The sequence below is a fragment of the Streptomyces sp. NPDC093089 genome (assembly GCF_044754405.1).
GTDB lineage: Bacteria > Actinomycetota > Actinomycetes > Streptomycetales > Streptomycetaceae > Streptomyces.
In genome coordinates, this window is record NZ_JBIVPA010000026.1 from 1 (window position 1) to 51,120 (window position 51,120).

General features: G+C 74.2%; 43 protein-coding genes and 3 pseudogenes. 20 read left to right on the plus strand and 26 right to left on the minus strand.

The annotated features are described in order from the left end of the window. Positions 1-88 precede the first annotated feature (88 nt). From ACIQFX_RS38195 to ACIQFX_RS38235, 9 genes are all read right to left on the minus strand, one after another. The gene (locus ACIQFX_RS38195) at positions 89-1,318 is read right to left on the minus strand and encodes a nitric oxide synthase oxygenase (protein WP_402472999.1); all 1,230 of its coding nucleotides are present in this window, start codon (positions 1,316-1,318) and stop codon (positions 89-91) included. 93 nt (positions 1,319-1,411) lie between these two features. Continuing rightward, on the minus strand, positions 1,412-2,656 hold the full coding sequence (locus tag ACIQFX_RS38200; RefSeq protein ID WP_402473001.1) for a cytochrome P450: 1,245 nt from the start codon (positions 2,654-2,656) through the stop codon (positions 1,412-1,414). Beyond that, positions 2,653-3,882, minus strand: coding sequence for a cytochrome P450 (locus tag ACIQFX_RS38205; RefSeq protein ID WP_402473003.1), 1,230 nt, complete (start codon positions 3,880-3,882; stop codon positions 2,653-2,655). Before ACIQFX_RS38205 ends, ACIQFX_RS38200 begins: the two co-directional genes overlap by 4 nt. Next, the gene (locus ACIQFX_RS38210) at positions 3,879-4,508 is read right to left on the minus strand and encodes a GTP-binding protein (RefSeq protein WP_402473005.1); all 630 of its coding nucleotides are present in this window, start codon (positions 4,506-4,508) and stop codon (positions 3,879-3,881) included. The genes ACIQFX_RS38205 and ACIQFX_RS38210 overlap by 4 nt, the downstream gene beginning before the upstream one ends. Then, complete coding sequence (locus ACIQFX_RS38215; RefSeq protein WP_402473008.1) at positions 4,489-4,842, minus strand: DUF742 domain-containing protein; 354 nt, start codon at positions 4,840-4,842, stop codon at positions 4,489-4,491. The genes ACIQFX_RS38210 and ACIQFX_RS38215 overlap by 20 nt, the downstream gene beginning before the upstream one ends. Next, positions 4,839-5,240: a roadblock/LC7 domain-containing protein gene (locus ACIQFX_RS38220; RefSeq protein ID WP_017236514.1), complete on the minus strand. Its 402-nt coding sequence runs from the start codon at positions 5,238-5,240 to the stop codon at positions 4,839-4,841. Before ACIQFX_RS38220 ends, ACIQFX_RS38215 begins: the two co-directional genes overlap by 4 nt. Continuing rightward, positions 5,240-6,961 (minus strand): sensor histidine kinase, encoded by a 1,722-nt coding sequence (locus ACIQFX_RS38225; protein WP_402473010.1) that lies wholly within the window; start codon positions 6,959-6,961, stop codon positions 5,240-5,242. The genes ACIQFX_RS38220 and ACIQFX_RS38225 overlap by 1 nt, the downstream gene beginning before the upstream one ends. A gap of 217 nt (positions 6,962-7,178) precedes the next feature. Continuing rightward, positions 7,179-9,146 (minus strand): sigma-70 family RNA polymerase sigma factor, encoded by a 1,968-nt coding sequence (locus ACIQFX_RS38230; protein WP_402473012.1) that lies wholly within the window; start codon positions 9,144-9,146, stop codon positions 7,179-7,181. 124 nt (positions 9,147-9,270) lie between these two features. Further along, positions 9,271-9,594, minus strand: a complete 324-nt coding sequence (locus ACIQFX_RS38235) for a YciI family protein (RefSeq protein WP_402473015.1) — start codon at positions 9,592-9,594, stop codon at positions 9,271-9,273. A gap of 235 nt (positions 9,595-9,829) precedes the next feature. Between ACIQFX_RS38235 and ACIQFX_RS38240 the strand changes: the two genes are divergently transcribed. After that, entirely contained in the window at positions 9,830-10,513 is a 684-nt protein-coding gene (locus ACIQFX_RS38240; RefSeq protein WP_402473017.1) for a DUF998 domain-containing protein, read from the plus strand. Positions 10,514-10,632: 119 nt separating this feature from the next. Continuing rightward, complete coding sequence (locus tag ACIQFX_RS38245) at positions 10,633-12,636, plus strand: SpoIIE family protein phosphatase (protein WP_402473019.1); 2,004 nt, start codon at positions 10,633-10,635, stop codon at positions 12,634-12,636. Positions 12,637-12,678: 42 nt separating this feature from the next. Here ACIQFX_RS38245 and ACIQFX_RS38250 read toward each other — a convergent pair whose 3' ends face one another. Next, on the minus strand, positions 12,679-13,314 hold the full coding sequence (locus ACIQFX_RS38250) for a hypothetical protein (protein WP_402473020.1): 636 nt from the start codon (positions 13,312-13,314) through the stop codon (positions 12,679-12,681). A gap of 348 nt (positions 13,315-13,662) precedes the next feature. Between ACIQFX_RS38250 and ACIQFX_RS38255 the strand changes: the two genes are divergently transcribed. Then, the gene (locus ACIQFX_RS38255) at positions 13,663-13,803 is read left to right on the plus strand and encodes a hypothetical protein (protein WP_402473022.1); all 141 of its coding nucleotides are present in this window, start codon (positions 13,663-13,665) and stop codon (positions 13,801-13,803) included. 69 nt (positions 13,804-13,872) lie between these two features. After that, a complete protein-coding gene (locus tag ACIQFX_RS38260) occupies positions 13,873-16,440 on the plus strand; it encodes a bifunctional serine/threonine protein kinase/MFS transporter (protein ID WP_402473023.1) in 2,568 nt (855 codons plus the stop codon). Between the two features lie 116 nt (positions 16,441-16,556). Here ACIQFX_RS38260 and ACIQFX_RS38265 read toward each other — a convergent pair whose 3' ends face one another. After that, the gene (locus tag ACIQFX_RS38265) at positions 16,557-17,015 is read right to left on the minus strand and encodes a group II truncated hemoglobin (protein WP_402473024.1); all 459 of its coding nucleotides are present in this window, start codon (positions 17,013-17,015) and stop codon (positions 16,557-16,559) included. Between the two features lie 207 nt (positions 17,016-17,222). Here ACIQFX_RS38265 and ACIQFX_RS38270 point away from each other — a divergent pair, with 207 nt between their 5' ends. Further along, positions 17,223-18,296 carry a chitinase gene (locus ACIQFX_RS38270; RefSeq protein WP_402473025.1) on the plus strand — a complete coding sequence of 358 codons (1,074 nt, stop codon included), beginning with the start codon at positions 17,223-17,225 and terminating at the stop codon, positions 18,294-18,296. A gap of 97 nt (positions 18,297-18,393) precedes the next feature. Here ACIQFX_RS38270 and ACIQFX_RS38275 read toward each other — a convergent pair whose 3' ends face one another. The 5 genes and pseudogenes from ACIQFX_RS38275 to ACIQFX_RS38295 form a co-directional block, all read right to left on the minus strand. Beyond that, positions 18,394-20,274: a SpoIIE family protein phosphatase gene (locus ACIQFX_RS38275; protein ID WP_402473075.1), complete on the minus strand. Its 1,881-nt coding sequence runs from the start codon at positions 20,272-20,274 to the stop codon at positions 18,394-18,396. A gap of 396 nt (positions 20,275-20,670) precedes the next feature. Then, positions 20,671-21,056, minus strand: a pseudogene (locus tag ACIQFX_RS38280) (DUF4436 family protein); the annotation flags it as partial. 21 nt (positions 21,057-21,077) lie between these two features. After that, the gene (locus ACIQFX_RS38285; protein ID WP_402473027.1) at positions 21,078-22,241 is read right to left on the minus strand and encodes an agmatine/peptidylarginine deiminase; all 1,164 of its coding nucleotides are present in this window, start codon (positions 22,239-22,241) and stop codon (positions 21,078-21,080) included. Between the two features lie 361 nt (positions 22,242-22,602). Continuing rightward, positions 22,603-23,199, minus strand: coding sequence for a TetR/AcrR family transcriptional regulator (locus tag ACIQFX_RS38290; RefSeq protein WP_402473029.1), 597 nt, complete (start codon positions 23,197-23,199; stop codon positions 22,603-22,605). Next, positions 23,168-24,520, minus strand: coding sequence for a 7TM domain-containing protein (locus ACIQFX_RS38295; RefSeq protein ID WP_402473032.1), 1,353 nt, complete (start codon positions 24,518-24,520; stop codon positions 23,168-23,170). The genes ACIQFX_RS38290 and ACIQFX_RS38295 overlap by 32 nt, the downstream gene beginning before the upstream one ends. Before the next feature lie 149 nt (positions 24,521-24,669). Between ACIQFX_RS38295 and ACIQFX_RS38300 the strand changes: the two genes are divergently transcribed. Continuing rightward, a complete protein-coding gene (locus ACIQFX_RS38300) occupies positions 24,670-25,248 on the plus strand; it encodes a TetR/AcrR family transcriptional regulator (protein ID WP_402473034.1) in 579 nt (192 codons plus the stop codon). Between the two features lie 66 nt (positions 25,249-25,314). Here ACIQFX_RS38300 and ACIQFX_RS38305 read toward each other — a convergent pair whose 3' ends face one another. Beyond that, positions 25,315-26,010, minus strand: a complete 696-nt coding sequence (locus ACIQFX_RS38305) for a sensor histidine kinase (RefSeq protein ID WP_402473078.1) — start codon at positions 26,008-26,010, stop codon at positions 25,315-25,317. Between the two features lie 95 nt (positions 26,011-26,105). Here ACIQFX_RS38305 and ureA point away from each other — a divergent pair. Beyond that, positions 26,106-26,797, plus strand: a pseudogene (gene ureA / locus ACIQFX_RS38310) (urease subunit gamma). Further along, a pseudogene (locus tag ACIQFX_RS38315) lies at positions 26,797-27,855 on the plus strand (urease subunit alpha); the annotation flags it as partial. The pseudogenes ureA and ACIQFX_RS38315, both read left to right, overlap by 1 nt. 99 nt (positions 27,856-27,954) lie before the next feature. On the opposite strand, the gene ACIQFX_RS38320 reads toward ACIQFX_RS38315, so the two are convergent. Then, entirely contained in the window at positions 27,955-28,314 is a 360-nt protein-coding gene (locus ACIQFX_RS38320) for a hypothetical protein (protein ID WP_402473037.1), read from the minus strand. A 212-nt stretch (positions 28,315-28,526) separates the two neighbouring features. On the opposite strand from ACIQFX_RS38320, the gene ACIQFX_RS38325 reads away from it, so the two are divergent. The 4 genes from ACIQFX_RS38325 to ACIQFX_RS38340 all read left to right on the plus strand — a co-directional run bounded on the left by ACIQFX_RS38325 (position 28,527) and on the right by ACIQFX_RS38340 (position 34,031). Further along, positions 28,527-29,939 (plus strand): hypothetical protein, encoded by a 1,413-nt coding sequence (locus tag ACIQFX_RS38325; protein ID WP_402473039.1) that lies wholly within the window; start codon positions 28,527-28,529, stop codon positions 29,937-29,939. 422 nt (positions 29,940-30,361) lie between these two features. Beyond that, positions 30,362-31,234 carry a CHAT domain-containing protein gene (locus tag ACIQFX_RS38330; protein WP_402473081.1) on the plus strand — a complete coding sequence of 291 codons (873 nt, stop codon included), beginning with the start codon at positions 30,362-30,364 and terminating at the stop codon, positions 31,232-31,234. A gap of 88 nt (positions 31,235-31,322) precedes the next feature. Beyond that, a complete protein-coding gene (locus ACIQFX_RS38335) occupies positions 31,323-32,858 on the plus strand; it encodes a tetratricopeptide repeat protein (protein WP_402473041.1) in 1,536 nt (511 codons plus the stop codon). Between the two features lie 252 nt (positions 32,859-33,110). Continuing rightward, on the plus strand, positions 33,111-34,031 hold the full coding sequence (locus ACIQFX_RS38340) for a YhjD/YihY/BrkB family envelope integrity protein (protein WP_402473044.1): 921 nt from the start codon (positions 33,111-33,113) through the stop codon (positions 34,029-34,031). Between the two features lie 270 nt (positions 34,032-34,301). Here the strand turns inward: ACIQFX_RS38340 and ACIQFX_RS38345 are convergent, their stop codons facing one another. The 4 genes from ACIQFX_RS38345 to ACIQFX_RS38360 form a co-directional block, all read right to left on the minus strand. Next, the gene (locus ACIQFX_RS38345; RefSeq protein ID WP_402473047.1) at positions 34,302-36,707 is read right to left on the minus strand and encodes a SpoIIE family protein phosphatase; all 2,406 of its coding nucleotides are present in this window, start codon (positions 36,705-36,707) and stop codon (positions 34,302-34,304) included. A 203-nt stretch (positions 36,708-36,910) separates the two neighbouring features. Further along, positions 36,911-37,966: a TerD family protein gene (locus ACIQFX_RS38350; protein ID WP_402473083.1), complete on the minus strand. Its 1,056-nt coding sequence runs from the start codon at positions 37,964-37,966 to the stop codon at positions 36,911-36,913. Next, positions 37,963-38,373: a hypothetical protein gene (locus tag ACIQFX_RS38355; protein ID WP_402473050.1), complete on the minus strand. Its 411-nt coding sequence runs from the start codon at positions 38,371-38,373 to the stop codon at positions 37,963-37,965. The genes ACIQFX_RS38350 and ACIQFX_RS38355 overlap by 4 nt, the downstream gene beginning before the upstream one ends. A 214-nt stretch (positions 38,374-38,587) precedes the next feature. Further along, the gene (locus tag ACIQFX_RS38360; protein ID WP_402473052.1) at positions 38,588-38,926 is read right to left on the minus strand and encodes a MarR family transcriptional regulator; all 339 of its coding nucleotides are present in this window, start codon (positions 38,924-38,926) and stop codon (positions 38,588-38,590) included. A 126-nt stretch (positions 38,927-39,052) separates the two neighbouring features. On the opposite strand from ACIQFX_RS38360, the gene ACIQFX_RS38365 reads away from it, so the two are divergent. Then, on the plus strand, positions 39,053-39,427 hold the full coding sequence (locus tag ACIQFX_RS38365) for an STAS domain-containing protein (protein WP_402473054.1): 375 nt from the start codon (positions 39,053-39,055) through the stop codon (positions 39,425-39,427). Positions 39,428-39,490: 63 nt separating this feature from the next. Here ACIQFX_RS38365 and ACIQFX_RS38370 read toward each other — a convergent pair whose 3' ends face one another. Beyond that, positions 39,491-41,065 (minus strand): CBM35 domain-containing protein, encoded by a 1,575-nt coding sequence (locus ACIQFX_RS38370; protein WP_402473057.1) that lies wholly within the window; start codon positions 41,063-41,065, stop codon positions 39,491-39,493. Here ACIQFX_RS38370 and ACIQFX_RS38375 point away from each other — a divergent pair. From ACIQFX_RS38375 to ACIQFX_RS38405, 7 genes are all read left to right on the plus strand, one after another. Next, a complete protein-coding gene (locus ACIQFX_RS38375; RefSeq protein ID WP_402473059.1) occupies positions 41,060-41,470 on the plus strand; it encodes a hypothetical protein in 411 nt (136 codons plus the stop codon). The two genes, ACIQFX_RS38370 and ACIQFX_RS38375, sit on opposite strands and share 6 nt — an antisense overlap. A gap of 223 nt (positions 41,471-41,693) precedes the next feature. Beyond that, entirely contained in the window at positions 41,694-43,415 is a 1,722-nt protein-coding gene (locus tag ACIQFX_RS38380) for a globin domain-containing protein (protein ID WP_402473062.1), read from the plus strand. Between the two features lie 89 nt (positions 43,416-43,504). Beyond that, on the plus strand, positions 43,505-44,245 hold the full coding sequence (locus tag ACIQFX_RS38385; RefSeq protein ID WP_402473086.1) for a pyridoxamine 5'-phosphate oxidase family protein: 741 nt from the start codon (positions 43,505-43,507) through the stop codon (positions 44,243-44,245). Positions 44,246-44,418: 173 nt separating this feature from the next. Next, positions 44,419-45,063: a DNA alkylation repair protein gene (locus tag ACIQFX_RS38390; RefSeq protein ID WP_402473089.1), complete on the plus strand. Its 645-nt coding sequence runs from the start codon at positions 44,419-44,421 to the stop codon at positions 45,061-45,063. A gap of 195 nt (positions 45,064-45,258) precedes the next feature. Next, a complete protein-coding gene (locus tag ACIQFX_RS38395; RefSeq protein ID WP_402473064.1) occupies positions 45,259-45,876 on the plus strand; it encodes a TOPRIM nucleotidyl transferase/hydrolase domain-containing protein in 618 nt (205 codons plus the stop codon). A 158-nt stretch (positions 45,877-46,034) separates the two neighbouring features. Continuing rightward, complete coding sequence (locus tag ACIQFX_RS38400) at positions 46,035-46,586, plus strand: hypothetical protein (protein ID WP_402473066.1); 552 nt, start codon at positions 46,035-46,037, stop codon at positions 46,584-46,586. 211 nt (positions 46,587-46,797) lie between these two features. Continuing rightward, the gene (locus ACIQFX_RS38405; protein ID WP_402473068.1) at positions 46,798-46,992 is read left to right on the plus strand and encodes a hypothetical protein; all 195 of its coding nucleotides are present in this window, start codon (positions 46,798-46,800) and stop codon (positions 46,990-46,992) included. Positions 46,993-47,152: 160 nt separating this feature from the next. On the opposite strand, the gene ACIQFX_RS38410 is transcribed toward ACIQFX_RS38405, so the two are convergent. From ACIQFX_RS38410 to ACIQFX_RS38420, 3 genes are all read right to left on the minus strand, one after another. After that, positions 47,153-48,955, minus strand: coding sequence for an alpha/beta fold hydrolase (locus ACIQFX_RS38410; RefSeq protein WP_402473070.1), 1,803 nt, complete (start codon positions 48,953-48,955; stop codon positions 47,153-47,155). Positions 48,956-49,028: 73 nt separating this feature from the next. Then, positions 49,029-50,348, minus strand: coding sequence for a sensor histidine kinase (locus tag ACIQFX_RS38415; RefSeq protein ID WP_402473073.1), 1,320 nt, complete (start codon positions 50,346-50,348; stop codon positions 49,029-49,031). Next, entirely contained in the window at positions 50,345-51,010 is a 666-nt protein-coding gene (locus ACIQFX_RS38420) for a response regulator transcription factor (protein ID WP_376482767.1), read from the minus strand. Before ACIQFX_RS38420 ends, ACIQFX_RS38415 begins: the two co-directional genes overlap by 4 nt. Positions 51,011-51,120 lie beyond the last annotated feature (110 nt).

Consider the following 51,120-nt stretch of genomic DNA (forward strand, 5'->3'; position numbering starts at 1 on the left):
GCCGGCATCTGGCACAACTGGACCACCGACGCCGCAGTCAAACGCTCACTGATCGCCTACGACCACTGAATACATCGGACTCATTCATCTAGGGGATGTGCGTACGCGGGACGAACGCCGGTCGCAGGGAAGGGTCCACCGGGTCGTAGTAGCGGTGGAACACCGGGGTCGCGGAGCCGGACACCGGTGGGACGATCCAGCTCCAGTCGGCGGGAGTGGCCCGGCCCAGGCGGCTCTCCCGGTCGATGTGCCGGAGGAAGCGCTCCGACTCGGTGTGGTGGTCGGCCATCGTCACCCCCGCCTCCTGGAAGGAGTGCAGCACCGCCACGTTGAGCTCGACGAGCGCCCGGTCCCGCCACAGCGTGCGCTCGCTCGACCGGTCCAGGCCCAGCCGGTCCGCGACCACCGGGAGCAGGTCGTAGCGCTCGGCGTCGGCGAGGTTGCGGGCGCCTATCTCCGTGCCCATGTACCAGCCGTTGAACGGTGCCGCCGGGTAGCGCACCCCGCCGATCTCCAGCGCCATGTCGCTGATCGCGGGCACCGCGTACCAGCGCAGGCCCAGGTCCGCGAACCACGCCTGGTCGGGGTGGGTGAGTGCGACCTCGTGCACGGCGTCGTCCGGGAGTTCGTACCACCGCGGCCGGTCGCCGGGACGCTCCTCGACCATCAGCGGCAGCACCTGGAACCGCTCCTCGCTCCGCTTCCAGCCCAGGCCGACCGCCCGCTCGGACAGCGGCGCCCCGCGCGGATCGCCGGTCCAGCGGCCGTCGGGCGCGCGGTGCCCGGCGTACCGGACCAGCTGGTCGTTGACGATCCGCGGCCCGGGACGGTCCGGCCGGTCCGGGGCGAAGACGGAGATCACCGGGCGGATCCGGCCGCCGTTGCCGGCCTGCCGCAGGTGGGCGAAGCAGTCGGCGGCGACGTCGTCGGCCGCCGTCACGTGCCGCAGGTCCCGCACCACCAGGCTCCGCCAGTACAGCCTGCCGATGCAGCGGGCCGCGTTCCGCCACGCGACCCGGGCTCCGAACGCCAGCTCCTCGGCGGTGTGTTCGTAGGTTCCGGTCAGGCCGATCTCGGACCGGACCGCACGCACCCTGAGCTCCACGTCGCCCGCGCCGGGCTGCTCGCGGTGGAACTGCCGGACGAACTCCTCCGCCTCCCGCAGGTCCGTCGGCACCGCCCCGGCCCGCCCCGACGGCCCCGCGCCCGCAGGCGCGGGGCCGTCGGGGCCGGGCGCGTACGGACAGGCGGCACTCGTGGGGGCAGGCTTCCGGCGGCGGCTCAGGCTGAAGATCAAGGTGTTCCCTCCCGGGCTCATGACTACCGCATGAACACACTCGGGCGCGGAGAGTAGGACGTTCTCCGCACGGGAGGGGAACCCCGCTGCTACGCTGCCGGACGCCTGCGGCCGTCAGGCCAGGACGACCGGGAGGTCGAACAGGTCGTTCTGCGTGACCACCGGCTTGTTCCGCAGCTCCTCGCGCGGCACGGCGAGCCGCAGCCCCGGGAAGCGCGCGTACAGGGCCGGCAGGGCCACCGAGGCCTCCAGCCGGGACAGGGCCGCGCCCGGGCAGACGTGCGGGCCGTGACCGAAGGAGATGTGACGGTTCGGCGCGCGGGTCACGTCGAACTCGCCCGCCGTCGGACCGTGCTGCTCCTCGTCCCGGCCGATCGCGCCGAACGACACGATCAGCGCGTCGCCCTTCGGCAGGATCCGGTCGCCCACCTCGATGTCCTCGGTGGCGAAGCGGATCAGCACGTGCGAGGTCGGCGTCGACCAGCGCAGCGTCTCCTCGATCACGTTCGCCCACGGCACCTCGCCGCCGAGCACCAGGGCGCGCTGCTCGGGGTGGGTCTCCAGGGCCACGACGGCGTTGACGATCAGGCTGATCGTCGTCTCGTGCCCGGCCGCCACCATCAGCTGGAGGGTGTTGGTGATCTCCTCCGTGGTGAGCCGGTCGCCGCCCTCCGACGCCTCGATCAGCGCGCTGGTCAGGTCGTCCCCGGGCTTCTCCGCCTTGCCCGCCACGATCCCCGCGAACAGGGCGCCGAGGTCCGCCATCATCTGCGGCACCTCCTCGGGCGGCGTCTGCGTCGAGAAGAACTTCTCGAACAGGGCCTTCATCCGCGGGTGGTCGGCCGCGTCGACGCCCATGAGTTCGCTCACCACGTTCATCGGCAGCGGGTACGCGAACTCCGCCTTCAGGTCCACGACCTCGCCCGCCGGGCGCTCCGCGAGCCGGTCCAGCATGCCCGTGGTCAGCGCCTCGATGCCCTCGCGCAGCCGCTCCACCCGACGCGCGGTCAGCGCCTGCGCGACCAGCGTGCGCAGCCGCCGGTGCTCGTCGCCGTCGACCGTCAGCATCGACTTGCCGGGGTTCGCCAGGCCGATCAGCGGCCAGTCCATCGGTATCTCGCCGTGCTGCCAGGCGCCCCAGACGTCGATGTCCTTGACCAGGCGGGCGTCGGTGAGCAGCCGCCGCGCCTCGGCGTGGTGGGTGACGGCCCAGCAGGCGACCCCGCCGGGCAGGACGACACGGGCCAGCGGGCCCGCCGCCCGCAGCCGGGCGCTCTCGCCGTCGAGGTCGGCGACGAACGGGTCCAGGGTGATGGCGTCGGTGCCGGACGCGGCGGCGTGGGCGTGCGGGCAGGTCATCCGAGTGCTCCAAGCGCGGGGGTCGGGGTGTACGTCACGGGAAGCGCGGTGAGGCCGCGCAGCCAGGGGGAGGGCCGCCGGGCGAGGTCGCCCTCGGCGACCGCGAGGTCCACGTCCGGCAGCCGGTCGAGCAGCACCTCGATGCCCGTCCTGGCGATGGTCTCGGCGACCTCCTGGGCGGGGAAGGGGCAGCGGTGCTCGCCGTGGCCGAAGGACAGGTAGGCGTTGTTGCCGCCGGTGAGCCGGCCCGAGTCGGCCCGCACGTGCGGGTCCCCGTTGGCGGCGGCCAGGCCGAGGATCAGCAGGTCGCCGCGGCCGATCCGGCGCCCGCCGAGGTGGGTGTCGCGGGAGGCCCACCGGCCGGCGACGTTCTGCGTGGGGGTGTCCTCCCACAGCACCTCGTTCATCGCCTCGCCGACGCTGTGCCGGCCCCCGGAGAGCGAGGCCGCGAACCGGTCGTCGGTGAGCATCAGCCGCAGCGAGTTGCCGATCCAGTCGGCCGTGGGCTGGTGGCCGGCGGCCATCATCACCATGAGGTCCTGCGCGACCTCCTCGACCGTGAACCCGGCGGTGTTGCCGAGCATCCGGGAGGCCACGTCGTCGCCCGGCGCCTCCGACTTCGCGGCGAGCAGGGCGAACATGGACCCGGCGAGGTGGCGCTGGCCCTCCAGTGCGCCCTCCTGACCGTTGATCATGTCGTTCATGGCGGTGACGAGCGCCGGGCCCTGCTCGTCGGGGAAGCCGTACACGCTGGCGAGGACGCGCACCGGCAGCAGCATCGCGTACTCGGCGATGATGTCGCAGGAGCCCTTGCCGCAGAGCGCGTCGATCAGCTCGTCGGCGAACCGCTCGGCCCGCTCCTTCAGGACGAACGGGTCGATGGCCTCCAGGGCGTCCGAGACGACGGCCGCCCGCTCGCGGTGCCGCTCGCCGACGGTGTAGAGGATGGACGGCTGCTTGCGGCCGATCATGGGCAGCAGGGGCCAGTCCGCCGGGATGGAGTCCCACTGGTTCCACAGCTCGGAGTCCCGGGAGAAGAGCACCGGGTCGCTGGTGACCTGGTGGAGCTCGCGGTAGCCGAGGACCAGCCAGGCGGGCACGTCGCCGTCGAGGACGACGGGGGCGACCGCTCCGTGCTCGCGCCGGATCTGCCGGTACAGCTCGTTGGGGTCGGTCTGGAACCGGGGCCCGCTCAGGGGGACGGGCGGGTGCTCGGGGAGGGTCACGGGGCGGGCTCCGGGATCGGCTGCGGGACCGGCCGCTCGGCCGGGGCGACGACGGTCCGCAGGTGCTCGACGAGCGCGATGAGGACCTGCTTGCTCGACTCCCGCGACCGGGCGTCGCAGAAGACCAGCGGGACCTCGTCGGCGAGGTCGAGGGCCCCGCGGATCTGGGCGGGGGTGTGGGCGGGTCCGCCGAAGTCGTTGCAGGCGACGACGAACGGCGTCCCGTGGTGTTCGAGCCGGTCGATGGCGTACCAGGAGTCGGCGAGCCGGCGGGTGTCCACGAGCACGACCGCGCCGAGCGTCCCGGAGAACAGCCGGTCCCAGAGGAACCAGAACCGCTCCTGGCCGGGCGCCCCGAACAGGTACAGGACGTTGTGGGCGTCGAGCGAGATCCGGCCGAAGTCGAAGGCCACCGTCGTGGCCGACTTCGCGGCGACGCCGGCGGTGTCGTCGACGCCCTCGCCGGCCTGGGTCATCGTCTCCTCGGTGTTCAGCGGACGGATCTCGCTGACCGAGCGGACCAGGGTGGTCTTGCCGACTCCGAAACCGCCGACGACGACGATCTTGAGCCCGTTGTCGGCGGTGCTGCGCAGGGTCTGGCGCTGTTCAGAGGTTACGGAGTCCAACGAGCACCTGCTCCAGGATGTCGTGATCGGGAAGGCGGTACGCCGTGCGGGGGTGACGGGCGCTGATCCGGCCGGTGTCGTGCAGGTCGGCCAGGAGGATCCGCGTGATCGACACCGGCAGGCCGAGCCCGGCCGCGACCTCCACCACCGCCGTCGGGAGACGGCACATGCGCAGGATCGCCGCGTGCTCGGACTGCATGCCGGGCACCGGGTCGCTCTCGGAGACCACCAGGGTCACCAGGTCGAAGGCGTCGGAACCGGCGTGGCTGCGGCCGCCGGTCAGGGTGTAGAGGCGGTCGGGGGAGTCGTCCCGGCCCGGCCTGCCGCGGCTCATCCCCGGGGCCTCGCGACCAGGTGTTCGCCCAACTGCTCCACCAGCTCGGACATGTTGTGGCCGACGAGGCCGGCGTCGGCGTCCTCGTCGGCGACGACCGCGAGGTGCGCCCCCTCGCCGGCCTCCACGATGAACAGGATGCCGCCGTAGAACTCGGCGATGGCGGAGCGCACCCCGCCCGTGCCGTCGCCGAACTCCACGGAGGCACCGTGCGACAGGCTCTGGATGCCGGCGGCTATCGCGGCGAGCTGGTCGGCCTGGTCGACGGAGAGCTCGGGGGTGCGGCAGAGCTTCAGCCCGTCGCGGGACAGCACCAGGGCGTGCCGGGTGCCCGGGGTGCGTTCCAGCAGGCCCTCCAGGAGCCAGCTGAGCTTCTCGTCGGTGGTGGAGCCGGTCATTACGGGGTGCCTTCCGGGTACGGGGGGTTCGAGGACGGCGACGGCGTCCGGGGGGCGGACGCCGGGCCGGCCGGATCGGACGGTACGGCGGGGGTGCCGGGGCGGTCTTCGGGTACGGACGCGGCGGGGGCGGCCGGGGCCTGCGGGGCGGGCGCGGCGGCGGGGGAGTGCTTGGTGTCCGCCGGCCCGGTCGTCCCGGCTCCGGCGTCGCCTCGCGGTTCGTCGGCCGACGGATCGGCGGCCGACGGGTCGGCGGAGGCGCCGCGGACCGCTCGGCGGAAGGTGCCGAACCGGTTCGCCGCGCCGGCGGCCGCGCCGGTGCGCGGGCCCTCGGAGGGTGCGCCCGCGGCGGTTTCGGGGCCTTGGGGGTGGGCGGCGGCCATGGCCCGGCCGCGTCGGCGCTGCGGCAGTCCGCTCTCGCCGAACTGCGGGTGCTCGCCGGTGCTTTCGGCCGTGCTGTCGTGCACGGTCTCGGGCTCGGGGACCGGAGCGGTCGCCGGCGGCGGGACGACCGCCGCGGGTGCGGGGGCGGCCAGGGCGCGGCCCGAGACGGGCGGCAGCGGGTCGGCGGCGGCGGCCGGTTCTGCGGGCGCGTGGCTGATGAGTTCCTGGGGCAGCATGAGGAGGGCGCCGGTGCCGCCGCGCGCGGAGGGGCGGAAGGACACGGTCAGGCCGTGCTTGCGGGCGAGGCGGCCGACGACCGCGAGGCCGAGGCGGGTGCCGGAGAGGCCGGCCAGGTCCTGCGGGGCGGACCCGACGGCAGCTTCCGCGCGGCGCTGCTGGACGTCGCTCATGACCAGGCCGCTGTCCTCGACGGCGATGATGACGCCGGCGGGGACCTCCTCCACGTAGACGTGCACCTCGGCGGTGGGCGGCGAGAAGTTCGCCGCGTTGTCCATGAGTTCGGCCAGCGCGTGCATGACGCCCTCGGCCGCGTGGCCGGCGACGGCCGCGTCGCTGCTGGAGTGCAGCCGCACCCGCTGGTAGCCGCTGATCCGGCCCATGGCGCCGCGCAGGATCGACTCCATGCCGATCGGGCGGGCCCAGCGGCGGCCGGACCTGGCCCCGCTGAGCACGGCGACGGAGTCGGCGAGCCGCCCTGCCTGCGCGGTGCGGTGGTCGAGGTGCAGGAGGTCGGTCAGGACGTCCTCGTCGGCGTGCCGGTTCTCCATCTCCCGCAGGTCGGCGAGCATGCTCGTGGCGAGCGCCTGCATGCGGCCGGCGGCGTTGGCCGCCGCGGCCATGGCGGCGGACCGGCCGGACTCGGCGCGGCGGAGCCGGGTTTCCAGGAGCGCGGTGCCCGCGGCGTTGTCCCGGGCGAGTGCGGCGACCTCGGCCGCGTGGGCCCGGAGGAGCTCCTCGGTCCGTGCCGCGTGGGCCGCTTCGGCGGCCGCGGTATCCGCCGTCCGCCGTTCCTCCAGGGCGGCCGCCTCGTACTCGGCGGCGGCCGTGACCCGGGTGACGTGGGCGTCCTTGGCGGCGATCTCGGCGGCGAGGGTCTCGGCCCGCCGGCTCAGCGCGCGCGAGGTCCGCCCGTACCAGGTCACGGCGTAGGCCGCGGCCGAGAGCAGCAGGATGCCGCAGGCGCCGAGCCAGCCCAGCGGGGTGCGGACATCGCCCGGTGCCGCGGCGACGGCCGCGGCGGCGAGCGCGCCACCCGCGGCGGCGGTCAGCAGCGAGGCGATCAGGGCAGGGCGGAAGGGGGTGGGTGACGCCGACATCGACCAGACTCTCGGGAGCGGGCACGCGGGGGAAGGGAGTCGCAACGACGGCACTATAGATCCGTTGTTGATCAGTTTGGAACTCTCCTGATCGTATCGGCGTCCACATCTGGGCATACTTTTCCGCCATTGCGTCCAGAAGGTCCAGACTTGCCGACCCCCCAGGAAGTACCTTTCGGTAACCACTTCCTGAGGCCCCGTCGACCGGGCGACACGACTACCCGGCCCGGCGCGGCTCCGGCCGGGCCTTCAGCCGGTGGAGGGTGAAACCGTGCGCCTCGGGGTCCAGCGGCCTGGTGGCCGCTTTGAAGAGGTACTCGGCCCGCGCGTACGACAACCGGCGGCGGCCCGTCTCCGGACAGAGGTCCTCCGGCGCCGGGACACGGCCCGGTCCGGGGCGCCGCTCGGACAGGAACACCGGCCCCCGCGTCCGCCCGGCGAGGAGCCCGGGCAGGAGCAGGGCGGTGCCGGACCGCCAGGTCACCCAGGCACTGCCCGCACGGCCCCTGCGGTCGTCCAGGTCCAGGTCCTCCACGTCCAGCGACAGCACCGCCGTCACGCCCGCGCCCGACTCGTGGAGCAGCCGCCACAGCGTCCTTTCGCGGAGCGGCACGTCCGGGTCGCCCCACAAGGCGTCGAGCTGCGCGGAGCTCAGCGGCACCGCGCGGGCGCGCGTCTCGGGCCGGCGCTCCAGCTCCGCGGCGAGGTCGCCCAGGGACGCCCAGGCGCCGAAGGAACGGACGGCCGAGCGGTGCCGGTTCCAGGTGCGGGCCGCCGCCCCGCCCCAGGCCGTCGCGAACACCCCCGCCACCTGCCCGGCCGTCAGGGAGTCCAGCGGCTGCCGCTCGCCGAGCGCCAGGCACAGGCGCCGGAGGGTCTGCCCGTACGAGTGGACCGTCGCCGCGTCGAGCTCGTCGCGGCCCAGGAAGGCGCGGGCGGCACCGCCGAGGGTCGGTCCGCCCGGTCCGGCGTCGGGGAACGCGTCCGCGCGCCGGAGCAGAAAGGCGCGCTCCGCCTCGTTCCGGGTCAGGGCCGCCGCCCGGTGCAGCTCCGTCCGCGCCTCCTGGTGCCGCCCCAGACGCGCCAGCAGATCACCGCGCACACTGGGCAGGAGGTGGTAGTCGCGCAGCGCGGGATCGGCGAGCAGGCCGTCGACGACGTCGAGCCCCGCCTGCGGCCCGTACGCCATCCCGAGCGCCACCGCCCGGTTGAGCCGGACGACCGGCGTCGGGAGCAGCCGGACCAGCGCCTCGTACAGGGAGGCGATCCTGGCCCAGTCGGTCTCCTCGGCGGTCCGCGCCTGGGCGTGGCAGACGGCGACGGCAGCCTGGAGCACGTACACGCCGGGCGTGCCGCCGGCCTCGCGCGCCCGCAGCATCGCCGTGAACCCGCGGCGGACGAGCAGCGGGTCCCAGCGCCCGCGGTTCTGCTCGTGCAGCGGGACGGGCTCGCCGGACGGCCCGGTGCGCGCGGCCGAGCGGGACGCCTGGATCTCCATGAGCGCGACCAGGCCGTGCACCTCCGCCTCCTGCGGCGCGAGCTCCGCGAGGAGGCGGCCGAGCCGCAGCGCCTCCAGGCAGAGCCCGGGGCGCATCAGGTCGTCGCCCGAGGTCGCCGCATAGCCCTCGTTGAAGACCAGGTAGACGACCTCGAGGACCGACCTGAGGCGTCCGGCGAGCTCCGCGCCCTCCGGCAGGTCGAACGCCACCCCGGCCTCGGCCAGCGTCCGCTTCGCCCCGGCGATGCGCCGGGTGACCTCCCCGCCGGTCACGAGGAACGCCCGGGCGATCTCCTCGACCGTCAGGCCGCCGAGCAGCCGGAGCGTGAGCGCCGCCCGCGCTTCCGTCGACAGGACGGGGTGGCAGGAGACGAGCATCAGGCGCAGGACGTCGTCCTGTTCGGGCTCCCCCCGCCGCTCCAGCTCGTGGGCGAGCTCCTCCTGTTTGCGCGTCAGCCGCCGGGAGCGCCGGATGTGGTCGACCGCCCGCCGCCTCGCGGTGGTCGTCAGCCACGCGCCGGGGTTGTCGGGGATCCCCGAGACGGGCCACTGCTCCAGGGCGGCGACGAGCGCGTCCTGCGCCAGCTCCTCGGCGAGGCCGACATCGCGCACCAGCCGGGTGAGCCCGGCGATGATCTTGGCCGACTCCAGTTTCCAGACCGCGTCGATCGTGCGATGGGCGTTCACCACAGGCACGATGACAGCACCCGCCCCGGCTCGCACGCAAGCCGGGACGGGTGCTCCTCCCTGGTCAGGGCCCGGAGGGCGCCCCGCCCGAACGGCGGTACGCCCTCTCGGCGGTGACGGTCGCTCAAGGGCCGAAGACCTCCTGGACGACGCTCACGCCGTCGCCGACGATCCGGCGGAAACGCCGCGCCAGCTCGATCGCCTCCTCCCTGGAACGGACCTCGATCAGCGCGAAGCCGACCACGGCCTCCTTCGCCTCGGCGAACGGCCCGTCCGTCACCGTGATCTCGTCGCCGGCGGAGGACACCAGGACGCCTCCCGGCTCCAGGCCCCCGGTGGCGAGCAGGACGCCGGACGCCGTCAGCTCCTCGATGAACCGGCCCATCTCGGCGTACAGGGCCTCGTCGGGGGCGGTGTCGGACGGCTTGGTCGTCATCAGGTAGCGCATGGGTTTCTCGTCTCCTCGTCGTACGGATGCGTGGGGCGCGGACGCGCGCGGTGCGGATGCCGCTTCGTGTCGATGTGCGCGGCGCCGGTCCGCTCGGAGCGGGGGTGCGCCGTGCGGTGGTTCCGCCCGTACGTCGATCAGCGACATGTGACAGGGAATGCGCTGCGTTCCCTGTCACATCGCCGGATCGACGTGTCAGCGAGAACCCGGACAGGACGACACCGAGAGGCCCGCCATGACCACGCTCCACAGCCCCACCGCCACCGCCGCCGTCCCCGCCGCCGCCGTCCCCGCACGGCCCGGCACGCGGGCCCTCCTCGCCTGCGTGGCCGTCGCCTCTCCGCTGTGGGCGGCGGTGTCCCTGATCCAGGCCGCCACCCGCGAGGGCTTCGACCTCACCCGCCACCCGCTGAGCGCCCTGAGCAACGGCTCGCTCGGCTGGCTCCAGATCGCGAACTTCCTGGTCGCCGGGGTCCTGCTCACCGTCGGTGCGACCGGCCTGCGCAGGGCCCTGCACGGCACCGCGGGCGGCACCTGGGCCCCGCGGCTGGTGCGGATCGCCGGCCTCGGCATGATCGCCGCCGGCCTGTTCGTCATGGACCCGGCCGACGGCTTCCCCGTGGGCACCCCCTACGGACCGCCCGCCACCCTCACCTGGCACAGCTACGCCCACTTCGCCGCCGGGTCGGTCACCTTCACCTCGCTGATCGCCGCCTGCTACGTCCTCGGCCGGCACTTCCACCGTGCCGGCGACCGCGGCTACACGATCGCCTCCCGCGCCGCCGGGACCGCCCTCCTGCTCGGCAACGGCTGGGCGATGAGCGGCGGCGAGGCCGGCACCCTCACCCTGGCCGTCGGCGCCGTCGGCGCGCTCCTCCTGGTCGCCGCGGTGGCCGCCCGCCACCGCCGCGGCCACTGAACGGCCCGTCCCGCGGACCACGGCCGCGGACCGCACCGGCGGTCCGCGGCCGTCGTCCGTTCGCGGGATGCACCGCGGTGAGGGAGGCTCGGGGGAGTGCATCCCGGCGGGAGGGGCGAGTGGACGAGGAAGAGTCTCTGGTCACGATCGGCGGAAACGGGTGGGGAGAGGCGTTCCTGAGGGCTGTCTTCACCCAGCCCCAGGTGGGACTCCACGTGCTGGACCGGGACCTGCGCGTGATCAAGGTGAACAAGGTCGCCGCCGGGCTGCGCGGCAACCCGGCCGAACGCGTCGTCGGACGTCCGGCGGCCGAGGCCTACGCCCTCTACGGGATCGCGTACGACGAGACCGTGCTCCGCGACGTCCTCGCCACCGGCCGTTCGGCGACCGACTTCCTGGTGACCGGCCGGCCGACCGGCGACGCCCACCGGCGTTCCGTCTTCTCCGTCTCCGTCCACCGCCTGGACGACGCCGACGGACACGCGCTCGGCCTGGTCGTCACGAGCACCGACGTCACCGACCGCGAACGCGCCCGCGCCCGGCTCGGCCTGCTGCACGACGCGCACGAGCGGATAGGCACCGGCCTCGACGTGGAGCGCACCGCCCGCGAACTGGTCCAGGTGACCCTGCCCGGGTTCGCGGACTCCGTGGTCGTCGCCCTGACCGACGCCGTCCTCAGGGGGGAGGACCCCGCCCTGGAGTCCGCCGACACGGCCCCGCTGCTCCGCTGCGCCGCCGCCGGCCGGACGGAGGCGGGCCCGCCCGTACCCGACGTCGGCCCGGTCCTGCTGCCGGGCATCTTCGGCGACACGCTGCCGGAGGCCGCGACCCTGCTGCCCGCCGAGGCCGCGGACGGCCGCCGCCCCCAGGCCGTTCTCGTGGCACCACTGAAGGCGCACGGGCAGGTGCTCGGCGCCGTCGCCTTCCACCGCGCCGACACCGCCGAACCGTACGGCCCCGACGACGTCGTGCTCGCCGACGCCATCGCGGCCCGCACGGCGACCTGCCTGGAGAACGCGCTCCGCTTCACCCGCGAGCACGTCGTGATGTACGCGCTGCAGGGCTGGCCGCTGCGCCAGCACGAGGCCACCCAGCGGGCCGTCGACGTCGCCCAGCGGCACCGCCCCGGCGGCACCGGCGCCGGATCCTGGTACGACGTGATCCCGCTGCCCGGAGCGCGGGTGGCCCTGGTCGCCGGCCAGGTCGAGAACCCGGGGCTGAGCGCGGTCGCCACCATGAGCCGGCTGCGCACCGCCGTCCACAGCCTCAGCACCCTCGACCTCGACCCGCACGAACTCCTGGCCCGGCTGCACACCACCACACGCCGGCTCTCCGGCGAGCAGGGCGACGCCCCCGGGGCCGACGAGCCGACCGCGAGCTGCACGATCGCCGTGTACGACCCCGCCGTCGGCCGCCTCGACGTCGCCCGCGCGGGCACCTCCCTCTTCGCCGTCGTGCGCCCCGACGGGTCGGTCGACGACCGGCCCGTCGAGGACGGGCCCCTGCTCGGCGCCGAGGGCCCGCCGTTCGCCTGCGCGACCCACGAGCTCCCCGAGGGCAGCACGCTCTGCCTGGCCTCCGCACCCCCGCCCGGCGACGAGGGCGCCCGACCGGACGGGATCATGGCCGCGCTCTCCCGGCCCGACCGCGACCCGGAAGCGATGGCCGACGACGTGGAACGGCTCCTCGCCCCCGACCGCGTCCTCCTGCTCGCCCGCACCCGCCGGCTGTCTCCGGACGAACTGGCCGAGTGGGACATCCCCTTCGACTTCGAGGCGGTCGGCACCGCCCGGAACCTCGTCGAGGACCGCGTCGCCGTGTGGGACCTCCCGCTCGACCCCTTCGCGGTGACGCTCGTCGCCAGCGAACTCGTCACCAACGCCATCCGCTACGGCGAGGCCCCGATCACCCTCCGCCTGCTCAGGGACGGCGCCGGCGTCATCTGCGAGGTGAGCGACGCCGGCCAGGCCGCCCCGCACCTGCGCCACGCGAAGGCCGTCGACGAGGGCGGCCGCGGGCTCCTCATCTGCGCCTCCATCGCCGACGACTGGGGAGTGCGCTACATCGACGACCGCAAGACCGTCTGGGCGGAGATCGGCACGAAGGGGCCCGCCAGGAGCTGACGAGCACCGCCCACGACGACCGCCGCCGACCGCCTACGCGGCCTACGAGGAGGAGGCGGCCGCGTTGCGCCAGACCGTCACGTCGATCGTCATGTACGTACTGGGCGAGTCCTCGGGGGACAGGCCCTTGACCGTGACCAGGCCCAGATGGCCCGAACCGGTCGTGACGCAGACCTGACGGCCCGTGGCCAGCTTGTTCACGTGGATGTTCTCGGCGAACCGCGTCTCCGCCCGGCACGTGGCGAGGGAACCCTCCTGCCCCGGGTCGAGCAGCACCAGACCGCCCCCGCTGCTCTCGGCGTCCAGGTACCCGCCGGTGTCGTACGAGAGCTCGTACCCGCCGTCCTCGCCCGCCTGCGGACGCACCGTGTCGTCCCGGAGGGTCAGGTGGTATCCGGCGGTCAGGTTGATCGCCTTGAAGTCGGAGGGCTTCGGCTCGGGCTTCGACGACGGCTTCGCCCCGGACGTCGCCCCCGTCGAGCCGCCGCCGTTCGCGCTCCCGCCGTTCCGGCCGCTCGGCTCGCCGCCGCCGTCCGCCGTCGACCGCCCCTTGTCGTCGTCCTTGAGCACGACGTACGCCGTGAGGCTGCCCGCCACGGCGAAGGCCACCGCGGCGGCGACGGCCACGAGCAGGCCGCGCCCGGCCGGAGCGCGCTGTGCGCCGGGGGCGCCCGGCACCGGGTGGGCGGCCTGTGCGTACGCCTGCGGGTGCGGCGGAGCCGGTGTCCGGGCCGGTCCCTGCGTCGGAGCGTAGGCGGCGTGGGACGGCGCGGTGTGGGGGCGGGCGTCGTGTACGGCCCCGGCGGGGGCTGGTGCCCGGCCGGAGGACCGAACCCGGCGGGAGGGCCGGCCGGCGGGGCGGCCGACGAGGCCGGAGCCGTGGGGGAGTAGGCCGCGCCGGGACCGGAGGGCGCCGTCGGCGGGTAGCCCGGGGCGGGTCCGGCCGGCGCGGTGGGGGAGTAGCCCGGGGCGGGCCCGGGTCCGGGGGCGCCGGTCGGCGGGGGCGGTGCCTGGCCGAGCGCGAAGATGTCCGTCGCCGGTGTGACCCTGCTGCCCGCGGCCTGTTCGGGAGCCATGAACGACGGGGTGCCGATGGTGGCGCCGCTGCCGGTGAGCGAGGTCGCGTCGGCCGCGTGCGCGATGCCGAAGCGGTCGGCCGGGCGGTGAATCCGTGCCGCCGGCCATGGTTCGCGGTGATCCGCCGCGTGGATCGGCGGCCTCAACTATGTTACTCGCGTGGACCAGTTGATCACCGAAGATCCGACGCACATCGGCCCGTACCGCCTCATCGCCCGCCTGGGCGAGGGGGGGATGGGACTGGTGTACCTCGGGCGGTCGGAAGCCGGCCGGACGGTCGCGGTGAAGGTGGTGCAGGCCGAGCACGCCCAACACCCCGAATTCCGGCAGCGGTTCGCCCGCGAGGTCGCGGCCGCCCGACGGGTGGGCGGAGACTGGACGGCCGCTGTCCTCGACGCCGACACCGAGGCGCCGGTGCCCTGGGTGGCGACCCAGTACATCCCCGGACCCGATCTGAAGACCGTCGTCGCCCGGGACTTCGGGCCGCTGCCCGAGCACTCGGTCCGCACCCTCGCCCACCGCCTGGCCGCGGCCCTCCGGTCCGTGCACGGCGCGGGCCTCATCCACCGCGACCTGAAGCCGTCCAACGTGCTGGTGACCGTGGACGGGCCGCGCGTCATCGACTTCGGCATCGCCCGCGCGATGGACGGCCTGGGCGGGGACAGCCTGCGCACCCGCACCGGGATGCTGATCGGCTCGCCCGGCTTCATGTCGCCCGAGCAGGTGCGCGGCCTCGAACTCACCCCGGCCAGCGACGTGTTCTGCCTGGGCGCCGTCCTCGTCTACGCCGCCACGGGCCGAATGCTCTTCGGCGCCACGGACGCCGGTCTCCACGCGCACCTGTTCCGGATCGCCGAGGAGGAGCCCGACCTCACCGGCGTGCCGGACTCGCTCCTCGACCTCGTCCGCGAGTGCCTGGACAAGGACCCGGCGCGGCGGCCCACCCCCGCCGACGTCGCCGCGCGGACGGCCACCGACCGGGCCGAGGAATGGCTCCCCGGCTCCGTCCTCGCCCAACTCGGACGCCATGCAGCGGAGTTGCTCGACTTCGCGCCCGAGGCCCGGGTCGCGCAGCCGACGGACCCGCGGATTCCGTCCCAGGCCCGGACGGTCCCGCAGCCGCCCCCGCAGCCTCCCGCGTACCCGCCGACGACGCCGTTCGGCCACGCGCCGACGCCGGGATTCGGGCCGGCCGGCTGGTCCCCGCTCGCGGCACCGGGCGCCTCCCCGAAGTGGTGGCGGGGACTCGCCGCGGCCCTGCTGGCACAACTCCTGGTGGCGATCGGCTCGTCGGCGATGTTCGCGGCACTGCCGGACGCGACGAGGGACCTGGGCGTCGGCGCCGACGACCTGCAGACGATGCTCGCCGCCCAGGGGCTGGCCTTCGGGGCGCTGCTGCTGCTCGGCGGGCACGTCACCGACCTCCTCGGCCGCAAGAGGACGCTGACCGCCGGCCTCGCGGGGTGCGCCGCGGCCTCCGTCGTCGGCGGCGCGGCGTCCGCCACCGCGCTGCTCGTCGCGGCGCAGGTCCTCCAGGGCGCGAGCGCCGCGCTGGTCTCCACCGCCGCCCTCGCCCTGGTCGCCGGAGGCTTCGGCGACCCGGGGGAACGCGGCAAGGCCTTCGGGCTCTATGCGGCCCTGGCGGGCGGCGGCCTCGCGATCGGCGAGTACACGGGCGGCTGGCTGACCGAGAACTACGGCTGGCGCTGGTGCTTCTACGTCATCGTGCCGCTCGCCGCCCTGACAGCCGCCGTGGCGGGCAGCCTCCCCGACGACCGGTGGGCCCGCGCCTCCGTCCGCTTCGACGTGCCGGGCACACTGCTGGGCACCGGAGCGCTCGCCGCCCTCGGCTTCGGCCTCATGGCGGGCGACGGCCCGTCCGGCTCGGGCCGGACGGGCTGGACCGAGCCGCTGACGCTGCTCCTGCTGGCGGCCGGAGCGGTCTTGCTCGCGGTCTTCGTCCGGTGGCAGACCCGGTCGGGCGACCCGCTCGTCCCGCCGCAGGTGTTCCAGGACCGGCGGCGCCTCGCCTCGCTGCTCGCCCTGCTCATCGCGGGCACGGGCTCCTCGGCCGTGGTCCTGGTCCTGTACCGCTTCCTGAGAGGCGCCTACTACTACTTTCCGCTCGACGTCGGCCAGGCGCTGCTGCCGATGGCGGCCGCCCTTCTGATCGTCTCCACCCAGGTCTCCGCCCGCCTCCAGCACCGGGTCGCGCCCGGCCTCCTGATCGGTCCCGGCCTGCTCCTCGCCGCGGTCGGCACGGCCCTGCTGACCCGTCTGGACATGGAAGGCTCTTACTCCGGCCTGGTCCTGCCCCCGCTCCTCCTCATCGGCACCGGCCTCGGCCTCGCGCTCTCCCCCCTCATCGCCACCGCGACCGGCACGGCCTTCGCGCGCAACCCCGGCGGAACCGCCGCGGTCGTCCTCACGGCCCAGCACCTCGGCGGACTCCTCGCCACGCCACTGGTCGGCACCCTCCTCGCCACGGTGATCTCCGACCGGCTGAGCGGTGTCCCGGGCATCCCGGAGAACCTGCGGACATCGCTCGAAAGCGGCGTGCTGCTCGACGCGTTCGACTTCCCGGACTCCCTCATGGACCTCGCCACCAGCACCCAGGCGGCGGTTCTCGCCGGCTACTCCGCCACCCTGTGGTGCGCGGCCGGCCTCCTGCTCCTCGCCGGCCTGGTCGGCGGCCTGCTGGTCACCTCGAAGGAGCCCGGGCACTGACCCATCGCTTCGGAACGAACCGGCGAGGCGGTCGAGCCGTTCCTGAACGGAGTGCGGATCCCGCTCCAGGCCGTTCGCCAGGTCCGCACGGAGGGCCGTGTCCCCCCGCCGGGGAGTCAGGCGAGGCCGTCCCAGCCCCAGCGCGGGGTCGGGCCGGGGTCGCCGAGGTCCGTTCCACGGGGGGAGGCGGAGACGTCCTCGGCGATGCGGGTGCCCCAGTCGAAGTACTCGATCACGCGGCGACGGAGCAGGGCGTCGTCCGGGAGTTCCCGCTCCACGGCCGCCTTCATCAACTCCATCCAGCGCAGACGCTGTTCCTCGGTGATGCCGAGTCCGAGATGGGCGCGGAGCAGGGCCTGGTGTCCGCCGTGCTCCGCGGTGAACCCGGCGGGTCCCGAGAAGACCTCCGCCAGCCAGACGGCGACGTGCTCGACGTGGGTGGCGGTGAAGCCGGCGAAGACGGGTGCGAGGAGGGGGTCGGCGAGGACTCCTCGGTAGAACGTCTCGGAGAGCCGGCGCAGCGCGTCGGCGCCGCCGACGGCCTCGTACAGGGTGTTCGGGTGTTCGGCGCTCATGGAAGGCCTCCGGGATCCGGGATGGGTGCTCCCAGCCTCCCCGTCGCGCGGCGGGAATCCAAGGATGTTCGCTCTCGGCGGGGCGAGCCGCCCGGAGCGTATCAAGTCCCTTGTCAGTGAAGGCTGTTGACGAAAGGTCTGGACCAACCTACGGTCTGCTGGAACGCGCGCGAAGCCTAGGAACACCCCACGTCCTCAGGAGCACGCATGCCAGGCCATCGGATCACCCGCACCCTCGGAGCGGGTCTCGTCACCCTGCTGACCGCCGCCGCCCTCGTCGCCACCGGCCTCGCCCCGACCCCCGCAGCCGCGGCGCCCGTGGCGGACACCTGCGCCCTCAAGCAGAAGCCCGCCGGGAAGGTGCTGCAGGGGTACTGGGAGAACTGGGACGGCGCCGCCAACGGCGTCCACCCGCCCTTCGGCTGGGCACCCATCGACGACCCGCGCTTCGCGGCCCACGGCTACAACGTCGTCAACGCCGCCTTCCCCGTGATCCGTTCGGACGGAACGGTGCTGTGGGAGGACGGCATGGACAACACCGTCCGCGTCTCCACCCCGGCCGAGATGTGCCGCGCGAAGGCCGCCGGAGCCACCCTCCTGCTCTCGATCGGCGGTGCCGCCGCCGGAATCGACCTCAGCTCCCGCGCCGTCGCCGACCGCTTCGTCGAGACCGTCGTGCCGATCCTCAGGACGTACAACTTCGACGGCATCGACATCGACATCGAGACCGGCCTCGTCGGCAGCGGGTCCATCGGCACCCTCTCCACCTCGCAGGCCAACCTGGTGCGCATCATCGACGGCGTCCTCGCCCGCATGCCCGCCGGATTCGGCCTGACCATGGCACCGGAGACCGCGTACGTCACCGGCGGCAGCGTCGCCTACGGGTCCATCTGGGGCGCGTACCTGCCCATCGTCAAGAAGTACGCGGACAACGGCCGCCTCTGGTGGCTCAACATGCAGTACTACAACGGCAGCATGTACGGCTGCTCCGGCGACTCCTACTCCGCCGGCACCGTCGCCGGGTTCGTCGCCCAGACCGACTGCCTCAACCGCGGACTCGTGATCCAGGGCACCACCATCCGCGTCCCGTACGACAAGCAGGTCCCCGGCCTCCCCGCCCAACCGGGCGCCGGCGGCGGGTACATGGCCCCGACGGCCGTGGCCCAGGCCTGGAACCACTACGGCGGTTCCCTCAAGGGCCTCATGACCTGGTCCGCCAACTGGGACGGTTCGAAGAACTGGACCTTCGGCAACAACGTCAAGGCCCTCCAGGGCCGGTAGCCCGGCCCGGCACACGGGGACGCCCCCGCCACGGCGGGGGCGTCCCCCTCCCGCGGGCACCCCCGGCGCCCCGAGTGCCACCCTGCGCCGCCGCCGGTCACGCGTGCAGGTTCTGCTCCGCCCACACGACCTTGCCGGTGACGGTGCGGCAGGAACCCCACCGGCGGCAGAGCATGTTGATGAGCTGGAGGCCGCGGCCGCCCTCGTCGCTGAGGTCCGCGTGCTGGATCTGGGGCAGGTCGGGTCCCGTGTCCGAGACCTCGACGACGAGGCGTTCGCCGCGGAGGAGCCGGAGTTCACCGGGGCCGTTGCCGTAGCGCAGGGCGTTGCCGACGAGTTCGGAGACGACGAGCTCGCACACGTCGGCGAGCTCCGTCAGATTCCACTCGGCGAGCTGCTCGGTGACGAGACCCCGGGCGACGGACGCGGCCCGGCCCTCCTGCGGAAGCCTCCAGACGCGGAGGTCGACCCGGCTGTCCGGGGTCCCGTTGCCGGCGGACACCGCCGTCGGGACCGCCTCGGTCGTCGGGGTCGTCCCGCCGGTCGTCGCCGTCGGCGCAGCCTTCGCGGTCGCCGCCGCATGCGTCGCCGTGGTCGTCGCGGTGAGGAGCACCGCCTCGTCGAACCGCTCGTCGCCGGCCGGCGCGCGCTCGACCAGACCGCCACCGGCGAGCGCCCCGGAGCCCAGGTCGAGCGCCGCCGCGCGCAGCAGGTCCAGCTGATGGTCCAGGTCGGCGTGCCGGGACTTGATGAGGCCGTCCGTGTACATGATCAGGTCGCCGCCCTCGGGGACCGTCACGCGGACCGGGTCGTACGGGATCACCCCCGCGCCGAGCGGCGCGCCGATGGGCACGTCCACGAACTCGGCCGAGCCGTTTCCGTCGAGCAGGAGCGGGGGCAGGTGCCCGGCGCTCGCCAGCGTGTACGTGGAGTCGGCGGGGTCGTACACCGCGCAGAGACAGGTGGCGACCTGCTCGTCCTCCAGGTCGCGGGTGGCGAGGTCCAGCCGGGCGAGCACGCGCTCCGGTGCCATGTCCAGGGTCATCAGGGTGCGCGCCACCGCCCGCAGGCGCCCCATGGTCGCGGCGGCGGGCAGGCCGTGCCCCATCACGTCGCCCACCATCAGGGCCGTACGGCCGCTGGGCAGCGCCATGACGTCGTACCAGTCGCCGCCCACCTCGTGGTGGCCCGTGGACGGGGCGTACTCCGCGTGCACGCGCAACCCCGGGGTGACGGGCGTCGCGCGCGGCAGCAGACTGCGCTGCAACGACACGACGTGCTCCCGCTCACGCCCGTACAGCCGTGCGTTGTCGATGAAGACGGCGGCCTGGGAGGCCAGCTGCTCGGCGAGCGCGAGGTCCGTGGCCGAGAACGGTGGTGACCCCGCGCCGCGCACGAAGTCGGCGCTCCCGAGCAGCAGCCCGCGGGCGATCAGGGGCACGGCGAGGTAGCTGTGCACCCCGGCGGCGCGCATCTTCGCCGCGGCGCTCTCGGTCGGCGCCACCTTGATGAAGTCGTCGTGCCGTATGCGGCTCAGCAGCACCGGCTTGCCCTGTCGCAGGCAGTAGCGGTGGAGCAGCGTCTCGTGCTGCTCCTCGGCGCGCACGAACGTCTCGCCGACCGGCGTCGGCTCCAGCGAGGACAGCTCCTCGACCGAGCACAGCGCGGCCGCCCGCATCGGCGGAACGCCCGTCCCGGTCCACCGCGAGCCCTCGTCGCCGCGCAGGACGCTCTCCAGGATGTCGACGGCGGCACCGTCGGCGAAGCCCGGCACCGTGAACTCGGCGAGCTCCCGCGCGGTGCGCTCCAGGTCCAGCGTCGTACCGATCCTCGACCCGGCGGAACTCAGCCACGCGAGACGCCCCCGCGTGGACAGCCGGTCGAGCGGAACACCCCCGCCGCCGCGCGCGGACCGCCCGCGGCCACCCCCCGACCGGCGCACCACCGAGCCCTGTCCGCCCGAAGCCCGGCTGCTCACGCGCCGCCTCCGGTTGCCGCCTTTCACTCTTTCGGCCTCCACACAGGAACTCGAACGCTCTTGCTGCACAGCATGCACCGGAAGCCGCCGGTATGCACCAGCCATGCGGAAGACGGACCCGCATGTACCCGCACGATCACACTCGGGGAGCAGGGCCGCACGGCCCGTGACGGCGACGCGGTGTCGCCGGGGGGTGACGATCGGGACGGGCGCGTCATCCGTGGCCCGAGGTCCACGTCGAAGATCGCGGTCCCGTTCTCGGCCAGTGCGTCCACCCGGGCCGAGAAGAGCGCGTCGGCGTTGGTCGGCGTCATGTGGAAGGGGACCTTCTCGCCCCCCCATCGTGGCGCTGAACTCGATGGCGGCGGCGTAGGCGTCGAAGGGGTGGTCCGTGATCGAGCCGCCCGTCGGCGCGACGGGCACGTCCTTGGTGGCGATGCGGCTGTGCGCCTTGAAGGACAGGTCGCCCCGGGTGGAGGCCGACGTCTGGAGCGTCAGGTCCTCGGTGGGGAGACGCCGCCGGCCTCGGCGAGCTCCCCGCGCGGCGTGACGAGCACGCGCAGGGTCAGCTCGCGGCCGGCGGCGTCCACACGCTGGATGGAGGCCTCGATGTCCACGCGGTCGGGCTCCGCACCGCCGGCGCCGTACACCGTGTCGAGCGCTTGGCGTTCGCCGAACTGGAGCCACGTGCCGAGCACGATGGCGGCCACGATCAGGCAGCAGGCCACCACGGCGGGCAGGACCCGGCCCCGGCTCGGCCTGTGGCGTCGGACGGAGGACATGGAGGCTCCCGTGAATCGTGGTTACGCGGCCGGCTTGCCGGGCTCGTCGTGGGTGGCGCAGTGGATGCCGCCGCCTCCGGTGGCGATGGTGTCGATGCTCAGCTGCACGATCTCCCGCTTCGCGAACTGCTCCTGCAGGACGCCGCGCGCCCGGTCGTCGGCCTTCTTGTCGCCGAACTTCGGCATGTAGACGGCGTCGTTGCCGACGTAGAAGTTGGCGTACGTCGACAGGAACTCGTCGGTGTAGCCGGTGACCAGGTCGGGGTCGGGCTGCGGGAGGTCGATGATCTCGAACTCGCGGCCCTGGGCGTCGGTCGCCTCGCTCAGCACGGACATGGCCTGGTCGGACGAGCGGGACCAGGAGTCGGCCGGCATGCCGGGGAAGGCGCGGTCCAGGAGGATGACGCCGGGCGCCGTGAACCGGACGAGGCTGTCGACGTGGGCGTCGGTGATGTCCTCGCCGCGCACGCCCTTCAGCCAGATCACCTTGTCCGTGCCGAGGAGGTCCTTGAGCTCGTCCTCGATCTCGCCGCGCGACTTGCCGGGGTTGCGGTTGTCGTTGACGATCGAGCTCTCCGTGATCAGGAGCGTCCCCTCGCCGTCGGTCTCGAAGGAGCCGCCCTCGGCGACGAGCGGTGCCTGGACGCGCGGGACCCCGTACTTCCGCAGCAGGAGCCGGCCGACCTGGGCGTCGTTGTTGTGGGTCTGCTTGTTGCCCCAGCCGTTGAAGTCGAAGTCGATTCCCTCGACCTTCCCGTCCTGCTCGACGAAGACGGGGACCGTGTCGCGGGCCCACAGGTCGTCGACGGGGAGGGCGATGACCTCGACGCCGGAGCCGCAGGCCTTCTGGGCGGCGGCCACCTGGTCCGGCCGGGCCATCATGACGACGGCCTCGAACTCCGAGATGGCGCGGGCGACGTGTGCGATGTCCTCGCGCACGTAGGGGAGGTCGTCCTCCCAGACGGACCTGAGCGCCGGCCACGACATGAAGGTGCGGGCGTGGCTCTCCCACTCGGCGGGCATGCGGCGGTCCTCGCCCGACGGGGCCGGCCCGTCGGGCGCGGTGCCGGCGGCGCTGCCGGGGTCACCGGAGCCGCCGGGGCCGCACGCCGTGGCGCCGAGCGTGAGCGCGCCGACACCGGCGAGCACGCGCAGGGCGGAGCGGCGGGAGGGGAGGGCGGACATGTGGGGTCTCCGATCGTGGGCTTGCGGGACCGGCATCCGGCGGCCGAGGGGTGTCGGTGGGCGAGGCTCGTGGCCCGCACGCGCGCCCTGTCCGTGAACAGCGTGCACGTACCGCTCCGGGAATCGCCGGTACCGCGAGGTGGGATGCGGCCTTCCTGTCGCCACTCTGGCATTGACTGAATATTCAGTCAAATTCTGTGAGCCGATGGCGCCGGGTGGAGCCGCTCCACCGGCTCCGGATGCCACGCGCCGGCGGTCGGTGGCCGGTCGGCTCCGGTCGGGCGGGGCAGGAGCCCGGTCGGCTCCGGGCGTCACGTGCCGGTGGTCGGTGGCCCGGCCGGCTCCGGTCACGTGCCGGCGGTCAGTGGTCCAGCCGCTCCAGTTCCACCGTGACCGCGTCCCTCGTCAGCTCGCGGGCGTGGGCGAGCGGCAGCGCGCCGCTCGGCCAGCGCGTGCTGAGCCCCTCCGGGAGGGCGGTGAGCCGCTCCGCGGACGCGGTGAGGGACGGCGCGGGGGCGGCCGGCCGTATCTGGCCGAGGAGGTCCGCGATGTCGTGGATCCAGGCCAGGGTGGCTCTGGCGAGGTCGCCGCGCAGTTCCGGCTCGAAGACCGCGCTGGCGCGCAGTTCGCCCCAGACCGTACTGTTCTCGCGGACCTCCGGCAGGTCCTGGAACTCGAGCAGCAGGGTCCGTTCAAGCTCCTGCCGGGCATCGTGCGGCCCGCCCGCAACGACCTCCTCCTCGGAGGTGTACCGGTCGGCGCGGTCGCTGATGAACTCCAGGGTGTTCCGCAGGATGCCGGCCCGGTCCTTGAAGTGGTAGCAGATCAGTGCGGTGGACACCCCGGCCTCGGTCGCGAGCTCCTCCATGCGGAGCCCGCGTACCCCTCGCCGGGCGATGACCCGGGCGGCAGCTTCCAGGATGGCCCTACGGCGGTCCGCGGCCAGCGCCGAACGCATCCACGGCCTGTTCACCGCCCAGGTGGTCGCCTCCGGCGTGGACGCCCCGATCCCGTGGTTCGCCACCGCCTGCGTCCCCGGGCCCTCGCTGCACCAGGTGGTCCAGCGGCACGGCCCGCTCCCGGTCCGCACGGTCCTGCTCCTGGTGGCCGGCATCGCCGAGGAGCTCGCTGAGCCGCAGCCCGCGGTACGTCCCCGCGACCGCCGTCCACACCGCGCACACGAGCGCCAGCTGGAGCGGCACCGCCTCCGCGACCTCCCGCACGTACGGCGTCAGGAGGAGCAGCGCCACCAGGACCGCCGTGCCCATCGTCAGGGCGGCGCCCACGACGGCGGCCTTGACGCCGTCGAGGTCCCACGCCTCCCACAGCCGCTCGGCGACGATCGCGGTGACGACGACCGGCAGCGACATGCCCCACGAGTCGGAGAGCCCGAAACCGCCCAGGGCGAGCTGCGAGGCGATCAGGCCCGAGGTGACCACGGCGATCAGCACGCCGAGCCGGGCGACCCGGGGCAGGTGCAGGCGCCGCAGCAGCGGCTGCATGGCGAACCCGAGGACGAACATCGCCAGCGTCAGGGGTACGCCCAGGGGCAGGCCCGCCTGCGCGTACGCCAGGGCGAGCAGCACCGGACCGAACGTGCCGAGGGTGTTCAGCCCGACGACCACCCGCAGCACCACGATCAGCAGGCCCGCCAGGGGCAGCAGCGCCATCATCGACACGGGGTCGATCGCCGGTGCCTTGCTGAACGGGATCCGCAGGGCCGACGGCGCGGCCGTGGACTCGGGCTGCGTGAGGAACCGCTTGCCCACGGCGACCTGGAGCCCCTGGACCTCCTGGCGGCCGAGGAGGACGGGGGTCTCGCGCTTCGAGCGGCTGTTGACGCTGAGCTTCGCCACGAACGTCCGGCCGGCCAGCCGCATCGAGCCGTCGATCACCGGGCGCTGCTCGCGGCCCAGGGCCGAGGCCACGGTGATCCGGGGCGCCGCGGCGAGGTCGAACCCGAGCTTCTTCGCCAGCGCCGTGTCCACCGACGACGCCGACGCCCCCGTGTCGATCAGGGCGAGGACCTCGGACGACGCTCCCGACGGTCCGGTGATGCGCACCATCTCCCGCTCGCGGACGACCTCGCCCGACCGGCTCAGCGGCCGGTCGGGGGAACCGAGCACGCTCATCAGCAGGCAGGCCACATCGGCCACGGCCGCGAGGACCTTCACGAGCACCGGCACTCTCATGCGCCCGGCGCCGTGGGCGCCGCCCGCCCGGTCCCCTCTTCCCGCGTGCGCTTCGTACTTCTGGTCGTACTTCTGGAGGTCATGCACGGGGACCAGCCCTGGACAGCGGACCCGGCGCCCGGTAGTACCGATCGGCCGGGGCGGGGCAACGAAAGTCACCCCGCGGGATCCCCGGTGCGGAGGGTACGTCAGGGCCGTGATCCCGGTGGAGGGAAGCGCCGGGTAGGGTTCGGGCCATGGCGTCTCGCAGCACTCAGATCCTCGAAGCCGCCGCCCGGGTGATCGCCCGGCGCGGTGTCCGCGGCCTGCGCGTGGAAGAGCTCGCCGCAGAGGCGGGCGTGTCCACCGCGCTCATCTACTACCACTTCAAGGACCGCGCGGGGATCCTGAGCAAGACGCTCGAGTTCATCAACGACCGCGCCGACCGCTACACGACCGAGCGCGACCCGGACGCCCCGCCGCTCGGCCCGCGCGAGGAGCTCGACCAGACGCTCCTCCTCGAACTCCAGGACTCGACCGAGGTCAGGGAGAACAGCACCGCCTGGGGCGAGTTGCGGGCCAGCGCCGTCTTCGACGACCTCCTGCGCGAAGACCTGGCGAGGGCCACCCTCACCTGGGTCCAGGAGGTCGCCGCCCTCCTCGGCCAGGTCCAGCCCATGGCCCCGGCCGTCGCCCTCACGGCCTCCGCCGAACGCCTCACCGCCCTCCTCGAGGGCCTCAGCGTGCGCTGGCTCAGCGGCACCCTCCAGATCGCCCACGCCCGCACCCTGATGAGCCAGGCCATCGACGCCGAGATCGCCCTGCTCGGCCGGTAGACCTCCGGCGCCGGACCTCCCGCGCCTGATCTGCGGCGCCGGGCCTCCCGCGCCGGACCTCCAGCCCTAGAGATCCGGCGCCTCGTCGCCGGCTCCGACGGCCGCGGCGCGGCCCGGCAGGGTCACCCGGACCGTGAGCCCGCCGCCGGGGCGCGCCGCCGCGGTGACCTCGCCCTGGTGGGTACGGGCGATGGCGCGGACGACGGCGAGACCGAGGCCCTGGCCGTGGCTCCGGCGCTCCGGACCGCGGTGGAACGGCTCGAAGAGCGCGGGGACGCGGGCCGGTTCGAGTACGGGGCCGGTGTCGGCGACCTCGACGCACGCGAGCCCGTCGTGCGTGCCGGTCGTGATCGTCGCCGTACCGCCCGGGTGGTTGTGGCGTACGGCGTTGGCCGGCAGGTTCAGCGCGACCTGCCGGAGCGGGGCGGGGTCGCCCGCGGCCGGCGCGGGTGCGAGGCGCGCGGTGACGCGGACCCCTGTGGTGCGGGCCTCGTCGGACAGATCTCCCAGGGCGCTCCCGGAGAGGTCGGCGAGTCGACCGGACGGGGTGTCGGACGGGCGCTCTCGCTGCGGGCCAGGGTCAGCAGGGCGTCGATGAGGCGTTCCGTGCGGGCGTCGGCGTCCAGCGCGCGCCGGCCCGTCGGTCTCGGTCCTGGTGGCGGCCGTCGCGGGGATCCACCCGGCGCTGCGGGCGGCCGGGGCGTCGCCGACGGACGCCCTCCGTTCCGCCTGTGTTCTCCTCGATCTTGACTGATATTTCAGTCAAATTCCATGGTGTGCGCACGCTCGCTTCCGGCACGCCGGAGAAAGGAAGGGACACCATGCGTGTGACCGGGCCCGCGCGTCAGGGGGGCGGCATGCCCCTGACTCCCACGGAGCGCGACCGGCTGCTGCTCTTCACGGCGGCCCAGCTCGCGCGGACGCGCCTGGAGCACGGGCTGCGGCTGAACGTGCCGGAGGCGACGGCACTGATCGCCGACACGGTGTGCGAGGCCGCGCGCGACGGCCTCCACCTGGCCGAGGCCCTCGACCGCGGCCGCGGTGTCCTCGGCCCCGACGACGTCCTCCCCGGCGTCACCGACATCGTGACCGAGATCCAGGTCGAGGCCGTGTTCGAGGACGGCACCCGGCTGGCCGTCATCAGCGCCCCGTTCGGCGACGTGGGGTACGACGACGGCGGCCCCGGGGCCGCCCTGCCCCACGCCGACGTGCTGCCGGAGCCGGAGCCCGAGGTCAGGCTGTGGGTCCGCAACGCGGCTGCGGTCCCGGTGAGCGTGACCTCGCACTTCCACTTCTTCGAGGCGAACCCGCGCCTCGACTTCGACCGGGCCGCCGCCTACGGCATGCGGCTCGCGGCCGCGGCCGGGGCGTCCACCCGGTTCGACCCCGGCGCCGTCGTCGAGGTCGGGCCCGTCCCGATGGGCGGGGACCGGATCACGATCGGCTTCGCGGCCTCGTCGACGGGCCGCTGGACGCGCCCGGCGCGAAGTCCGAAGCCCTGCGCCGCGCCGCCGCCCGCGGCTACCTGGGCGCGAAGGGGGTGGAGTGATGAGCAAGCCCACGCGGCACGGCGACCACTGCGCGCCGGGCGAGAGCCGGCACGTCGACCCGCAGGAGTACGCCGCCGTGCACGGGCCCCGCGCGGGGGACAGGGTCCGACTCGGCGACTCCGGGCTCGTCGTGCGGGTGGAGTCGGACGCGCAGGCGTACGGGGACGAGTGCCTGGCCGGCTTCGGCAAGACGGCCCGCGACGGCATGCACCTCAAGGCCGCGGCCGCCCGCGAGACCTGCGACGTCGTGATCACCAACGTCCTGGTGATCGACGCCGTGCTCGGCATCCGCAAGGTGTCGATCGGCGTCCGAGAGGGCCGCATCCACGCGATCGGGCGGGCCGGCAACCCCGACACCCTCGACGGCGTGGACGTCGTCGTCGGCGCCGGCACCACGATGATCCCGGGCGAGGGCCTCATCGCCCCCGCCGGAGCGATCGACACCCACGTCCACCTCCTGTCGCCCCGGATCATGGAGGCCTCGCTCGCCAGCGGCGTCACCACGATCATCGGCCAGGAGATCGGCCCGAGCTGGGGCGTCGGCGTGAACTCGCCCTGGGCCCTGAACCTCGCCTTCGACGCCTTCGACGCCTGGCCGGTGAACATCGGCTTCCTGGCCCGCGGCTCCGCCTCCGACGAGGCGCCCCTGGTCGAGGCCCTCGCCGAGGGCGGCGCCTGCGGTTTCAAGGTCCACGAGGACATGGGCGCCCACTCCCGGGCCCTGGACACCGCGCTGCGGGTCGCCGAGGAGCACGACGTGCAGGTCGCCCTGCACAGCGACGGCCTGAACGAGTGCCTGTCGGTCGAGGACACCCTGCGCGTCCTGGAAGGCCGTACGATCCACGCCTTCCACATCGAGGGCTGCGGCGGCGGGCACGTCCCCAACGTCCTGAAGATGGCGGGCGTGCCGAACGTCATCGGCTCCTCCACCAACCCCACCCTGCCCTTCGGGCGGGACGCCGTCGCCGAGCACTACGGGATGATCGTCTCCGTCCACGCGCTCAAGACGGACCTGGGGCAGGTCGACGGCGTGGCCGTGTCCGAGGATCGATCCCGCGGACGCCACCGCGAGGTAGAGCAGGCCGGGCAGCACGAGCAACGAGAGCCAGGTGTCGGCGAGTTTGCCGCCCAGCGCGGTGAGGAAGGCGGACATCGCTCACAGCCTCACGAGCCGCAGCGGCGCGGCGAACAGGTCGCACGAGCGGTCGCCTTCCAGGAGCACCCGGTCGCACCGGCCGACCGGACACACCAGGGCCTCCTGCACGGGATGCCCGCCGCCGAGGCGGGGCAGGACGCTCCCGCCGGGGGAGCGCTGTTCCCCGAGGCCCCGGGCGACGCCCCAGGTGCGGAGCAACTCGTCCGTACGGGACACGAGTCGGCCGGCATCGCCGTGCGTCCGGAAGTCCGCGAGCGCGGCGTCCAGTTCGGCCGAGGCTCCCCGGTGGTCCGCGACGTGCCGGATCGCGGTGAGCTGCTCGCACAACCGCGCGAGCCGTATGGAATCGTCCCCCGTCATCCCGCCGCCCCCTCGATCGATGCCGAAGCCTATGAGTCCGGTAACTCCGGTGACCCCAGTGAGGCGGGACGTCCTGGTGCGGGCCCTGGCCGCTCGTGTGCTCCTGTACCGGTCGACGACGGACCGCGCGGCGGTTCTCGATCCTCAGGCGATCGGGTGGACAAGGGAGTTGATGGCCCTGGTGGCCGCCCCCCCCGGCCGATCCGGAGGCCGTGCGGGCCATCGCCGACCTGCACCGCTGCCGGAGCCTCGTGCTGGGCCCGGAGGCGGGGCGCGAGAACGCGGCCGTCGCGGCTGCCCTGGAACGGTTCGCCGGACCCGAGACATCGGCGGACACCGCGGACGCGGAGGAGGCCGGGCGGGTGGCCGCCGTCCACCGGGAGGCCCGCGACCGCGTCACCGCGGCCCGACGCGACCCGGATCCGTTGCTGTTGGAGCAGGCCGTCCGGGCGGCCGAGGTCGCGGTCGACGTCGTCCCGGAGCGGCTCCGCCCGCTGCGCGCGACCGTCCTCGCCCTGTGGGGGGTGTCCCTGCGGCTGCGGTACGAACGCTGGGGGAGCGCGCGGGACCTCGACGGCGCCGTCACCGCACTGCGCGAGGCCGAGTCCGCGGCGGGCGGCGGGCACCCCGACCGCGCGTGGATCCTCTCGACCCTGGGCGCGGCCCTGCGCGAGCGCCACGACCGCGGGGGAGGCCTCGACGACGTACTCGAAGCGGTACGGGTGGCGCGCGCGGCCGTCGAGTCCGGCGGCGAGACGGACCGCGCGGGCAGGCTGTACAACCTGGGGCTCGCCCTGCGGCGCCGCCACGAACGCACCCGCGACCCGGCGGACCTCGAAGAGGCCGTCGCCGTGCACCGCGAGGCCGTCGCCCTCACGCCGGCGGGCCACCACGACCACGGCCTCCTCCAGCAGGGGCTGGCGAGCGCCCTGCGCGCCCGGTACGAACTCGACGGCCGTGAAACGGACTTCGAGGCGCGCATCGAGGCGCTGGAGACCGCAGCCTCCCTCGGCGCCGGCGCCGGTGCCGGTGCCGACGCCAAGGGAGGCACTGATGCCGATGCCGATGCCGATGCCGATGCCGATGCCGCGGCGCAGGGCCACAGCACCTCCTGGCCGGCAGCCCTGCTCAACCTGGCCTCCGCCCTCACCGAACGGCACGAACGGACAGGCGCGGACGGCGACGCGCGGCGCGCGGAGAGTCTCCTGCGCACCGCCTCCGCGGCGCTGCCGCCCGAGGACACGCAGCAGGCCTTCGTCCGGTACCAGCTCGGCCTGCTGCTCGCCCCCCCCGTGACCGGACCGCCGCCGCGGCCGAGCTGCGCGCCGCGGCCTTCCAGCCCGCCGCCCCTCCCCTCCTGCGCCTGCGGGCGGCCCACGCCTGGGCGCGCGGGGCCATGGAGGCGGGCTCCCCGGCGGAGGCCGCGACCGCGTACGGACAGGCCGTCGCCCGGCTGCCCGCGCTCGTCCCCCGCCACCTGGCGCCCGCCGACGCCGAACAGGCGCTCGCCTACACCAAGGGCCTGGCGAGCGACGCGGCCGCCTGCGCCCTGGCCGCCGGCGACGCGGACGGCGCGCTCGCCCTCCTGGAGCCGGGGCGCGGGGTCCTGCTCGGCCAGGGCATGAAGCACCACGACGAACTCGCCCGACTCCGCGCCCACGCACCGGAATCCGCCGACCGCCTCGCCTGGCTCCGCACACGGCTCGATGCGGATGCGGATGCGGACGTGGCCGGGGTCGTACCGTCGTCCGACCGGCGGCACGGCCTGGCCGCGGAATGGGACCGGCTCCTGGAGGACGTCCGCGCGCGGGACGGCTTCGAGGACTTCATGCGCCCCCCGCACCCGGCGCGACTGCTGCCGCAGGGCGCGGACGGCCCCGTCGTCCTCGTCAACGTCAGCCGCTTCCGCTGCGACGCGCTGTTCCTCACCTCCGGCGGCCTGCGGACCGTACCGCTCCCCGGCCTCACGCTGACCGAGGTCGTCGCCCGGACGACGTCCTTCCTCGCCGCCCTCGACCGGCTCCGGGACCCCGACGACGCCGACCTCATGGCCCGGCTGGCCGGAGAGGAGGAACTCGACGGGCACCTCGCCTGGCTGTGGGACACCGTGACCGGCCCCGTGCTCGACGCCCTCGGCCTCACCGGCCCGCCCGGAGCCCGGCCGCCCCGCGTCTGGTGGATCCCCACCGGACCGCCCGCCTTCCTCCCGCTGCACGCCGCCGGACACCACGCCGAAGGAGCCGGGCGCACGGTGCTCGACCGGGCCGTCTCGTCCTACGCCCCCACGGTCCGGGCCCTCGCGCAGAGCCGTCGCCCGGCGGACGCGCCGCCCACCCCGTCGTTCCTGGTCGTCGCCGGGCCCGAGGCACCCGCGGCACGGCCGCTCCCCGGGGCGGCCGAGGAAGCGGCCGCGGTCGCCGGCATGCTGACCGGTGCCCGCCTGATCGCCGGAGCGGACGCCACCCGCGCCGCTGTGGTCACGGCCCTCGCCGACCACACCTGGCTGCACTTCTGCGGCCACGGCGCCGCCGAGCCCGCCACGGCCTCCGGCAGCCGGCTGCTCGTCCACGACCACCTCGACCACCCCCTCACCGTGGCCGGCGTGTCCCGCCTCGACCTCCCCTCTGCCGAGCTGGCCTACCTGTCCGCCCGCGCGACCGCCAGGAGCGGCTTCACCGCCCTGGACGAGGCGCTCCACCTCGCGGGCGGCCTCCACCTCGCCGGATTCCGCCACGTCCTCGGCTCCCTGTGGGAGACCGACGACACCGTGTCCCTCCGGATCGCCGAGCGCGTGTGCGCCGGACTCGGCGCACCCCACCCGGTGGCCGCCCGCGCCCTGCACGACGCGGTCCGGGAGACGCGCGACCGGTATCCCGCCACTCCTTCGCTGTGGGCGGCATACATTCACGTGGGGCCGTGAACTCGCTTACCGAGGAGGGAAGTCACGGGCTTACCCGCCCGCCGCCCGGCAGTCACGGAAAGCATCGCTTCGTCGGAGGGGGAGCCGTATGAGCAGGTGGTGGAGGAGAAGGGGCAAGGCCGCGGACGACAACGGCCGGGCGGCACGCGCAAGCGCCGCCGATCCGACCAGGGACGCCCTGGTCGAGGCCGCCTGCTCCCGGGGACTCGGCATATCGGAGGACCTGGCGCGGGAGGCCGCCGAGGCGGGCGGCATCCACACGATGACGGTCTACGGCATCGGCCTGGGCAACCGCGGAGCCCTGGCCGAAGCCGAGGAGTGGCTCCAGCGCGCCCGAGCGGCCGGCGACCCGATGGCCTCGGTGGTCCTGGGCACGATCCGCCTGGACCAGGGCGACTACGCGGAGGCCGAGCGCTACTTCCGGCCCGTCGCCGAGACCGGCAACGCCATGGCCCGGCAGGCACTGGAGGAGGCACGGGCCCTGCGCGCGGCGGCGGAACGCGGAGCCGCGCCGCCGACCCCGAACCAGACTTCCGCCCCCGCCTCATCCGCACCCGCCCCGAACCCGTCTCCGGCCCCGTTCCCGGCTTCCGCCCCCACCTCGCCTCCGGCCCTGTTCCCGGCCCCTGCCCCCGCCCCCGCCCCTGCCTCGTCTCCGACTCCGTCCTCGGCTCCCGCGCCCGCGTCACCTCCGTCGCAGGCGAGTGCCGTACCCCCGGTGCCGACGAGTGCCGTCGAGTGGGCGGGCCGTCAGCTGCTCCTCCACCTCGAAGACGGCCACCCCCACGTCCACTTGGCGATGGCCGTGCTGCACGCCGAGGAGGGCGACCCGGAGCTCGCCCGGGTGCGCTTCTCCGCGGCCGTGGACTCGGGCGACCCCGAGATCCTGTACTGGATCGCCCTGATGCACCTGTCCCGGGACGGCTTCGAAGGGGCACGCCCCCATCTTCGGAGGGCCGCCGACGCCGGACACCCGCCGGCCCGGCACACCCTGGCCGCGCTCCTGGCCGAGGGCGGCGAGACCGAGGAGGCGGAGCGCCTCTACCGGCTCGCCGTCGCCGCGGGGCACGTGGACTCGTACGTCGACCTCGGCGTCCTGCTCCGGCAGCGCGGCGACCTCGACGGAATGGAGACGTACTACCGCAAGGCCGTCGAGGCGGGGGACGCCGGTGGCATGAACAACCCCGGGAACCTGCTGCGCCAGCGCGGCGACATGGCCGCAGCCGAGCAATGGTGGCGCAGGGCGGCCGACGCGGGCGACACCGACGCGACCGTCAGCTGCGGCGCGGTCCTCGCGGAGCGCGGCGACCGGGACGGAGCCGAACTCCTCTGGCGGCGCGCCGCCGAACAGGGCCACGCCGCCGCGAAGCTCAACCTGGCGACGGCGCTGATGCGCAGGGGCCGCGGCGACGAGGCCGAACGCTTGCTGCGGACCGTCGACGCGCCGCCCGCGACCGCCGGACCATCCGCCGCGCCCCCGTCCCACCCGCAGTCCCGGCCCGACGGGCCCGACCTCGCTGCGGTGGCCGACTGGCTCGGCGGCCCCGCCCGAGCGGGAGACCCCGACGCCCGCGCCGCCCTGGACCTCCTCGACGGGAGACGACCGCGGCCCTCCGACGGCTGACGGACCGGAGCAGCGGAGGACCCGAGGGCGTGGGCGTTCCGACGGGTGACGGTCCGGAGCAGCCGACGGCCGAGGTCCCTCGGCTGCTGACGGCAGGGCCCGCCGACGGCCGAGGTCCTTCCGCTGCCGACGGCCCGGGTGCTCCGCCGGCTGACGCGCCCGTTCCCCCGTACGGCCCCTGCGGATTCGCCAGATGACGGCAGGTCGCTTCCAATGGGCTGGATCGGTCGGGGCAGGGGGTCGGGAGGCGGGATGTCGTGGGCGACCCGGGTGCGGAGCATCCGGACCGGGGCCGAGGAGCGCTTTCCGGTGCTCGTGGAACTGACGACCAGGCTGGTGAGCGGAAACCTGCTGGACGCGGCCACCCGACTTGCCGCACAGGCGTTCCTGGCCGCCGTGCCCCTGCTGTTCGCGCTGGCGGCGTTCGCCCCGCTCGGCGTCCGCAACCAGCTGGGCGAGTCCCTCCGGGCCATGTTCGGCCTGACCGGCCCGTCCGACGAGCAGCTCAAGCAGGTCCTGGACGGGTCCACCGCCGAGGCGCTGCGCGAGACGACCGGAGCCGTCGGCGCGTTCGTGGCCCTGGTGTCGGCCACGAGCTTCAGTCGCGCCATGGCCCGGGTGTGCGAGCGGGCCTGGCGCCTGCCCAAGGCCGGGACCAGGATCGCCGCGTGGCGGTGGACGGTGTGGCTGCTCGCACTCCTCATCGTGGTGCTCCTCCAGGCCCCCATCCGCGACGGCTTCGGTGTCGGCGCGTGGCTGGGCGTGCCCGTCTACTTCCTGGTGAGCACCGGTGTCTGGCTGTGGACCCAGCACCTCCTGCTCGCCAAACGGGTCGCCTGGCTGCCGCTCCTGCCCGGCGCCCTCCTCGCCGGCGTGGCCACGACCGTCCTCGGCATCACCGCCCGCCTCTACATGCCGGGAGCCCTGAACCGCGCCCTGGAGGAGTACGGCTCGCTGGGCCTGGTCCTCACCCTGCTCTCCTGGCTCATCGCGGTGTGCGCCGCGGTCACCTTCGCCGTCACCGTCGGCGCCGTACTCGCCCAGGAACCCCCGCTGAACCACTACCTGGGAACGGACCGCCCGCCGGCCGCCCCAGGCACCTCCTCGCCGGAGCGTTCGGAGCGTTCGGAGCGGTCAGAGGGCTCTGGGGGGTCTGCGGGTTCGGAGGAGTGACGCCCCGATCGCGACGTCGGCGCGTCACCACGGCGCGTCACCACGGCGCGTCACCATGGCGCGTCACCACGGCACGGGACGCACCGCTGCCGCGTTCCGTCCGAGGTACGGGGCGCCGGACGCGCATGGGTGCCGTACGACCGGGCAGCCGCCCGGTGTCGCCGCCCGGACGCTTCCCCTCCCTGCCGGGCGGCGGCGCCGATACGTGCGCCGCCGCCCGACCGGGCGATGCCCGCCGGTCCGGCGGTGCTTGTGCCCGGCAGCGGGCTCTCATCGGAGGCAGATGTCGAGGGCGCAGATGTCGTCCCGGTTTCCCGGGCCCATCGAGGCGAGCGGGCGGGCGAGCATGGCGTCGCTGCTCCCGCGCAGGAGCCGCAGGGCGCGGGAGGCGAGGCGGTCGAGCCCTGCCGAGAGGTTCTCGCCGGGCTCCTCGACGAGGCCGTCCGTGTACAGCAGCAAGTGATCGCCGGGAAGCAGCGTGATCTCGGACTCCCCGTACCGCGCGTCGGGGGCGGCACCGAGGAGGCAGCCGTCGGGCTGCGGCAGGAATTCCGCCTCGCCGTTCCGGACGAGCAGGGGCGGCAGGTGACCGGCACGCACCCAGGTCAGCCGGTGGTCCCACGGACGGTAGCGCCCCATGACCATGGTGGCGGTGCCGCCCCGCTCGTCCGTCGCGGTGTGGAGAAGGAGGGCGTTGAGCCTGCCGAGGACGTCCGGGAGGGCCGATCCGGTGATGGTCATGCCCTTGGTGGTGAACCGGAGCTGGGCCATGGTGCCGACGGCTGCCAGACCGTGACCGGCGACGTCTCCGACGACGAACAGCGCGCTGCGGTCCGGGAGCTCGATCGCGGAGTACCAGTCGCCGCCGACGTTGAGACCCCGGTCGGCGGGGACGTAGGCGACGTCGACGCGCAGCCCGGCGAGTTCGAGCGACTGCTCGGGGATCGGCAGCAGGGTGTCCTGGAGACGGGCGCCGAGCGCCCGCTCGGCCTTGAGCATGCCGCGCTGGACGAGGTTGTGGCGCTCGCTCTCGCGCAGGGCCTGCTCCGCGTCCCGCTGCGCGCTGAGGTCCTGGAAGAAGCCGTGCACCTCGACGGGGGCGCCGCCCGCGTCCCGCTGCGCCTCGGCGACGATGCGCAGGTGCCGTACACCGTGCGCGGTGGTGATGCGGAAGGGCTGGTCGACGGGCAGGCCCTCGTCGAGCAGCCGCTGCACGGCGGTACCGACCCGAGGCAGGTCCTCGGCGACGAGGTGCCGGGGCAGTTCCTCCAGACGCATGGGGCCGAGGGCGGGATCGCGGTCGAAGACGACGTACACCTGGTCGGACCAGGTGATGGCGTCGGTGACCAGGTTCCAGGCGGCCCAGCCGAGGTTCCCCAGGCGCTGCATGTCGGCGAGCCGGCGGGTCTCGCGCGCGCTGGTGTCGTGGCGGATCCAGGACACCACGAGACGGCCGTCGAGCCGTGAGGCGCGGACCGAGTACACGGACTCCTCCTGGACGCCCCTGCTCACCTCCACGTACGTGAAGGGGTCGCCTTCGTAGACCTCGCCGGTGACCAGCGTCCCCAGGTACCCGTCCCACAGGGCGCTGCCCGCGACCGTGGGATACGTCTCCAGGACCCGCCGGCCCACCAGTTCCCTGCCCTGGTGTCCGGCCACGTCGACCGCCTCGGGCGTCGCCGCCTCGATCCGGAAGTCCTCGACGTCACCGCTCTCGGACCGCAGCGGCGTCAGCAGGACCGCGGGCCCCGGCAGGGCGTCGAACACCGACTGGAGGGACGCGACGCCGTGGGGCGAGTCGGTTCCGGGCGGCCGCCGGTCCTCCCGCAGGAGACCGCCGCAGAGCCTGACGGCGCGCCGCAGCAGGGTTCGGGTCCGCGGGGCGATGGGGCCCGGGACGTTACGGAAGAAGCCGACGGCCCTCGTCATCGGCCCGTCGTCGGGCACCGGCAGCCAGGCCCGTGAGGGCCAGCGCCCGGGCGAGTCCCCGATCAGCAGATGGCGTTCCTCGGTCCGCTCCGGCTCTTCGATCCACACCGCGTCGCGGGAGTCGAGGGCCTCCAGCGGGGCCACACCCCCGAGGGGCGGGACGTGGGACCACTGCTCGGCCAGTGCGTCGTCGATGCCGGCGCTGCCGACCAGCTCCAGGCTGCGGCCCGTCGTCACCGTGTAGATCATCACGGCGTCCACGCCCTCCGCGTCGGCGAACGCCGACCGGAGCAGCTGCGCCACGTCGTCCGGGAGCCGCGCGCCCGTCAGTCCCTCGGCCAGCCGGGCCAGGGCCGAGGTCCGGTTCCCGGCCGCACGGGAACCGCCGGTGACGTAGCGACCCGTGTCGAACGGGGACGGTTCCTCCTCGCGGGGCCCGCCGGACGCCGTCACCGAGGGGGCCGGTGCCGTGGCCCCCTGGGCGCGCCCCAGGGTGATCCAGCACTCCTCCAGGAGCGTCCTTCGGTACTGCTCGGCGCGGTCGAGCAGCAGCTGGTCGGCGGCGTCCGCCGACAGGCCCGTACGGGCCATGACGACGCCCTTCGCACGTTCCACGACGGCGGACATCGACGCGCCGCTCTCCAGGTCCACGACCTCGGCACGCAGCCGGGCCACGACCTTCGCCAGCGCCAGGATTTCGGGTGCCGCGCCGTCGCCCGCGTCGGGCGCCGAGGATTCGCCCTCCATACATCCGAGCATGCCACTCCGTGACCGGCCCGCATCCCCGCCGCGTGCGGGGCCGCGGAAGAGAGGTGCCGGCCGGTCCCGCTCGGGCAACCCCCGGCATCCCCCGCCGAGCAGTACGCCCCCGCGGGCCGCGCGCTCGACGGCTTCGCGAGCCGCGCCGCGCCGGCGTGCACGGTGCTCCGGTGCGTCCGGGTGCGCGTCGGTCAGCGGCGCACCTTCAGGGCCCGCGAGGCCGCGTGGTCCAGCTTCACGATCACATGGCACCAGCCCTCGGGCCCCACGGCCGCCGGCCCCGTCATCGGCATCCGGGTGCCGATCTGCCCGACCCGGTGCCGAGTGCCGTCCGGCTGGACGGTGTGCGCGTAGCCGCTGATGTCCTCGCGGCCGTCGCACGTGGCCCGGAGGAGGGCGGGCCCTCGTAGCGCAGTACGGCCGGGCCACGCCCCTCGGCACGTCTGCCGAGGACCTCCAGCGTGTCGATCGCACGGACCCGGACCCGGAGCCGTCAGTCGGCGGAGCACTCGACCCTCAGCCGCGCCTCCGGCTCGCCCTCGGTGAACAGCGGTACCTCCCCCCCGCGCGTCCCTTGTGGTGGAGAAGGCGCACAACTCGTCCACCGCGCCCGATCCGTCGAGCCGCCACAGGTACAGCGGGCCGCGTGGACCCGGCCCGCCGCGCCGCTCGAACTCCACGACCGCGGTCCGGCCGGGCTCAGGGTTGTGCACGGTCAACTCCTGCGTCCCACGGCCCTCGTGGACGCCCCCGGCCGACGACCGGACGCATTCGGGGTCGTACGCGCGGACGTCGTTGGGGTCGTACGCCTCCGGTGCGGGCAAGGCCTTCGGCGCCGGCCCCGGTGCCGGCTGCGGAGCATGCGCCACCTCTGCAGCGGGGCGCCGCCCCCGCTCCGCCCCGCTGGTATGCGGGTCGACCGCCTTCACCAAGGAGGGAGCCGGGGACGCGGTCCGGGCCACCCACGGCTCGGGACCGGCCGCGGGCGCGTCCTCCGGCCCGCGGTCCCCACCCGGCCCCGCCGGGGCCGTGCCCGGGCGAGGGCTCGGGCCGGTGCGCGTGCCCGACGGTGCGGCGGCCTCCTTGTGGACCTCCGTCATCGCGGGCCCCGACACCGGTGCGGTCGGCAGGGCCCCGGCGGGTATCCCGTGGTCGGCGGCGAGCGCGGCGGGTCCGCCGCTGTAGCCCTGGCCCACGGCACGGAAGCACCAGGCGCCGTCGCGGCGGTAGAGCTCGCCGAGTATCAGTGCGGTCTCCCCGCCGGCGTCCGTGACCTCGTACCGCGGACCGTCCGACCGGCGGTGTCCGCCACCTCCACGGAAAGTCCCCCGACCGCGCCGAACGGCCCGCCCGCGGTGAGCACGGCGATCAGTACGCGCTGCACGGCGGCCTCCACCGCCCGCTCGTCCACCTCAAGGCGATGGACGACCGGTCCCGTCCTCCACAGCCCCGCCCGAGTGCCGCACGGCGCCCGAGGGGTGCGTGGGCCGGGCCCCGGGACCACGTCGGCCTCGCCCCGTACCCGCCCCGCCCCGTCCAGCAGCACCACCGCGGCCGCCACCGGGGGATCCCCCGGCTCGGCCTCGCGCACCACGGCGACACGCAGCAGGCCGCCGGGCAGCGGGGTGTTGGCCCCCTTGGCCATGATCGGCATCCCGGCATCCCGGCATCCCGGCATCCCGGCATCGGCGGCATCGGCGGCCCTCCCGGGGCGACGGGTTCCGGCAACGGGTCGTCGGCGGCCACGCCGGTAGGTCGGGCACCTGCGGCCAGGTACCCGCGGTCGGGCACCGCGGTCCGGCATCCGCCGTCAGGCACTCGCGGTCAGTCCTGGTTGCGGGCAGGTCGGGCGAGCGACCGCGGCGAGGCTAGGAGCCGGCTCGTCTGCCGTCGGGCGCGGAGACGCGCGGTTCGGCGAGGAGTGCGAGGAGGCCGGCGATCTGGTGGCCGGATTCGGCGGGATGCCGGAAGCGGGAGCCCTGGACGATGCCGTAGTGGTTGCGGCGCCCGTCGTCCGCGCGGCTCCGGACCAGGTAGCCGGCCTCTTCGAGGTCCGTGACGATGGCCTGCACGGTCCGTTCGGTTACGCCGCAGGTGGCCGCGATGTCACGGAGTCGGATGCCGGGGTCGCGGGAGATGGCCAGCAGCACACGGGCATGGCTGGTGAGGAAGGTCCAGCTTGAGTGATTTTCTTTTTTTTCACCCATATAGGAATCGTGCGCCCGTACGAGCGTCGAGGCAATCGCCCGATGTCATTTTCGGGTAAATATTGACGGGTAACGCCCAGTAGGCGGAGAATCGTGGCATAAGGCTTCTCTGGTTCAGGAGGTCTCGTGACTCCCTTCCCCGAAGCCCCCGGCCCCGCTTCCGTGCCGGGCGACGTGGACGACGGAGGCATCGCCGTCTCCCGGCGGTCGAACGACGACGGCGCCGTCGTCAGCATCGGCGGAGAGCTCGACATCGTCAGCGCCCCCCGGTTGAGGGGAGCCCTCGTCGAGGCCCTGGCGGCCTGCGAGGGCGGTGGCAGGCTGGTCCTGGACCTTTCCGAGGTCACCTTCTGCGACTCCACGGGGCTCAACACCCTGCTGCGCGCATGGCGGCGGGCCGTCAGCGATCACCGCTTCCTGGTCATCCGGGCCGCCAGTCCCCAGGTGACGCACCTCCTCGAGGTCACGGGGGCCGCCCACCTCTTCGCTGACACGGCGTGACGGTCCTCCGTCGCCGGCCCCGGCGCGGAGCGCCGGGGCCGGCGGAGGCTCACCCGATGGGGGTCACCACGTGACTGTACGACCGCCGAAGGCCGTGACGAGACGACCGTCCGTGGCGTAGGACCAGGTCAGGGTGCCGGAGTACGAGGAGCAGCGGGAGCCGTTCGCGCCGGACCAGAACTGGTTCGAGGCGTCGACGTCGCCGAGGGTGCGGTCGTTGGTGCCGGTGGAGGTGGAGCGGCAGGAGGTGTTGCCGCGGAACACCGAAGTGCCGGCGTCGAAGGAGAAGTTGCGCTGGGCGTTGTCGACGCTGACGTTGTTCGAGACGGTCAACCTGCCCGGGTTGCTGTTGTACGTGAACCCGTGCTTGCCGTTGCGGAAGGCGATGGTGCGCCGGACGACGTGGTCGACCGCGATGTCCTCGCCGCCGAGCTTGAAGCCGTTGCGGTCGCCGGCTCCCGCCTGGGAACCGTCGCTGAGGGTGCCGTTGTCGTAGGCGAGGGAGTCCTCGATGGTCACGATGCCGATGGGGCCGGTGTCGGGCTTGGTGTAAAGGTCCCAGCCGTCGTCGATGTTGTGGTGGGACACGGCATGTCGGAAGACGTTCCCGCTGCCGACGGTGAGCTTCGCGGCGAACCCGTCGGCGTCCTCGCCGTCGGAGTCGGCGTTGTCGTGCGACTCCGCGCTCAGTACGAGGTTGTCGGACGGCCACTGCTCGCGCGGCGTGCCGGAGGCGATGCGGCCGAGCTGGAGGCCGGTGTCCCGGTTGAAGCGGGTGACCGTGCGCTCGATGACGTTGTGGCTCCCGCCGACGTAGATGCCGTTGTCGCCGGCCCGCTGGACGACGACGCCGTTCACGTGCCAGTACGAACCGTTCAGCGCGAGACCGCGGTTGGCCGGGTCCTCGGTCATGGCGGAGAAGTCGAGCACCGGCGTCTCGCCCGGGTACGCGGACAGCTTCTTCAGGGCGCCCGAGGTGCCGTTGTTGCCGGCCGGGACGGTGACCGTCGCGGAATGGCGGTAGGTGCCGCCGCGGAGGTAGATCGTCCCGCCGGCACCGACGCGGCCGATCGCCGACGTGAGCGTCGTCGGATCGGACTGCGTACCGGCCGCGCCGTCCGTGCCGCCGGGCGCGACGTACAGCGCGCCGCCCGCGGGCGGCGGCGCGTCGGCCGTCGTCACGTTCAGGGAGTCGACGTTCGGCAGACCGGCGGCGGTGGTAGGGGAGAGCCGGACGGTGTTGGCGCCCGCGTTCAGCGGCACGGTCAGGGTCTTCGTGACCCACGTCGACCAGGCGCCCGTGGCCTCGAACGACGGCGTCTGCACGGTGGCCCCGTTGACGACGAGCCCGGCCGGCCGTGCCGCCGTCGTCCCGTTGGCGAACCGTACGGCCAGCGTCGCCGTACCGGCGGCGGAGGCGTTCACCGTGAACTGCACGTGCGCGCCGACGGCGTTGGTGCCGTTGCAGAACCCGCTTCCCGAGTACCCGGACCAGTCGGAGTCGACGGTGCCGGTGCACACGGCGGGGGAGGCCTCGGCCTCGTACAGCGTCGACACGGCGTGCGCCGTGTCCACGGACAGGGCGACGAGCGTGCCGGCCAGCAGGCCGACGCAGGCGGTGACGGATCGCAGGTGCATCTGGAGGCTCCAGGGGGAGGGGAGGAGAGGAGGGGAGAGGAGGGGAGGGGAGGGGAGAGGAGAGGAGAGGAGAGGAGAGGAGAGGAGAGGAGAGGAGAGGAGAGGAGAGGCGTTCCGGGACGGGTTGGACGGGGTTGGGCTGGGCTGGACTGGGTCGGGTCGAGCTGGATGGACGAGAAAGCGCTTTCCCTGGAAGCTAGGGGTGTGGTCGTGGAGGCGTCAATGGTCATGTCTGTGGATGCTGTTCATATGGCTGAACATTTACGGTCGGGTGTCGCGTGCTCCGTGCGGCCCCCTGGTGACCTCCGGGTGAAGCTCGTGAAGACCGGTTCCATAAATGTGGAGGACTTCGGGGCACCCGGTGAGATTTCGGTCGGCGAATTCCTCGCCGACGCGGTGGCGTAAACGTCCACACGTCTATCAACTCACCAGTAACATGCATCTGACCTGGGAAAATAGGTTCCCAAGGGAAGTGGAAGGCGTAATTCTTCGAATTCGGGAAGGCGGGGTATGGTCGGCCCCGCTCACCCGGTCGGTAGGTGCCGACGCCGTGGGCTCCACGGAAATCCGGGCACATTCGGACCCCGTGTGCGAACCCGACCGAAGTCGTCCGAGGCGAGGCAGACCGATGGAAGCTCCGACCACCCCGTCGGCCGCCGGCCACGGCTCCGGTGCCGCCGCCGACGGTCAGCCCGGCGGCTGGTTCGGGCCCGGTCCGAGCGGACCGGGCGTCCCCCGCCAGGCCACGCGGCGGCCGGACGCGGAGGGGGCGCGGCCGGACCGCGCAGGGACGCACCCGGGCTCCGGCGTGCCGGGCTCGAACCCCGTTGGGACACAGCAGGGTTCCGGTGTGCCGGGCCCGAACCCCTCTGGGACATACCAGGGTTCCGGTGTGCCCGGACCGAACTCGGCTGGGGCACAACCGGATTCTGCTGGGGCACACCCGAACTCGGCTGGGGCGAACCCGGATTCTGCTGGGACACGCCCGAAGCCCGCCGGGTCCCGCCCGAGCCCCGCCACGCGTGCCTCACATCCCGTGCGGCCGTACGTCGCCGGGGCGACCTCAGCCCCGGCCCCCTCAGCAGCCCCGGCCCCCTCGGCGGCCCCGGCCTCCTCGACGACTCCTGCCCCTGCCCCTGCGCCGGCCCCGGCACCCGCGCGTGCGGCCGAGCGGCGCCAGCCCCCGGCGACGTCGGCCGTGTCGGCTCCGTCGGCGGCGGAGGGGCCGTCCGCCACGGAGCTGCTGCGCCGGACGATGGCCGAGATCGAGCCGATCGCCGACCGGGTCACGTCGTACTTCTACGCGCTGCTGTTCCTCCGCCACCCCGGCCTGAGGGAGCTGTTCCCCGCGGCGATGGACGTCCAGCGCGACCGGCTGTTCAAGGCGCTGCTGACGGCCGCCACCCACGCCGACGACCCCGCCACCCTGACCGCGTACCTGACGCACCTCGGGCGTGGGCACCGGAAGTACGGCACGCTCCCCGAGCACTACCCGGCCGTCGGGGAGGCGCTGATCGGCGCGCTCGCCCGGCACGCGCCGGGGAGTTGGGGGCCGAGCACCGAGGCCGCGTGGGTGGGGGCGTACACCGCGATCTCGCAGATCATGATCGACGCTGCGGCCGCGGACGGGCTCCGCGCGCCCGCCTGGTGGCAGGCGGAGGTGGTCGCCCACGACATGCGTACGCGGGACGTCGCCGTCGTCACGGTCCGGCCCGACGGCCCGTACCCCTTCCGGGCCGGGCAGTACACGGCCCTGGAGACCCCGTGGTGGCCGCGGGTCTGGCGGCACTACTCCTTCGCCTCCGCGCCCCGCTCCGACGGGCTGCTGTCGTTCCACGTCAAGGCCGTGCCCGCCGGCTGGGTCTCCACCGCGCTCGTCCACCGCGCCCGCCCCGGGGACGTCATCAGGCTCGGACCGCCCGCCGGTTCCATGACCGTGGACCACACCACCGGCAACGGGCTCCTGTGCCTCGGCGGCGGCACCGGCATCGCACCCATCAAGGCCCTGGTGGAGGACGTGGCCCAGCACGGGCGGCGGCGGCCCGTCGACGTCTTCTACGGCGCGCGCGGGAACCACGGCCTGTACGACATCGACACGCTGCTCCGGCTCCAGCGGTCGCACCCCTGGCTCTCGGTGCGTCCCGTCGTCGACGACGAGTCCGGCGGCCCGCTGTCCGGCGGACTCCCGGAAGCCGTACGCGAGTACGGCCCGTGGCACACCTACGACGCGTACCTGTCGGGGCCGGCGGGGATGATCCGCCGCGGCGTCGACACCCTGGTGGGCATCGGCATGCCCGCCCACCGCATACGGCACGACTCCATCGAGGAACTGGTCGGGGCAACGAGTTGAGTACCTTCCCACCGGCCGTGCGGCGGCCGACGGACCAGCCGCGCGCCGCCCGCCCGGGCAGCGACGGCGAACACCGGGTCCAGCGGCGCATGGGCACCACCGAACGCGCGGACCGCTTCTACGACGAACAGGTCCTCGACCGGCTCAACCCCCGGATGCGCGAGTTCGTCGCACGGCAGGAGATGTTCTTCCTGGCCACCGCCGACCGCCACGGCACCTGCGACAACTCCTTCCGCGCCGGCCCGCCCGGCTTCCTCCACGTCCTGGACGACGCGACGCTCGCCTACCCCGAGTACCGGGGCAACGGCGTCCACGCCAGCCTGGGCAACATCGAGGAGAACCCGCACGTCGGCATCCTCATGGTCGACTTCCTCCGGGACCGCATCGGACTCCACGTCAACGGCCGCGCCAGGAGCGTCCCCGACGACTCCATGCGCCGCGCCCACCCCCGCCTCCCCGTCGACCCCGTACCCGGCCGACGCGCCCTGCTCTGGGTCGTCGTCAGCGTCGAAGAGGCCTACATCCACTGCGCCAAACACATCCCCCACCTCCAGAAGGCCCCCGCCCGCACCACCGGACGCCCCTGGGGAACCGACGACGCCAAGCGCAAGGGCGGCGACTTCTTCGGCGCCGCCGCCGAAGCACCAGCCCGCGCCGCCTTCCCACCCCCGCCCCGCGCCGACGCCACCACATGGCGCGCGGAAGCCGAGAAGGCCCTCGCCAGGGCCCGCCGTCACGACCGCGCCCTCACCGGCGCGGCCACCGGAACCGAGCCGGCGACTGCTCGGGAGCCCTTCACCGGCTGGTTCCACCGGGCCGCACCCGCCTGAACGCGACCCCGCCCGCCGCCGCCCTGGCCCTCGACCACACCCGACGGCGGCGGGTGGGGCGGTCGTGCCCCCCGGCAGGCCCCGGGCTTCCCTCGTCGGTGCTCCGTCGTACGCTGAAGTCCGTACGGGACGGACAGGAGGCTGCGGTGGTCCAGACGGCGCCGGCCGAGGTGATGGCCGAGCCGGCGGACCTCGAGGACCCGAAGGCACGTGCCGTGAACGAGCGGCACGGCGACGACCACGGCGTGAACCTCGGCAAGCTGCGGGCGCTGGCGAAGCGGTTGAAGACCCAGCAGGAGCTCGCCTGCCGGCTGTGGGACACGGACGACACGGCGGCTCGACTCCTCGCTCTGCTCGTCTGCCGCCCGAAGGCCTTCGACCGCGACCGGCTGGACGCCATGCTGCGCGAGGCCCGCACGCCCAAGGTCCACGACTGGCTCGTGAACTACGTGGTGAAGAAGAGCCCGCACGCCGAGGAACTCCGCGTCGCCCGGACCGCCGACCCCGACCCGGTGGTCGCGAGCGCCGGCTGGGCGCTCAGGACCGAACGCGTGGCCAAGAAGCCCGACGGGCTCGACCCCACGGTCCTGCTCGACGTCATCGAAGCCGACATGAAGGACGCGCCCGACCGCCTGCAAGGGGCCATGAACCACTGCCTGGCCCGGATCGGCATCGACCACGCCGAGTACCGCTCCCGCGCCATAGCCATCGGCGAGCGCCTCGGAGTCCTCGAGGACTACCCGACCCCGCCCGGCTGCACCTCGCCCTTCGCGCCCGTCTGGATCACCGAGATGGTCCGCCGACAGCAGCCCGCGTAGCGACTCCCGGAGTCCGCCGGGGGCGGACGGCGGGGCAGCCGTGAAACCGACGCCCGGCTGGACGATCGCCGGTCCGACGCCGGTGCTACGGCAGTCCTACGCCGGTCCGACGACGGGCGCGGCCTCCGGGACCGGCGACCGGCGACCGGCGAATATTCCGTGCCGTACGCGCCCCCGGGCGTGCACACTCGCCCCATGGCACACATGACGGCGTTCCAGGACGAGATCAGCGGCTGGGCGGCCGGCGGCTCCGGCGACATCGCGAGGGACCTGGCCGCGCGCCTCGACCTGCGCACGGCCGTGCTCCTGGAGGGCCCGAGCGACCTCGCGGCCGTCGAGACGCTCGCCGTGCGGCGGGGCCGCGACCTCGCCGCCGAAGGCGTCTGCGTCGTGTCGATGGGCGGTGCCATGAACGTCGCCCGGTACGCGGGCCTCCTCGGCCCGCCCGGCCTCGGCCTCCGCCTCGTCGGACTCTGCGACGCCCGAGAGCAGCCGTACTACGACCGCGGCCTCCGGCGGGCCGGCGCACCCCACGACGACGTCTTCGTGTGCGTGGCGGACCTGGAGGACGAGCTCATCCGCACCCTCGGCCCGGCCGCCGTCGAGGAGATCATCCGCCTGGAGGGCGACCTCCGCCCCTGGCAGACCTTCCTCCACCAGCCCGCCCAGCACGGTCGCCCCCGCCCCCGGCAACTCCGCCGCTTCCTCGGCACGAAGAAGGGCCGCAAGATCCGCTACGGCACCCTCCTCGTCGAAGCCCTCGACCCGGCCCACGCGCCGGCCCCGCTCGACGCCCTCCTGAACAGCCTCTGACACCCTCGGCCGCCCGAGCCACGCGAAGGGCCGGCCGCGGGTGTACGTGTCTTGTGCCACCGAACCTTGATCGCGCTGGTCGGTCCCGGGGGCGGACCCGTGTGCGAGCGTGTGGTGCGAAGCGTGCGGCATGTCGGAGGGGGATCGGAGGGGGAACGGTGGCAGCGGAGAGTGACGGTTGGGTCGGCATGGGCTGGGACCGGACGGATGCCGACGACATCCGCCGGCGTCTCGACGAAGGCGCCGATCCGGAGAAATGGAGCGGGGGCCGACCGCTGCATCGCGCAGCAGTGTTCGGGTCCTCCGAGGTCGTCGCGGAGTTGGCCGGTCGAGTTGCGGATGTGGACGCGCTGGAGAACGGGGTGACGGCACTTTGGGAAGCCGTCGTGTCCAGGAAGCCCGAAAACGCACGAGCCCTCGCCGCTGCCGGGGCCGGTCCTTGGCGGCTGTCGATCGGCGCCTGGTCACCGGGGTGGCCGAGCCTGGCTGGACCGACGCCGGGCCTGTTCTCGGTACCGGAGTGGGCAGTCCTGACCGACACGGAGCGTGCGGCAGCGGAAGAGGCCGAGTTGGCTTCGTACCTCTACCAGCACAGCGCCGTGGCCCACTCCTGCGCCTTTGCCGGACTGCGGTCGACGGACCGGCGCGCCGTGGTCGGACCTCCCGATGCATGGGTCGAACCACCCCGCCGCGACTACTGGAGTCACTGACGCGAACAGGGCATCGTCGCCGTACTGCCACACCTGTCGCTCGGACTTCGACGGCACGCGCTCAAAGTTCGGGCCCCGCATCAGTGTCCAGTTCCGACCTCGCGGCGTGCGTTGAGCCCCGTATGGCCGGAAGAGGGCGGTGCGGGCGTCGAGGTGGGTGCGTCGGGGGAAGCCTGTGGGTACGTGGCAGGTGGATGCGGGAGGGGGCGCTGTGACAGACGTCGACGTCGTGGTCGTCGGGGCGGGGGTGTTGGGGCGGTCGATCGCGTACGCGCTGGCGTGTGGCGAGCCGGGGACGCGGGTGGTGCTGTCGGGGAGGCGCGGGCCGGGCGCGTCGGAGGCGGCCGGCGCGATGCTCGGAGTGCTGGGCGAGGTGACCGCGGCGGCCTGCACGCCTCCCCGCTGATCGCCCAGGAACTCGCCGCCGAGATCCTGCACGGCACGCCGAGCCTGGCTCGTCCCCTGGCGCCCCGACCGGGCCCTCATCGCCGACCGGAGCGCCGCCGACGCCGCCGAGGAGTAGGCCGTCCACCGCCGGGCCCTCGTGAGTCGCGGTCCCGGCGTCGTCAGCAGCTGGTGCCGGTGGGGACGGGCCGGCGGTCGATGAGGTAGGCGTCGACGTGTCCGGTGACACAGGAGTTGCTGCGGCCGTACGCAGTGTGGCCGAAGCCCTGGTAGGTCAGGAGCCGGCCGCCGGGGAACTGGGAGGCGAGGCCGGCAGCCTCCTCGTAGGGGGTGGCCGCGTCGCCGGTGGTGCCGACGACGAGGACGGGAGGGACGCCGTCGGCGCTGACGCGGTGCGGCTTCCGGGTGGTGGTGGGCCAGTCCTTGCAGGTGAGGGCGGAGGTCACGCTCGACGTGCCGTAGCGACCCGCGGCCTTGTCGGCGGCGGGGAGGGCGTTCCAGTAGGCCTGGGCGTCGCGCGGGTGAGGGACGTCGAAGCAGTTGACGGCCTGCAGGGCGGCCTCGCTGTTGTCGGACGGCGTCGCGGCGCCGGTGCCGCCGGTGTCGCCGGTTTCACCGGTGTCGGCGGAGGCGTCCGGGGCGGGGGCGGTCCCGGAGGTCCCATCGCTCTCGGGGTCGTCGGTCCCCGGGGCGGGCTCCTCGGGCGCCGCCAGCCGGGCCAGCTTCGTGCCGTCGCCGCGCTCCGCGTCGACCAGGGCCTCCGAGAGGTCCTTCCACTGGGCCTCCGGGGTGTACATGGACGCGGTGAGCGCGCCGAGCAGGGTGTTCGCGTCGGCGCCGTACTCGGCGCCGTCGACGGGCAGCGGCTCGCGCGCGGTCTTCTCGAACAGTCCCTCGATGAGGCCGCGTATCTCCTCGGAGGTGCCGGCGGGGCAGCTGTCGCCGGCGACCTCGGCGCACGAGGTGATGTAGTCCTCGACCGCCCGCCGGAACCCGACGCCCTGGCTCACGGCACGCCGGGCCCAGTCCAGCGAGGGGTCGACGGCACCGTCGAGGACCATGGCGCGGACCCGACGCGGGAACTGTTCGGCGTACGCGGTGCCCAGACTCGTCCCGTACGACCAGCCGAGATAGGTGACCTCGGACTCCCCGAGGGCCGCCCGCAACACGTCCATGTCCCGGGCGACGTCCTCCGTGCCGACGTGGCTCAGGATCCCGCCGCCGGCCTTGGCGCAGGCGTCGGCCTCCTGCTTCGCGGACGCGAGCGCTTCGGCGCGCTCCGACTCGGTCCTGGGGAAGAACGGATCTGCCGCGGGGGTCGCCTCGACCATCCCCTCCGCGGCCGACGGGGCCGCCCCCTCCGCTCCCTCCACGCTCTCCGCCCCCTCCGCACTCTCCGCAGGCCCCGGGTTCTTCGCGGGCCCCGGGTTCTCCGCGGGCCCAGGGTTCTCCGTGGGCTCCGCGCTCCCCGAAGGCTTCGTGGAATCCGTATCTCCGCCGCAGGTCAGAGCGGGGGAGCTGCCGCCGACGCCCCGGGGGTCGAAGGACACGATGTCGAAGCGGGCGCGTACCTTCGGGCTGAAGGACTCGGCCATGCCCTCCTTCAGGAGGGACGTCACGCCGGAGCCGCCGGGGCCGCCGGGGTTGGCGATGACCGATCCGATCCGGCGGCCGGACCCGGTCGTGACGGCGCGGGTCACGGGCAGGACGAAGGTCTTGCCGTTCGCCGGGTGCGCGTAGTCCATCGGGACGGTGAGCTCGGCGCACTGGTGGTCCCCGCACGCGGTCCACTTCAGCTTCTGTCCGTAGAAGGCGCGCAGCTCGGGCCGGGTGGCGGGGTCGGCCCGGCCGGCCGGCGGCTTCGTCCGGTCGGGGGCGGGGGCCGTGGTGCAGGCGGCGAGGGCGGTGCCGACGACGACGGCGAGGGCGACGGCGAGGGCGGGGCGGCGGACGGCGCTGATCAACGTGGTGCTCCCATGTTCGGTTCAGGGGGAGCTTGCCGGGCCGATGCTGAGGATTTGATGAGGAGCGGACGCGTCAAGGAGCCGTGGGCAGCCGCAGGACGAAGCGGGCGCCGCCCAGGTCGGCGCGGTCGGCGGTGAGCGTGCCGCCGTGGGCGTGGGCCACCCAGGAGGCGATGGAGAGCCCGAGGCCGGTCGATCCCGCCCCGCTGCGGAACCGTTCGAAGAGGGCGCCCGCGATCTCCGGCGGCAGGCCCGGTCCCGCGTCCTCGACCGTCACCGACCCGTCCCGGCCGACGTCGATCCGGACGTCGGCGGGCATTCCGGGGAGGTGTCCGTGGGCGAGGGCGTTGCCGAGGAGGTTGGCCACGGCCCTGCGGACGAGGTCGGGGTCGGCGTGCACGACGGTCTCCTCGGCCGTGACCGCCACCCGGTGACCCTCGACGGGGGCCTCGGCGACCACGGCTTCCACGAGCTGGTCGAGCCGGAGCGGCTCGCGCGCGAGCGAGGCCGTGCCGGACATGAGCCGGGCCCGGGTCAGCAGCCCGTCGACCAGGCCGCCCATGCCCTCGGCGAGCCGCAGCGTGCGCTTCAGCACGTCGGTGGTGTCCGTCTCGCCGCGCAGCGCGGTCTCGGCGAGCGTCCGCAGGGACGCCGTCGGTGTACGGAGGTCGTGCGCCGCGTCGGCGAGGAACGCCTCCTGCTGGCCGAGCACCGTCAGGGCCGGCCGGACGGCCCGCCCGGACAGCAGGTGGCCCACCGCCGCGGAGAGCGCCACGAGGAGCGCGCAGCCGGCCGTCACCAGCCACAGCAGCCGACGGTGATCGGCGGCCTGGTCCGATGTCGCCGTCATGGTCACGATGACGCCCTGCGGGGGATCGCCCTCGCCGGCGTCCGGCGCGAAGAAGGGCATGGCGAACACCCGGACGGGCTCGCCGTCCGTCGCCCGCCGGTCGAAGGCCGCACCGTCCTCGCCGCGCACGGCGGCCGCCGCCACCTCCCGTACGTCCGCGTCCGCCACGGACAGGCAGGGTCGGGCCGGGGCGTGCTCGACGACCAGCCGGGGGCCGTCGGCCGGGCTCTTCGCGGGCGACGCCGTCAGCACCGACAGGGGCGGACAGCCGGTCCCCATCGTCTCGACGAGCGTCCGCGTGTCCAGCCGGCCGTCCTCCGCGGTCTCCAGGAGGCCGACCGCCCAGCTGGTGTCCACGTTCATCGTCCGGTCCAGCTGCTCGCGCCAGCGCGCGTCGTCGCTGCGTACGGCGAAGGCGGCCATCGCCACCAGCCCCACGGCGCTGGTCAGCGCGAACAGCGCGGTCGTCCGCCGCCGCAGCCGGCGCACCCGCTCCGTCGGGGTGGGCGTCCTCGACCCGCGTACCCGGGCGGGACGCCTCACGCCTCGCCGTCCGCCGCGAGGCGGTAGCCGACACCCCGCACGGTGTGGACGACGGGCGGGTCGCCCAGTTTGCGGCGGAGCTGGGAGACGAGGACGTCCAGGACGTTCGACTGCGGCTCGGCCATCTCGTCCCAGCAGCTCTCCAGCAGCTCCGCCCGGGACACCGCCTGATCGGCACGCGTGGCCAGCGCCTCCAGGACGGCGAACTCACGGCCCGTCAGGGTCAGCAGCACCCCGGCGCGGTGGACGCGCCTCCGCGCGGTGTCGATCTCCAGGTCGCCCACCCGGTGCACGGGCGGGCGGACGACGGCGGAACGCCGGCACAGACTGCGCACGCGGGCGACCAGCTCCGGCACGGCGAACGGCTTGACCAGGTAGTCGTCACCGCCGCTCGCGAAGCCCTCGACGCGGTCGGCGACCGAGTCGCGCGCGGTGAGGAAGAGCACCGGCACCGCCCGGCCGCTCCTGCGCAGCCCCTCCACGTACGCGGCGGCGTCCCCCGACGGAAGCATCCGGTCGAAGACGGCGCAGTCGTACGCGGTGACGAACAGCGCCTCGTCGGCCCGGGGCAGATCCGCCGCCTCGTCGACGGCGAGCCCCGCGGCACGCAGGGCGGCCGCCACTCCGAACCGCAGGTTGTCGTCGTCCTCGACCAGTAGCACTCGCACGCCGCACACCCTAGTGCTGTGACCGCATAGGTTCACCGGGTTGCTCGTTGTGCTGGTTGGAAGTGATGACGCTTCCAACCAGCAGGGGAGGTGGGATGGCACCA

Excerpts from the sequence above, each read along its gene's own strand:
- ACIQFX_RS38195 (WP_402472999.1), bottom strand. The coding sequence starts at position 1,318 with ATGAGCCCGGGAGGGAACACCTTGATCTTCAGCCTGAGCCGCCGCCGG.
- ACIQFX_RS38200 (WP_402473001.1), bottom strand. The coding sequence starts at position 2,656 with ATGACCTGCCCGCACGCCCACGCCGCCGCGTCCGGCACCGACGCCATC.
- ACIQFX_RS38215 (WP_402473008.1), bottom strand. The coding sequence starts at position 4,842 with ATGAGCCGCGGCAGGCCGGGCCGGGACGACTCCCCCGACCGCCTCTAC.
- ACIQFX_RS38220 (WP_017236514.1), bottom strand. The coding sequence starts at position 5,240 with ATGACCGGCTCCACCACCGACGAGAAGCTCAGCTGGCTCCTGGAGGGC.
- ACIQFX_RS38225 (WP_402473010.1), bottom strand. The coding sequence starts at position 6,961 with ATGTCGGCGTCACCCACCCCCTTCCGCCCTGCCCTGATCGCCTCGCTG.
- ACIQFX_RS38235 (WP_402473015.1), bottom strand. The coding sequence starts at position 9,594 with ATGCGCTACCTGATGACGACCAAGCCGTCCGACACCGCCCCCGACGAG.
- ACIQFX_RS38240 (WP_402473017.1), top strand. The coding sequence starts at position 9,830 with ATGACCACGCTCCACAGCCCCACCGCCACCGCCGCCGTCCCCGCCGCC.
- ACIQFX_RS38255 (WP_402473022.1), top strand. The coding sequence starts at position 13,663 with ATGTCCGTCGCCGGTGTGACCCTGCTGCCCGCGGCCTGTTCGGGAGCC.
- ACIQFX_RS38265 (WP_402473024.1), bottom strand. The coding sequence starts at position 17,015 with ATGAGCGCCGAACACCCGAACACCCTGTACGAGGCCGTCGGCGGCGCC.
- ACIQFX_RS38270 (WP_402473025.1), top strand. The coding sequence starts at position 17,223 with ATGCCAGGCCATCGGATCACCCGCACCCTCGGAGCGGGTCTCGTCACC.
- ACIQFX_RS38285 (WP_402473027.1), bottom strand. The coding sequence starts at position 22,241 with ATGTCCGCCCTCCCCTCCCGCCGCTCCGCCCTGCGCGTGCTCGCCGGT.
- ACIQFX_RS38290 (WP_402473029.1), bottom strand. The coding sequence starts at position 23,199 with ATGCGTTCGGCGCTGGCCGCGGACCGCCGTAGGGCCATCCTGGAAGCT.
- ACIQFX_RS38300 (WP_402473034.1), top strand. The coding sequence starts at position 24,670 with ATGGCGTCTCGCAGCACTCAGATCCTCGAAGCCGCCGCCCGGGTGATC.
- ACIQFX_RS38320 (WP_402473037.1), bottom strand. The coding sequence starts at position 28,314 with ATGACGGGGGACGATTCCATACGGCTCGCGCGGTTGTGCGAGCAGCTC.
- ACIQFX_RS38330 (WP_402473081.1), top strand. The coding sequence starts at position 30,362 with ATGGCCCGGCTGGCCGGAGAGGAGGAACTCGACGGGCACCTCGCCTGG.
- ACIQFX_RS38335 (WP_402473041.1), top strand. The coding sequence starts at position 31,323 with ATGAGCAGGTGGTGGAGGAGAAGGGGCAAGGCCGCGGACGACAACGGC.
- ACIQFX_RS38340 (WP_402473044.1), top strand. The coding sequence starts at position 33,111 with ATGTCGTGGGCGACCCGGGTGCGGAGCATCCGGACCGGGGCCGAGGAG.
- ACIQFX_RS38345 (WP_402473047.1), bottom strand. The coding sequence starts at position 36,707 with ATGGAGGGCGAATCCTCGGCGCCCGACGCGGGCGACGGCGCGGCACCC.
- ACIQFX_RS38355 (WP_402473050.1), bottom strand. The coding sequence starts at position 38,373 with ATGCCGATCATGGCCAAGGGGGCCAACACCCCGCTGCCCGGCGGCCTG.
- ACIQFX_RS38360 (WP_402473052.1), bottom strand. The coding sequence starts at position 38,926 with ATGGGTGAAAAAAAAGAAAATCACTCAAGCTGGACCTTCCTCACCAGC.
- ACIQFX_RS38370 (WP_402473057.1), bottom strand. The coding sequence starts at position 41,065 with ATGCACCTGCGATCCGTCACCGCCTGCGTCGGCCTGCTGGCCGGCACG.
- ACIQFX_RS38380 (WP_402473062.1), top strand. The coding sequence starts at position 41,694 with ATGGAAGCTCCGACCACCCCGTCGGCCGCCGGCCACGGCTCCGGTGCC.
- ACIQFX_RS38385 (WP_402473086.1), top strand. The coding sequence starts at position 43,505 with ATGGGCACCACCGAACGCGCGGACCGCTTCTACGACGAACAGGTCCTC.
- ACIQFX_RS38390 (WP_402473089.1), top strand. The coding sequence starts at position 44,419 with ATGGCCGAGCCGGCGGACCTCGAGGACCCGAAGGCACGTGCCGTGAAC.
- ACIQFX_RS38395 (WP_402473064.1), top strand. The coding sequence starts at position 45,259 with ATGGCACACATGACGGCGTTCCAGGACGAGATCAGCGGCTGGGCGGCC.